54 protein-coding genes (1 of these 54 cut by a window edge) are annotated in these 55,432 nt (G+C 72.5%); 24 read left to right on the top strand and 30 right to left on the bottom strand.

Annotation, left to right across the window (positions count from 1 at the left end; translation table 11 throughout):
• Window positions 1-263, bottom strand: partial view of a carboxymuconolactone decarboxylase family protein gene (locus tag ABZ444_RS33870; RefSeq protein ID WP_358005904.1) — the start only. 310 nt of this gene lie to the left of the window's left edge; the window shows 263 of its 573 coding nt (coding positions 1-263); it begins with the start codon at window positions 261-263; its stop codon lies beyond the left edge, outside the window.
• Between the two features lie 139 nt (window positions 264-402).
• Here ABZ444_RS33870 and ABZ444_RS33865 point away from each other — a divergent pair, with 139 nt between their 5' ends.
• Window positions 403-795: a nuclear transport factor 2 family protein gene (locus ABZ444_RS33865; protein ID WP_352330337.1), complete on the top strand. Its 393-nt coding sequence runs from the start codon at window positions 403-405 to the stop codon at window positions 793-795.
• 24 nt (window positions 796-819) lie between these two features.
• Here the strand turns inward: ABZ444_RS33865 and ABZ444_RS33860 are convergent, their stop codons facing one another.
• Window positions 820-1,335: a carboxymuconolactone decarboxylase family protein gene (locus ABZ444_RS33860; RefSeq protein WP_358005901.1), complete on the bottom strand. Its 516-nt coding sequence runs from the start codon at window positions 1,333-1,335 to the stop codon at window positions 820-822.
• A 320-nt stretch (window positions 1,336-1,655) separates the two neighbouring features.
• Between ABZ444_RS33860 and ABZ444_RS33855 the strand changes: the two genes are divergently transcribed.
• Window positions 1,656-2,363: an NAD(P)-binding domain-containing protein gene (locus ABZ444_RS33855; protein WP_358005898.1), complete on the top strand. Its 708-nt coding sequence runs from the start codon at window positions 1,656-1,658 to the stop codon at window positions 2,361-2,363.
• Window positions 2,364-2,379: 16 nt separating this feature from the next.
• Here the strand turns inward: ABZ444_RS33855 and ABZ444_RS33850 are convergent, their stop codons facing one another.
• The 3 genes from ABZ444_RS33850 to ABZ444_RS33840 all read right to left on the bottom strand — a co-directional run bounded on the left by ABZ444_RS33850 (window position 2,380) and on the right by ABZ444_RS33840 (window position 6,218).
• Window positions 2,380-4,695, bottom strand: a complete 2,316-nt coding sequence (locus ABZ444_RS33850) for a SpoIIE family protein phosphatase (protein WP_358005895.1) — start codon at window positions 4,693-4,695, stop codon at window positions 2,380-2,382.
• Between the two features lie 77 nt (window positions 4,696-4,772).
• Window positions 4,773-5,585, bottom strand: coding sequence for an SDR family oxidoreductase (locus ABZ444_RS33845; protein WP_358005892.1), 813 nt, complete (start codon window positions 5,583-5,585; stop codon window positions 4,773-4,775).
• Window positions 5,586-5,771: 186 nt separating this feature from the next.
• Window positions 5,772-6,218: an ATP-binding protein gene (locus tag ABZ444_RS33840; protein ID WP_358005889.1), complete on the bottom strand. Its 447-nt coding sequence runs from the start codon at window positions 6,216-6,218 to the stop codon at window positions 5,772-5,774.
• A gap of 344 nt (window positions 6,219-6,562) precedes the next feature.
• On the opposite strand from ABZ444_RS33840, the gene ABZ444_RS33835 reads away from it, so the two are divergent.
• Window positions 6,563-6,943, top strand: coding sequence for an STAS domain-containing protein (locus ABZ444_RS33835; protein WP_358005886.1), 381 nt, complete (start codon window positions 6,563-6,565; stop codon window positions 6,941-6,943).
• Between the two features lie 397 nt (window positions 6,944-7,340).
• Here the strand turns inward: ABZ444_RS33835 and ABZ444_RS33830 are convergent, their stop codons facing one another.
• Complete coding sequence (locus ABZ444_RS33830; protein WP_358005883.1) at window positions 7,341-7,703, bottom strand: STAS domain-containing protein; 363 nt, start codon at window positions 7,701-7,703, stop codon at window positions 7,341-7,343.
• A 304-nt stretch (window positions 7,704-8,007) separates the two neighbouring features.
• On the opposite strand from ABZ444_RS33830, the gene ABZ444_RS33825 reads away from it, so the two are divergent.
• A complete protein-coding gene (locus ABZ444_RS33825) occupies window positions 8,008-8,616 on the top strand; it encodes a TetR/AcrR family transcriptional regulator (protein ID WP_358005880.1) in 609 nt (202 codons plus the stop codon).
• 545 nt (window positions 8,617-9,161) lie between these two features.
• Complete coding sequence (locus tag ABZ444_RS33820; RefSeq protein ID WP_358005877.1) at window positions 9,162-9,524, top strand: DUF1622 domain-containing protein; 363 nt, start codon at window positions 9,162-9,164, stop codon at window positions 9,522-9,524.
• Window positions 9,525-9,668: 144 nt separating this feature from the next.
• On the opposite strand, the gene ABZ444_RS33815 is transcribed toward ABZ444_RS33820, so the two are convergent.
• Together ABZ444_RS33815 and ABZ444_RS33810 are read right to left on the bottom strand one after the other, a co-directional pair.
• Window positions 9,669-10,424 carry a PASTA domain-containing protein gene (locus ABZ444_RS33815; protein ID WP_358005874.1) on the bottom strand — a complete coding sequence of 252 codons (756 nt, stop codon included), beginning with the start codon at window positions 10,422-10,424 and terminating at the stop codon, window positions 9,669-9,671.
• Window positions 10,425-10,549: 125 nt separating this feature from the next.
• Window positions 10,550-11,302: a peptidylprolyl isomerase gene (locus ABZ444_RS33810; RefSeq protein WP_358005871.1), complete on the bottom strand. Its 753-nt coding sequence runs from the start codon at window positions 11,300-11,302 to the stop codon at window positions 10,550-10,552.
• Between the two features lie 841 nt (window positions 11,303-12,143).
• On the opposite strand from ABZ444_RS33810, the gene ABZ444_RS33805 reads away from it, so the two are divergent.
• Complete coding sequence (locus ABZ444_RS33805; protein ID WP_358005868.1) at window positions 12,144-12,662, top strand: hypothetical protein; 519 nt, start codon at window positions 12,144-12,146, stop codon at window positions 12,660-12,662.
• A 205-nt stretch (window positions 12,663-12,867) separates the two neighbouring features.
• Here ABZ444_RS33805 and ABZ444_RS33800 read toward each other — a convergent pair whose 3' ends face one another.
• Complete coding sequence (locus tag ABZ444_RS33800; RefSeq protein WP_358005865.1) at window positions 12,868-14,337, bottom strand: alpha/beta fold hydrolase; 1,470 nt, start codon at window positions 14,335-14,337, stop codon at window positions 12,868-12,870.
• Between the two features lie 408 nt (window positions 14,338-14,745).
• On the opposite strand from ABZ444_RS33800, the gene ABZ444_RS33795 reads away from it, so the two are divergent.
• From ABZ444_RS33795 to ABZ444_RS33785, 3 genes are all read left to right on the top strand, one after another.
• Complete coding sequence (locus tag ABZ444_RS33795) at window positions 14,746-15,273, top strand: hypothetical protein (protein WP_358005862.1); 528 nt, start codon at window positions 14,746-14,748, stop codon at window positions 15,271-15,273.
• A gap of 231 nt (window positions 15,274-15,504) precedes the next feature.
• Entirely contained in the window at window positions 15,505-16,092 is a 588-nt protein-coding gene (locus ABZ444_RS33790) for a hypothetical protein (RefSeq protein ID WP_358005859.1), read from the top strand.
• 239 nt (window positions 16,093-16,331) lie between these two features.
• Complete coding sequence (locus ABZ444_RS33785) at window positions 16,332-16,709, top strand: GYD domain-containing protein (protein WP_358005856.1); 378 nt, start codon at window positions 16,332-16,334, stop codon at window positions 16,707-16,709.
• Between the two features lie 296 nt (window positions 16,710-17,005).
• Here ABZ444_RS33785 and ABZ444_RS33780 read toward each other — a convergent pair whose 3' ends face one another.
• The 4 genes from ABZ444_RS33780 to pdhA form a co-directional block, all read right to left on the bottom strand.
• Entirely contained in the window at window positions 17,006-17,347 is a 342-nt protein-coding gene (locus ABZ444_RS33780) for a MazG-like family protein (protein WP_358005853.1), read from the bottom strand.
• Window positions 17,348-18,365: 1,018 nt separating this feature from the next.
• On the bottom strand, window positions 18,366-19,781 hold the full coding sequence (locus tag ABZ444_RS33775; RefSeq protein WP_358005850.1) for a dihydrolipoamide acetyltransferase family protein: 1,416 nt from the start codon (window positions 19,779-19,781) through the stop codon (window positions 18,366-18,368).
• The gene (locus tag ABZ444_RS33770) at window positions 19,778-20,803 is read right to left on the bottom strand and encodes an alpha-ketoacid dehydrogenase subunit beta (RefSeq protein ID WP_358005843.1); all 1,026 of its coding nucleotides are present in this window, start codon (window positions 20,801-20,803) and stop codon (window positions 19,778-19,780) included. Before ABZ444_RS33770 ends, ABZ444_RS33775 begins: the two co-directional genes overlap by 4 nt.
• 1 nt (window position 20,804) lies before the next feature.
• A complete protein-coding gene (gene pdhA, locus ABZ444_RS33765; protein WP_358005840.1) occupies window positions 20,805-21,905 on the bottom strand; it encodes a pyruvate dehydrogenase (acetyl-transferring) E1 component subunit alpha in 1,101 nt (366 codons plus the stop codon).
• Between the two features lie 126 nt (window positions 21,906-22,031).
• Here pdhA and ABZ444_RS33760 point away from each other — a divergent pair, with 126 nt between their 5' ends.
• Window positions 22,032-22,541: an Lrp/AsnC family transcriptional regulator gene (locus tag ABZ444_RS33760; protein ID WP_358005837.1), complete on the top strand. Its 510-nt coding sequence runs from the start codon at window positions 22,032-22,034 to the stop codon at window positions 22,539-22,541.
• A 21-nt stretch (window positions 22,542-22,562) separates the two neighbouring features.
• Here ABZ444_RS33760 and ABZ444_RS33755 read toward each other — a convergent pair whose 3' ends face one another.
• A complete protein-coding gene (locus ABZ444_RS33755) occupies window positions 22,563-23,354 on the bottom strand; it encodes an enoyl-CoA hydratase-related protein (RefSeq protein WP_358005834.1) in 792 nt (263 codons plus the stop codon).
• A gap of 1 nt (window position 23,355) precedes the next feature.
• Window positions 23,356-25,395, bottom strand: a complete 2,040-nt coding sequence (gene paaZ, locus ABZ444_RS33750) for a phenylacetic acid degradation bifunctional protein PaaZ (RefSeq protein ID WP_358005831.1) — start codon at window positions 25,393-25,395, stop codon at window positions 23,356-23,358.
• A 91-nt stretch (window positions 25,396-25,486) separates the two neighbouring features.
• Here paaZ and paaA point away from each other — a divergent pair, with 91 nt between their 5' ends.
• From paaA to ABZ444_RS33715, 7 genes are all read left to right on the top strand, one after another.
• On the top strand, window positions 25,487-26,452 hold the full coding sequence (paaA, locus tag ABZ444_RS33745) for a 1,2-phenylacetyl-CoA epoxidase subunit PaaA (RefSeq protein ID WP_358005828.1): 966 nt from the start codon (window positions 25,487-25,489) through the stop codon (window positions 26,450-26,452).
• Window positions 26,449-26,742, top strand: a complete 294-nt coding sequence (gene paaB, locus ABZ444_RS33740) for a 1,2-phenylacetyl-CoA epoxidase subunit PaaB (RefSeq protein ID WP_352324188.1) — start codon at window positions 26,449-26,451, stop codon at window positions 26,740-26,742. The genes paaA and paaB overlap by 4 nt, the downstream gene beginning before the upstream one ends.
• Before the next feature lie 13 nt (window positions 26,743-26,755).
• On the top strand, window positions 26,756-27,709 hold the full coding sequence (paaC, locus tag ABZ444_RS33735) for a 1,2-phenylacetyl-CoA epoxidase subunit PaaC (RefSeq protein WP_358005825.1): 954 nt from the start codon (window positions 26,756-26,758) through the stop codon (window positions 27,707-27,709).
• Window positions 27,706-28,248, top strand: a complete 543-nt coding sequence (gene paaD / locus ABZ444_RS33730) for a 1,2-phenylacetyl-CoA epoxidase subunit PaaD (protein ID WP_358005822.1) — start codon at window positions 27,706-27,708, stop codon at window positions 28,246-28,248. The genes paaC and paaD overlap by 4 nt, the downstream gene beginning before the upstream one ends.
• Before the next feature lies 1 nt (window position 28,249).
• Window positions 28,250-29,335, top strand: a complete 1,086-nt coding sequence (gene paaE / locus ABZ444_RS33725) for a 1,2-phenylacetyl-CoA epoxidase subunit PaaE (RefSeq protein WP_352324185.1) — start codon at window positions 28,250-28,252, stop codon at window positions 29,333-29,335.
• 69 nt (window positions 29,336-29,404) lie between these two features.
• Window positions 29,405-30,145, top strand: a complete 741-nt coding sequence (locus tag ABZ444_RS33720; RefSeq protein WP_358005819.1) for an enoyl-CoA hydratase/isomerase family protein — start codon at window positions 29,405-29,407, stop codon at window positions 30,143-30,145.
• Entirely contained in the window at window positions 30,142-30,996 is an 855-nt protein-coding gene (locus ABZ444_RS33715; protein ID WP_358005816.1) for a 3-hydroxyacyl-CoA dehydrogenase family protein, read from the top strand. The genes ABZ444_RS33720 and ABZ444_RS33715 overlap by 4 nt, the downstream gene beginning before the upstream one ends.
• Here the strand turns inward: ABZ444_RS33715 and ABZ444_RS33710 are convergent.
• Window positions 30,984-31,628, bottom strand: a complete 645-nt coding sequence (locus ABZ444_RS33710) for a TetR/AcrR family transcriptional regulator (RefSeq protein ID WP_357968749.1) — start codon at window positions 31,626-31,628, stop codon at window positions 30,984-30,986. The genes ABZ444_RS33715 and ABZ444_RS33710 overlap by 13 nt on opposite strands.
• Window positions 31,629-31,741: 113 nt before the next feature.
• Here ABZ444_RS33710 and ABZ444_RS33705 point away from each other — a divergent pair, with 113 nt between their 5' ends.
• Window positions 31,742-32,593, top strand: a complete 852-nt coding sequence (locus tag ABZ444_RS33705) for a PHP domain-containing protein (protein ID WP_358005813.1) — start codon at window positions 31,742-31,744, stop codon at window positions 32,591-32,593.
• 19 nt (window positions 32,594-32,612) lie between these two features.
• On the opposite strand, the gene ABZ444_RS33700 is transcribed toward ABZ444_RS33705, so the two are convergent.
• The 8 genes from ABZ444_RS33700 to ABZ444_RS33665 are packed head-to-tail and all read right to left on the bottom strand — an operon-like array spanning window position 32,613 to window position 42,838.
• Complete coding sequence (locus tag ABZ444_RS33700; RefSeq protein WP_358005810.1) at window positions 32,613-33,335, bottom strand: tyrosine-protein phosphatase; 723 nt, start codon at window positions 33,333-33,335, stop codon at window positions 32,613-32,615.
• On the bottom strand, window positions 33,332-34,942 hold the full coding sequence (locus ABZ444_RS33695; protein WP_358006007.1) for a beta-N-acetylhexosaminidase: 1,611 nt from the start codon (window positions 34,940-34,942) through the stop codon (window positions 33,332-33,334). The genes ABZ444_RS33700 and ABZ444_RS33695 overlap by 4 nt, the downstream gene beginning before the upstream one ends.
• Before the next feature lie 16 nt (window positions 34,943-34,958).
• Window positions 34,959-36,908, bottom strand: coding sequence for an NPCBM/NEW2 domain-containing protein (locus ABZ444_RS33690; protein WP_358005807.1), 1,950 nt, complete (start codon window positions 36,906-36,908; stop codon window positions 34,959-34,961).
• Between the two features lie 10 nt (window positions 36,909-36,918).
• Window positions 36,919-38,463, bottom strand: coding sequence for an alkaline phosphatase D family protein (locus ABZ444_RS33685; protein ID WP_358005804.1), 1,545 nt, complete (start codon window positions 38,461-38,463; stop codon window positions 36,919-36,921).
• 8 nt (window positions 38,464-38,471) lie between these two features.
• Window positions 38,472-39,773, bottom strand: a complete 1,302-nt coding sequence (locus ABZ444_RS33680; RefSeq protein ID WP_358005801.1) for a sugar ABC transporter substrate-binding protein — start codon at window positions 39,771-39,773, stop codon at window positions 38,472-38,474.
• A gap of 22 nt (window positions 39,774-39,795) precedes the next feature.
• Entirely contained in the window at window positions 39,796-40,605 is an 810-nt protein-coding gene (locus tag ABZ444_RS33675; protein ID WP_352353992.1) for a carbohydrate ABC transporter permease, read from the bottom strand.
• A gap of 8 nt (window positions 40,606-40,613) precedes the next feature.
• Window positions 40,614-41,540, bottom strand: coding sequence for a sugar ABC transporter permease (locus ABZ444_RS33670; RefSeq protein ID WP_357968734.1), 927 nt, complete (start codon window positions 41,538-41,540; stop codon window positions 40,614-40,616).
• Window positions 41,537-42,838 (bottom strand): glycoside hydrolase family 36 protein, encoded by a 1,302-nt coding sequence (locus ABZ444_RS33665; RefSeq protein WP_358005798.1) that lies wholly within the window; start codon window positions 42,836-42,838, stop codon window positions 41,537-41,539. Before ABZ444_RS33665 ends, ABZ444_RS33670 begins: the two co-directional genes overlap by 4 nt.
• A gap of 161 nt (window positions 42,839-42,999) precedes the next feature.
• Here ABZ444_RS33665 and ABZ444_RS33660 point away from each other — a divergent pair, with 161 nt between their 5' ends.
• The 4 genes from ABZ444_RS33660 (at window position 43,000) to ABZ444_RS33645 (ending at window position 46,651) form a co-directional block, all read left to right on the top strand.
• Entirely contained in the window at window positions 43,000-44,154 is a 1,155-nt protein-coding gene (locus ABZ444_RS33660) for an ROK family protein (RefSeq protein ID WP_358005795.1), read from the top strand.
• Between the two features lie 201 nt (window positions 44,155-44,355).
• Window positions 44,356-44,838, top strand: coding sequence for a hypothetical protein (locus tag ABZ444_RS33655; protein ID WP_358005792.1), 483 nt, complete (start codon window positions 44,356-44,358; stop codon window positions 44,836-44,838).
• Between the two features lie 146 nt (window positions 44,839-44,984).
• Entirely contained in the window at window positions 44,985-46,013 is a 1,029-nt protein-coding gene (locus tag ABZ444_RS33650; protein ID WP_358005789.1) for an alcohol dehydrogenase catalytic domain-containing protein, read from the top strand.
• A gap of 14 nt (window positions 46,014-46,027) precedes the next feature.
• Window positions 46,028-46,651: a cysteine hydrolase gene (locus tag ABZ444_RS33645; protein WP_358005786.1), complete on the top strand. Its 624-nt coding sequence runs from the start codon at window positions 46,028-46,030 to the stop codon at window positions 46,649-46,651.
• A 10-nt stretch (window positions 46,652-46,661) separates the two neighbouring features.
• On the opposite strand, the gene ABZ444_RS33640 is transcribed toward ABZ444_RS33645, so the two are convergent.
• Window positions 46,662-47,120: a hypothetical protein gene (locus ABZ444_RS33640; RefSeq protein ID WP_358005783.1), complete on the bottom strand. Its 459-nt coding sequence runs from the start codon at window positions 47,118-47,120 to the stop codon at window positions 46,662-46,664.
• A 1,600-nt stretch (window positions 47,121-48,720) separates the two neighbouring features.
• Window positions 48,721-49,866 carry a dipeptide epimerase gene (locus tag ABZ444_RS33635; RefSeq protein WP_358006004.1) on the bottom strand — a complete coding sequence of 382 codons (1,146 nt, stop codon included), beginning with the start codon at window positions 49,864-49,866 and terminating at the stop codon, window positions 48,721-48,723.
• Between the two features lie 207 nt (window positions 49,867-50,073).
• Between ABZ444_RS33635 and ABZ444_RS33630 the strand changes: the two genes are divergently transcribed.
• Entirely contained in the window at window positions 50,074-50,571 is a 498-nt protein-coding gene (locus ABZ444_RS33630) for a CAP family protein (protein ID WP_358005780.1), read from the top strand.
• 64 nt (window positions 50,572-50,635) lie between these two features.
• On the opposite strand, the gene ppk2 is transcribed toward ABZ444_RS33630, so the two are convergent.
• The 4 genes from ppk2 to ABZ444_RS33610 all read right to left on the bottom strand — a co-directional run bounded on the left by ppk2 (window position 50,636) and on the right by ABZ444_RS33610 (window position 54,315).
• Window positions 50,636-51,595 carry a polyphosphate kinase 2 gene (gene ppk2 / locus ABZ444_RS33625; protein ID WP_358005777.1) on the bottom strand — a complete coding sequence of 320 codons (960 nt, stop codon included), beginning with the start codon at window positions 51,593-51,595 and terminating at the stop codon, window positions 50,636-50,638.
• Window positions 51,596-51,705: 110 nt separating this feature from the next.
• Window positions 51,706-52,782, bottom strand: coding sequence for a phosphate ABC transporter substrate-binding protein PstS (gene pstS, locus ABZ444_RS33620; protein ID WP_358005774.1), 1,077 nt, complete (start codon window positions 52,780-52,782; stop codon window positions 51,706-51,708).
• 68 nt (window positions 52,783-52,850) lie between these two features.
• Window positions 52,851-53,555 (bottom strand): alpha/beta hydrolase, encoded by a 705-nt coding sequence (locus ABZ444_RS33615; RefSeq protein WP_358005771.1) that lies wholly within the window; start codon window positions 53,553-53,555, stop codon window positions 52,851-52,853.
• Between the two features lies 1 nt (window position 53,556).
• Window positions 53,557-54,315, bottom strand: coding sequence for a DinB family protein (locus ABZ444_RS33610; protein WP_358005768.1), 759 nt, complete (start codon window positions 54,313-54,315; stop codon window positions 53,557-53,559).
• A 72-nt stretch (window positions 54,316-54,387) separates the two neighbouring features.
• On the opposite strand from ABZ444_RS33610, the gene ABZ444_RS33605 reads away from it, so the two are divergent.
• Window positions 54,388-55,344 (top strand): WYL domain-containing protein, encoded by a 957-nt coding sequence (locus ABZ444_RS33605; RefSeq protein WP_358005765.1) that lies wholly within the window; start codon window positions 54,388-54,390, stop codon window positions 55,342-55,344.
• The last annotated feature ends 88 nt before the right edge of the window (window positions 55,345-55,432 follow it).

Below are 55,432 nucleotides of genomic sequence, written 5' to 3'. Positions count from 1 at the left end.
ACCTGGTCCACCAGCGCCATCCCCTCAGGGAGCTGGGCGGCGGCGAACGCGGCGTGCGAGGCCGTGCAGAACCGGCACTCGTTGAGCCCCGACACGTAGGCCGCGATCAGCTCCCGCTCGCCGCGGCTCAGTGTGCTGTCGCCACGCAGGAGGACCTCGGCCAGCGCGTTCATCGGGGCGGCCGTCTCCGGGCTGAACTGGAAAAGTCCGCGGATTCCTGGTTCATCGGAATCGAGGGCAATATGGGGCACGCAAGCTCCCATCGATGCGGTTTTCTCCTAGTCTGCACACTCTGGCAAATTGCGCAAGATCTCGTTATTTGCGCCTCCTTCTTGTCTCCCGCAACTGACGCGCGTAATGTCTCGGACGCCACCTAAACCCCGTTTGTGACTGGCGGTCGTCATGGATGAGCATCCCCACATCACCGTTGCCGGCAACACCTACGACGCCATTGCCAAGGGCGACCTGGAGGACCTTCGCCGGCTGCTCGCCGACGACGTGATCTTCCACGTCCCCGGTCGTGGACCGATGGCCCGCGACTACTCCGGCAAGGAAGCCGTGCTCGGCTACCTGGCCGAGCTGCTGAAGTCCACCACCGGCACGCTGCGCCTGGAGCCGGAGTCCTACCTCGTCGGCGGCGACCAGGTCGCCGCCGTCCTGCGCATCCGCGGCGAGCGCGACGGCCGCTCGCTCGACGACCGCGGCATGCAGTTGTTCCGGATCACCGACGGGAAGATCAGCGAGCGCTGGAGCTTCCCGCTCGACCCCTATTCGGTGGACGAGTTCTTCGGCTGATCACGCCCCGCCGGACGGGGCCGCTCAGCCGGCCTCGTCCAGCGCCTCGTCGTTCCACACCTTCACGTATCCGCTGGTCAGACGGGCCCTGTCGGCGTAGTGGGCGGGGTCGTCGGTGGCCAGCGTGGCCAGGCCGTCCACGTACCGGTTGTACATGCAGAAGGCCGCCGCGATCAGCACCGTGTCGTGGATCTCCAGGTCCGTGGCGCCCTCGGCCCTGGCCGCGCGCACGTGCTCGTCGGTGACCTCCCGCCCGCCGCGCTGTACCGCCCCGGCGATGCCCAGCAGGGCCTTGAGCTTGCCGGAGAGCGGGGCCGCCGCCGGGTCGGCGCAGGTCTCGTCGACCAGCGTCATGCCGTCCGGCACGCGGACGGCGGCGAAGGCCGCGTGGGTGTGGAAGCAGAACCGGCACCGGTTGAGCGACGACACGTACGCGGCGATCAGCTCGCGCTCGCCCCGGGTCAGCGGGCTGTCCCCGCACAGCAGCACCTCGGAGAGCAGGGTCAGCGGTTCGGCCGCCTCGGGACGGTAACGGAACAACCCCCGAATCCCCGGCTCGTCGGACACCAGCTGGATATGCGGACGTGTCCCGCCCGCGTGATTAACGAATTCACGCCGCTCAGCGTCGCGCGAGACGGAACGTAATGCTGAATTTCCCATTCGGCCCTCCAACGTCCGTTTGCCTGCCTATGGCATCCAGTGTGCGGGTTCGTCGCGCGCAGATTCCGCCGGGGAACGGCCAGGAAGTTGCGTGCCGGTGACCACTTGATGCCAGCCGCGCCGCTGGAGCCTTCCGCCCGGAATCCGGTTCGGCCGCCCTGCGGCGCGCCGACAGGGCCTCCGACCAGCGATAACGCGTTGTGACGATATCCTGGCGAGCAGTAGCTGAGGCGCACAACCGGGGGCGGAGCATGAAGATCGGCATCATCGGCGCGGGGAACATCGGCGGCACGCTCACCCGGCGCCTGACCGAGCTGGGGCACGAGGTGGCGGTGGCCAACTCCCGGGGCCCCCAGACCCTCACCGGCCTGGCCACCGAGACCGGCGCGACCCCGGTGACCGTCGAGGAGGCGCCCCAGGGAGCCGACCTGGTCGTGGTCACGATCCCCCAGGGCAAGGTGCCCGAGCTGCCCGACGACCTGTTCGACGACGTCACCGGCGGCCTGACCGTCGTGGACACCGGCAACTACTACCCCCAGCGCGACGGCCGGATCGACGAGATCGAGGCCGGGATGCCGGAGAGCCGGTGGGTCGAGCAGCAGCTCGGCCATCCGGTGGTGAAGGCGTTCAACAACATCTTCGCCGACCACCTCGGCCATGGCGGCCGTCCCTCCGGCACCCCCGGGCGCATCGCCCTGCCCGTGGCCGCCGACGACGAACGCGGCAAGAAGATCGTGATGGGCCTGGTGGACGCGCTCGGCTTCGACCCCGTGGACGCCGGCGGCCTCGACGAGTCGTGGCGGCAGCAGCCCGGCAGCCCCGTCTACACCACCGACAAGGACGCCGAGGGCGTCAGGGAGGCCCTGGCCCAGGCCCGCCAGGAACGTACGCCGGAGTGGCGCGCCTGACCCCGACCTGCGCGGCTCAGGCTCGGCCGGTGCGCAGGAGCAGCATGGCGATGTCGTCGGCGCGGTGCTCGACGGCCGCCGCCGCGATCATGCCCTCGGCCACGTCGGCGAGCGGCTGCTCCGGCGCGGGGGCGAACCCGGCGGCCAGGCCGCCGATGGCCTCGCCGAGGTCGCGTCCGGGCACCTCGATGAGCCCGTCGGTGTAGAGGGCCAGCACCGAGCCGGGCGGCAGGGCGAGCTGGGTGGTGGCGTACTCGGTGCCGGGTTCGATGCCGAGCAGCAGCCCGGGGTCGGCCTCCACCACCTGGGTGGGCTCGCCGGGCCTGCGCAGCAGCGCCGGCAGGTGGCCCGCGCTGGCCACGCACGCCATGCTCCGCCCCAGGTCGACGCTGATGTACAGGCAGCTCGTGAACCGGTCCGGAGCCAGCTCGTTGAGCAGGCGATTGGTGTGCGCGAGCACCTCGCCGGGGTTGGCGCCCGCGCTCGCGTGGGCGTGGATGGCGGTACGCACCTGGCCCATCAGCGCGGCGGCGGTGACGTCGTGCCCCTGGACGTCGCCGATGACGGCGGCGGCCACCTTCTCCTCCAGCCGGATCAGGTCGTAGAAGTCGCCGCCGATGTCCATGCCGGGCGTGGCGGGCAGGTAGCGGGCGACCACCTCCAGCCCCGGGACGCCGGGCAGGGTGCGCGGCAGCAGGCTCGACTGCAGCGACTGCGCGAACTGGTGCTTGACGTCGTAGAGGCGGGCGCGCTCGAACGCCTGGGCGATGAGCCCGCTGAGGGCCGTCAGGCTGGCCCGCTCGTCGGTGGTGAAGCGGTGGGGACGGTCGTAGGCCAGGATGCACATGCCGGCCGTCCGCCCGCCGGCCGTCAGCGGCAGGAACGCCCAGGCCGACATGTCGTCCGACCTGATCGCCTCCGGGTACGTCGCGCGCAGCTCGGCCCAGGTGCCGAAGAAGGCCGGCGCGCCGGCGGCCAGGGGGTGGCCGGGCGGCAGATGCAGCAGGGGCTGGCCGTCGTACTCCTCGATCGCCTTCTCGCTGTACCCGCGCGAGGCGGCCACCTGCATGCGCTCGCCCCTGGAGGTGAGGATGGCCAGGGCCTGCACGTGGTAGGCGGGCATCACGTGGTCGGCGACCAGGTTGATCACCTCCTGGGCGGTGACGGCCCGCGCCAGGGTGGTGGCCAGGTGCAACATCTCGTGCAGCGCGACCAGCCGCGGCGGCCGGTCGGCGGCGACGAGCTGGTCCGGCATGACCGGACGCGGGTCGCGCGCCATCGTGCTCGGCGTGACCCGCATGGTGACGCCGGCCAGGCCCGGATAGAGGTGGAAGGCCAGCCACTGGCCGCCCGGGTTGCGGGTGGTGAAGTAGGTGACCTCCTGGCTGACCACCGCGGCGCGGTAGCGGTCCTCGTAGGCGGGCTCACCCAGCCACGGCAGGACGTCCCAGGGACGCTTGCCGGTCAGCTCGCCCGCCTCGGCCTGCAACAGCTCCTCGGCGGGCGCGGTGACCAGGGTGAGCCGCCCCTCGACGTCGAGCATGCAGTAGCCCTCGGGCAGCCGGTTGAGGCAGGTCAGCAGCAGGTCCTCGCCGCCGGGCGGCTCCCTGGTCAGTACGCGCGGCTGGTGCCCCGGCGGCACCGGCCGGTTCCCCCTCGGGACGATCTCCGCCAGGTCGGCGCAGGTCGCGGTCAGCACGTCGAGCTGGAGCCCGGTGGGCCGGCGGGCCGGGGTGGGCGGCCAGAGCAGCATCATGGCCCCCCGCACCTCGCCGTCGCGGTCGACCAGGGGTGCGACGGCCAGCGCGAACCCGTACGGGAAGGCGAGCGCCACGAGCGGGAACTCGCGGGCCATGGTCTCCCGGTCGGGCACCCACACCAGCCGCCGCTGCCGCACCGCCACCGCGATCGGCGACTGGTCGGTGGACCTGATCAGGACCCACGAGCGCGAGAAGGGCTCGGGAAGGCCCGACTCGGCCTCCATCATCAGCATGCGCCCGTCCTCGGCCAGGACGAAGAGCACGCACACGTGCGCCTGCGTGCTGGTCGCCGCGCCGAGCATCAGCCTGTCGACGTGTGCATCACGCGCCAGACCACCGTCGTGGGCACACTCCTCGTCGCGGGCCCGCCCCTCGTCTTGAGCCCGCCCCTCGTCGCGGGCCTGCGCCTCGTCGTGAGCCTGCGCCCCGCCGTTGGCCCGCGCTTCTTCGTGGGCCGGGCCGCCGTCGCGGGCCCGGCCGCCATCGTGGGCCGGGGCGCCTTCGTGGGCCGGGCCGCCGTCGCCGTGCGCCGGGCCGGGAGGTGGTGGCGGCGCGTGAGGGATATCTCCCATGAAATCAGGCTATGCAAGCTCCTTGTACGGATATATGCACTCTCCGTAATGGATGAGCAAAGTGTTCCAAGGCTCTGTCAGGCGAGCGGCCCGAGGTACGTGCCACCCGAGACGTCGATGGTCTGACCCGTCACCCACCGACCCGCCGGACCGGCCAGGAAGCCGACCACGTCCGCGACGTCCTCGGGCTCGCCGAGCCGGCCGAGCGCGGTGATGGACTCCAGCGCGGCCACCACCTCGGGGATCGAGGTGTAGCCCGCGGTCATGTCGGTCCGTACGGCGCCGGGCGCGACCGTGTTCACCGTGATGCCGCGCCGTCCCAGCTCATTGGCGAGCGTCGGGGCCATCGCCTCCAGCGCCGCCTTGCTGATCGTGTAGCCGATCTGCATGGTGACGGCGAACCGGCTGGCCGTCGAGCCCATGTTGATGATGCGGCCGCCGTCGTTCAGCAGCGGCAGCGCGCGCTGGATCACGAAGAACGGGGTGGTGACGTTGATCGTCATCACCCGCTCGAACTCCGCCGGGGTCAGGTGCGCGATCGGGACGGTCGAGGCGATGCCGGCGTTGTTGACCAGAATGTCCAGGCCACGCCCGGCCAACCCGTCGGCCAGCCCCTCGAACAACCGCTCCACCGCCCCCTCGACGCCCCCGCCCTCTTGCGCGCCCTCCACCCCCTTGACGCCCTCCTGGGGCTTCGCGCCGAAGCGGGCGCGCACCGCGAACGCCTGGCCGCCGCCCTCCTCGATCAGGGCGACGGTCTCCTTGGCCGCCTCGTCGTCGCCGCCGTAGTGCACGGCCACCAGCGCGCCCTCGGCGGCCAGCCGCAGCGACACCGCCCGGCCGATGCCCCGAGAACCGCCCGTCACCAGCGCCGTCTTACCGGTCAGCATGCCCATTGTCCGCTCCCCACGTGTGTGGCCTCTGCTCCGCGGTCGCGGAGACAGGTCAACAGTGGCGGGGGCGGCTCACCGCGTCCTCACCGACGACTCACCGCCCGTCCGGACGGCTCACCAGCCGCCCTGACGTACCGGCGGACGGGCGCACGGGCGCACGGGCGCACGGGCGGATCACCGTGGCTAGCTGGCCGCGGGTGAGGAGTCGCCGCCCTGCCAGGGACGCAGGTGGGTGGCGAGGGGCAGGCGCATACGCAGCCGCAGCCTGCTGCCACCTTGCGGATGATCGATGCCGACCTCGTCGCACAGACGATGGATCAGCCACAGTCCGAGGCGCCGCGCCGCGGGCGATGGACGCGTGAGCCGTGCGTCGGCCAGATGCTCGGCCCGCAGGCGTCCGGCCGTGTCGCAGACATCGACCGTGAGGACGGCGGCGTCGGTGTAGGCCGTCACCGTGCCGCGACCGCCACCGTGCTCCAGGACGTTCGCGGCGGCCTCGTTGACGGCGAGCACCAGGTGGTCGAGCCGCGCGCCGGACAGCCCCGCGTGGCTGGCGTAGACGCGCACCAGATCGCGGGTGAGCGCGAGATTGTTGGTGATGGTGCACCGCAGGTGGAAGGGTGCGTGCATGGCTTGCCCCTACCGTGTACGGGGGTTACGGCGGCGTAAAGCGCTCGATCGAGGGCAGAGAGTAAGGCGACCGAGTAAACGAGCCGAGCCGGGCGCGCCACGGGCGTACCCGTCCAGTTCACCGGCGGCCGAGGCCGCGGTGACCTGGCCGATGCCTGGCGGAAAGGGTTGATCGCCCGACATCTGCTCCTCCCTCTGCCCGATGTGCCGACGCTGTATGGACGCGCGGCGCGCCGGGCCCTCTTGTTTTCGGCGATCTGTCAGGGGCGCCCGTACCTTCCCTTGATCGGGAACGTGGCGCGGCTCGGCTCTGCCCTGAGACGACCGCATAGGTGTGATTTTCAATGAACGACCAGACCGGCGACCCTGCCGATGTGCTGCCCATGGTGCACCCCTTCGGCCTGCGCGTACGCGGCGAGATCGACCACCATGGACGGCCCGCGCTGGCCCGAGCGCTGGCGTGGGCGTTACGCATCGGCGAGACCGACATCCATCTGGACCTGTCCGAGCTTACCTTCATCGACGCCGGCGGGCTGCGGCTGATCATCAGCACGGCCACCGACCTGCCGCCGCCGCGCAGGCTGGTGCTCCAGAACGCCTCGTCGACGGTGCGCGAGCTGATGGAACTGCTCGGCTGGCGACTGGGGCCCGAGGATCAGCTGTACCGGATGATCAACGCGTCACATCCCCACGGCCCGGACCCGGCCCCGTCCCCACCGTCCTGACCTGACGGCCCCGGCCCACTCCCGAGGCCCGCCCGGCCTGACCCACTCCCGGACCAGCCCAGTCTGCCCCACTCCCGGGCCCAGCCCGGCCTCGTCCGCACCCCCCCGGGCCCGGCTCCTGACCCGGTGCCTGCCTGACCCCCGTCCCGCTGCCGGCGCCGCGCTCCGGCCCTTCACCGGCACACACCCGGCCTGAGGCGCCCGCCGCGATCCCACCAGGGCCGTCACCGGGCTCCTGGCCGGGAGCCCTCACCGCGCCCCTGGCCCGGCTGACTCGTACCGAGCCTTGGGCCGGCTGACCCGTACTGAGCCTTGGGCCGGCTGACTCACGGTGGGTCCGGACCCGCGTATGTCGGTGCCGAGCGGCCGTTGCCGCCGGTCTCGCCGTCCCTCCGGGTCAGGACGGCCAGCCGCGCGGCTTGGCCCAGCTCGCGGCCTCGGCCGGGCCGTCCTCCGAAGGGAACAGGCGCGACAGACGGGTGATGTCCAGCAGGCGGGCCAGCGGCCCGTGCACCCCGACCAGCCGGACGGTGCCGCCGCGCCGCTCGGCCTGCCGCTGGCCGACGATGAGGGCCCAGAGGCCGCACGAGTCGCAGAAGGCCAGGTCGGTGACATCGATCACGACCTTCGGACGCTCCGCCTCCAGGAGTTCCGCGAGCGTACGAGCCAGGGGCATGCGGGTCAGGCGGTCGAGCTCGCCGTCGAGGTGCACCACGTGGCAGCCCGGCAGACGTTGGACGTTGATCGCTAACTCTGTCATGAGGGGATCCAGAGCTCAGCGCCGCCCCTGTCCGCATCCGGCACATCGGCGGCGACATCGGACGTCGCCCGCCCCTACCCCTCAGCGGCAGCCTTGCTCCTCCAGGCGCCCCGGGTAAGCACGATGTGGCCCAACCGCCACAACCCGACACCGCTCCCCGGCGACAGCCACTATTCAGCATGCCGCCCCACGTCGTACGCCTCCCGGCCCCTTCGCCGCGTCCTCACACAGCCGGCCGCGCCACGCGGCCCGATCGGGAGATGGAAGCGCTCGTCCCGGCTGTCCCCGACGTATAGTCAGTTGGGTGACTGACTCAACGAGGACACGGGCCCGGGGGGCCGACAAGCGGCGCAGGCTGATGGCCGCCGCCGCCCGCGTCCTGCACGAGCAGGGCGTCGAGCGGACGACCATCGCCGACATCGCCGAGGCCGCCGGCGTGCCCGTGGGGAACGTGTACTACTACTTCAAGACCAAGGACGAACTGATCCTGGCCGCGCTGTCCGAGCACGCCGGGCACCTGGCCGAGCTCACCGCCGAGCTCGACCGGCTCCCCGACCCGCGCGCCCGCCTCAAAGCCATGGTGGACGCCTGGGTGAGCCGTCGGGACATCGCCGCCCGGTACGGCTGTCCCACCGGCACGCTCGCCGCCGAGCTGGACAAACGGGAGGAGGGCGGCCTCGACGTCGAGGCGGGCCGGGTCGTACGGCTGCTCCTCGACTGGTCGGAGCGTCAGTTCCGCGACCTCGGCCAGCCGGACGCCGACGATCTCGCGCTCACCTTCGTCGGCGCGTACCAGGGGATGTCGCTGCTGGCCAACGCCTTGCGCGACCCCGAGATCATGACCCGCCAAGGCACCCGTCTGACCCGCTGGCTCGACTCCCTCCCCACCAACCCCCCTCACCCCACGAACTGACCTCACCTCTGGCATCCACGAAGACCACCGCCGTCCAGACCAACACCTGGACGGCCCGACTTCCACCCCAGCCCGCTCCGCGGGAAGCCGCACCGCGACGCCCTCGAGCCGCGACCCCATCCAGGCCCGTCACTCCTTCCCTCCGGCCGCGCATAAGCCCCCGCCCGAGGCCCGCCCCCTCCCCCATCCGCCCGCACATGACCTTCCACCCCAAACCCGCCCCTCACGCTCCGAGCGCGCCCCCGGCTTCCCGCCCCGAGCCCGTGCACTCCCCTCTCCGGTCGCGCATGACCTCCCGCCCCCAACCCGCCTCTCAACCCTCCGATGGCGCATGGCTTGCCGCGCCACGCTCGCCCCATCCGATCGCGCATGGCTACCCGCTCCCCCATCCAGTCAGGTATGGCTCCCGCTCAAAGCCCACGCCCCTCACCACGGGAGGCCCCGTGCGGTGGCCGGGCAAAGAGGGGGGCTGGCGCGGCGTGTCGGGGCGGTCGGCGGGGCACGGGGCGCTGATCCTTGCTGAAGGCGGGGCAAAGAGGGTGGTCATGGACTTCGCGCGGATCGTGGAGGCGATCGGCCAGGCTGTCGATCTCGCAGGCGTGGCGATCATCGTGCTGGGCGCGCTGACGGCCACCGTGTCCTTCGTGCTGCGGCTGCGCGAGCGAGAGGCCCCGCACGACGTCTACCGCGCCTACCGCCAGGGCCTCGGACGGGCGATCCTGCTCGGGCTGGAATTCCTGGTCGCCGGGGACATCATCCGTACGGTGGCGGTGGCTCCGACGTTCGTGAGCGTCGGCGTGCTGGCGCTCATCGTGCTCGTACGGACCTTCCTCAGCTTCTCGCTGGAGGTCGAGCTGGAGAACCGCCTGCCCTGGCAGCCACGGCGCAGCACCGACACTCCCGGCTGACCCCACCCCACCCACCCGCACACCAGTTCCCACGAAGTCGGCCACCTCGAGAGAACGCCCGATTTCAAGCGAAACAGCCGTGCACTCCAAGGCGTCCGGCCGCCCGAGGAGACGAGGTCGCCTCGGACAGCCGGACCGCCGGGGTCATCTGAAGATGCAGGGCCGCCCGTTGCGGTCCACCCCGCTGGACTCCTTGAGGCTCACCGCCGAACCGCGCGGCACGGTCGCCCCCGCACCCGGGCTGCTGAACAACACGGTCCCGCGAACGTCGACGCAGTTGTTGTCGAAGGTGACCCCTCCGACCGTGAGGCCCGCCCCCGTGATGGCGTTCCGCGCGCTGCCGTCGTCGAAGCCCTGCACGTTCGGCACGGTGGTGAGGTTGCACTGCACCCGGAACAGCTCCCACGACCGCACCTGGGTCGCGTCGCTGTGCACCACGTCGGTGGTCCGGTTGCCGCCGCCCACGGCGGTCAGGAAGTGGCCGTCGACCGTCTGGATCGCGAAGCCGTCGCCGCCCTGGCGTACCAGCGCGAACTTCTCCCACGCCTGCAGGAGCGTGGCGTTGGAGTGGATGACGTCGGTCTGCAGGCCGCCGCCGTTCACGGCGGTGAGGTAGTTGCCGGTCAGCGTCCTGATGCCGACGTGCACGCCGTCGCCGGCGTCCACGAGGGTGAAGCGTTCCCACGAGCGGGCCACGGTCGCGTCGCTGTGGATCACATCGGTCGTACGGCCCCCGCCGCCCACCGCCGTCAGATAGTTCCCGGTGTTGACCGTCTGGAACGTACAGGTGGTCGGGGTGACGAACGGCAGCGCCGCCCACGCGGGCCCGCTCAGCCCCACCATCCCCGCGGCGGCCAGCGCCAGCCCCGCCACCGTGCCGAACGCGCGTCTCAGGTTCATGCGTCTCTCCCTGCTCCCGGGCTCCTCGTCGGAGCCCTCGCCCTGAGGGCGTTCCAGACCGTGCCGCCCCCGTTCCACCGGCATCGGGGACGGGGGCGGGGGCGGCGTGGGAGCGGGAGTGACGCCTACTTCCGGCAGACCCGGGCGTCCCGGATGTCGACCGGCAGGACGGGCTTGCCGTCCACGGGCGGCGTGGGTCCGTCGGGCTCCGGCTGGATGCCGCCGGCGGCGATACGGTCGAGCGCGGCGAGCCCGGCGGCGTCGACCGTGCCGAAGACCGTGTAGTTGGGCGCCAGGCCCGAGTCACCGTAGACCAGGAAGAACTGGCTGCCGTTGGTGTCGGGCCCGGCGTTGGCCATGGCCAGCACGCCCCGCGCGTACGTCTTGCGCACCCCGGTCGGGTCGCCGGGCCACGGCGGCAGGTCGGTGGGCAGTTCGTCCTTGTACCGGTAGCCGGGCCCGCCCTCGCCGGTGAAGCTGGGGTCGCCGCACTGCAGCACCTTCAGCCGGTCGTACGCGGTGAGCCGGTGGCAGGAGGTGACGTCGTAGAAACGATGACGGATCAGGTGAACGAAGCTCTGCACGGTGCACGGCGCCTTGGCCGGGTCGAGGGTGAGCCCGATATCGCCGTGGTTGGTCCTGAGCACCGCCGAGACCGGACGAGTGGGGGTGCGGCGCGGGTCCGGCGGCAGCGGCACCTTGCGCACGGCCGGGTCGTCGGGGGTCTCGGTGTACGCGCACGGCCCCTTGGTCGTCCGCGGCGGCCGGTCCAGGACCGTCGCGGAGGCCGGCATCGCGGCGGCCGCGACCAGCGCGCCCGTCGTGACTGCGGATAACGCGGCGCGGGCCGCGAGTCGTACCAACGCTCTGCCGGACATCGTGTCCTCCACTGCGTGATGATCGCCGGGCTTCCTGTGGTCTAGTCGATCTGACCCGCCCAGTCAAGACCGTGGCCGCACGAGGTCGGCGCCTCCCTTCTGCGACTTCCGCGGCAGCCGGAGTCCATTCCTGGCCGGCGCGTCAAGGGCGGTGCCGAGTCGGCGTGCCAGCTGCCCCTCACCACCTCGCCTTTCCTTCGGTGGATCTTGCGGTCGTCCGCTGCTCCACAGCTGACCTTGTCCCTGGCACGCGGGTTCGAACCGGACAAAAAGGGCCTCTCAATGCCCGTCGAAGGCGGCACGAAACGCGAGGATGGTTCGTGCAAGGGTGAGGGCCTCCGGCTCGATGCGGGAAGCGCCAGTAGGAACCGAGCCGAACGCTGTCCACAACCGTTAACTGCGGGCCCTCGCGTAGCGGTTTATGGCTTGGGACCCGGTCTCGCCCTTGGGTCGGGGCTCGATGCCCTGAAGAGGGCTTCTTCAGACAGGTGCTGACCCGTGACTACGCGACACAGCAGGGAGATCGACAGCGCCGGGGGCCGAGCCATGGCGACGCAACGGCAGAACTGCGTCTGCCGGCCCGACAGGCCGGTGGCCCCTCCGGCCACCGAGCCAGCCGTACGCACACCACCCGGCGGCCTTCCAATTCCAGCCGTAAAGCCTGATCATGCGACGATCCGACCCGTGAGCTCGTCGAACATCGACAGCCGGCCGGGCACAGCTACGCTACGGCCTACGGCCATCCCGTGATCCGTAATTGTCAGCACACCGCTCGACGATCTCGGTGGCCGCACGCGTCTCTGTCCTTGCCCACCGGAACACCGTTGCAGGAGGACGCCAAGTGCGTTGGCTCGACGTGCGCCGACACAGCTTGACCAAGAAGGGCGCGGCACGTGGCCGCGGGTCACACCTGTCGGCTGACGGCATCGCCCTCGCCCGCTTCATCGGCTCCGGAGTCGGCCCCTACGAGCGCGTCGTCACCAGTTCGTCTCCTCGGGCCGTCGAGACCGCTGTTGCGATGGGTTTCGCCGTTGACGACACCATGGAGATGCCGTCCGGTTATGTGCCGGGAGAGATCCCTCGGCACGCGCAATGGGGCTGGACCGAGCCCTACCGGCGGCTCGCGGAGATCATCCAGGAGGGCCGGGCCGCGGCGACCGTGGCCGAGAACCACCGAGCGATCTGGGCGGACACGGTCAGTGCCGTCGCGGAGGGCTGCTCTGCGCTCCTGGTCGGGCATGGAGGGCAATCGAGCTGGCGTTGGCGGCGTGCTTCCCGGATGCCACACACGATTCCTGGGGGATGCCGTTCGCGCACTGCGACGGTGCGCGCCTCGGCTTCGCCGACGGGCGGTTCGTGAGCGTCGAGTTCCACCGGGCGCCGCAGAGCCCCATCCGGCCGAGTTGACGATCGCCGGCTGCGGCTGGCGTACTGGCCGGCCACGCCTCGATCCTTCTCCCGATGCTCGGGCTTCTCCCAATCGGGAGGCGAAACGATCCGGCTGAAGCGTGGACGAGGACGTTCCCGTCCAGCCCGGATGGCTGCCTACCGGGGGTTCGCCGTGGTCAGCATTGGGTGTTCGGCGGTGGCAGGGTCAGGTCGGTGAAGTAGCGGTTCATCAGGTCGCGGGCGCAGGGGTTGAAGCCGTAGAGGGTGTGGCCGGGGCCGTCGTGGTGGATGGTGACGCTGCCCGGGACGGCGGCCAGGACACGTTCGACCGCGTCGGACTCGCCCCAGGCGCCTGCTCCCAGGACGGGGGGCACGCCCTTCGGGAGGGGGGCGGGCGGGTTGGTGACAGGGACGGGCCAGCCGATGCAGTTGAGGGTCGCCGAGGCCAGCGTGTTGGCGGTGCCGGTGAGAGGGGCGATCTTGCGGAGGCGGGCGTCGGTGGTGGCCAGCTCCTTGAGGGTCGTGTAGCGCGGCCAGTCGAGGCATTCGGTGACAGGCGTGGACTGGTCGGGGTAGCGGGCGCCACCGGCTGGGACGAAGTCGGAGGCGTCACCCTGGTCGGCCGCCTTGCGGATCGCGCGTGCCAGGGCGGGCCAGCCGGGGGCTCCCTGGCGGACCATGAAGAGGGCGAGGGACTGCAGGTCGCGAGCGTTGTAAGCCATGTTGGCCGTCGTGGTGGGGATGGGCTTGTGGCGGGCTCGTTCGGTAAGTTTGTGCCAGAGGCCGGGTATGTCTCGGCAGTCGTGGGTGGCGCACCAGGTGAAGAAGCGCCGCATGGCCTGCTCGTTGGACTTCGCCGTCTCCTCCAGTTCGCGCGGCCAGTCGGCGGGGCTGTGGTTCCAGGTGCCGTCGAGGACCATCGTGCGGATCTGGCCGGGGAAGAGGCGGGCGTAGTCCTGGCCGTAGAAGCCCGCGTAGGAGGCGCCGTAGTAGTTGAGCTTCGCGCCGCCCAGGGCCTTCCTGATCGCCTCCATGTCTCTGGCCTGGTCGGCCGAGCTCATGTTGGCGAACAGCTGGGGGTCTTGGTGGCGGCATGCCTCGGCGTAGCCGCGGTTGGTGTCGGACAGGCGGCCGAAGCCGGCGTCGTCACGCGGGGCATCCGGGATGGGGATGCGGGTCCAGACGCATGCGAGGCCGGTGCTCAGGCCGCCGAACTGCTCGCCGTAGCCGCGGCTGTCCCAGGTGACGATGTCCATACGCTCGCGCAGCCGGGCCCACCAGTCGGGGACGGTAGCGGTGGTCGCGATGCCGGGGCCTCCTGGGCCGCCGTAGGCGACCAGCACCGACCCTTCGGAGGCGCCGGTCGCTTTCAGCCTGCCCAGCTTCAGTGTGATCTTGCGGGCGTCGGGTTTGCGCCAGTCGACCGGGACCTGGAGGTCGGCGCACTCCATGCCGATCTTGTTGTTGGGGCAGGGCTGCCAGGTCAGTGAGGGTTCGGCGGTCATGGCGGACGGGGTGACCGCGGATGGACGGGCTGTGCTCTCGCTTCCGGGTCGGGTCTCGGCGGTTGGGGTGGCGGTGGCCGTGGCGGGTTGGCCGGTCATCGCCAGCAGGACAGCCAGGGTCGTGGCGAGGGGTTTCAGCATGCGGCCATGATTGCGGCGCGGGGGTGGGAGCGCGTCGGACCAGGGTCTGGTCTTGGAGCGGGGACGTCCTACCACGGGTTGTCAGACCGTGGTCTGGCCGGTGTCACGCACGACGTGGTCTGGCCGGTGTCACGCATGCTCCGTGGTCCAGCCTGCGTCACGCATGATCTGAAGCCCCTGTTACTGCTCGTGAAGGCTGCCTCGTCACCTGTCCGCCGAGGAATCTGTCCGGTCAGGACGCTTGGTGGGGGCGGCGGCACGGGGTCTGTCCTGTTTGAAGGGCTCCGGGTTGGTTGCTCGACAGAGGACGAGGGGCGTCGGCTTGTTACCGAATCGCCTGTTGGCCTGCGGGCTTGCCCGGGGGCAGGCCGGGCGGAGCGGCGGGTACGGCTGCGCTAGCCTGCCGGGATGCGGCGGATTCTGGTGGCGGGCATCAGCGGGGCGGGCAAGTCGACGCTCGCGCGCGCATTGAGCAGCCGGATTGCCGTGCCCTGTCACGAGATGGACGGCCTGTACTTCGCCGGGCCCGGTTGGGCCGTGGACGAGGCGTTCCCGGAGCGGGTCGCCGCGATCGCCGCGACCTCGGCCTGGATCTTCGACTCCTTCGGCTACCCGGAGGTGCGCGACCTGCTGTGGGAACGCGCCGACACCATTGTCTGGCTGGACTATCCGCGCCGGGTGGTCATGCCGCGGGTCCTGCGGCGTTCGCTGCGCAGGACGGTTCTGCGCGAACCCGTCTTCAACGGCAACCGGGAGACGGTCGCCGGATGGTTCCAGAGTGATCATCCGGCGTGGTGGGCCTGGTCGCAGCACGCGGCGCGACAGGCGGAGATCCGGCGGCGCACCCGTGATCCACGTTTCGGGCCCCTACGCGTGCTCCGCTTCACCAGCCCGTACTCGGCGGCGGTATGGCTGCGGTCGGTCGGGCCGGCCTGACGTCGGACGGGGTCTCCTCACCGGCGTCCGTCGTCAGTGGTCGAGCAGCTCACCGGGCGGCCCGGTCAGACCTCTGCCTTGTGGGCGCGGGACCGCGCCATCATCCGGCCAGGTGCAAGTGGTGGCGGTCGCCGGGGTGAGCGTGGGGTGGGTGGACCGGGATCGCAGGATTCTGGACGTTCGGGGTGTTCGGGCTGAAGACCGGCGGGGGTGGCGCGGGAGAGTCGGGGCATGGTTGAGATGTCGTCCGCGCAAGGCGGCTCGCAGGGGCGCTCCCCCACCGGCCGCGTGCTCATGGCCGTCGCACGTCGCTGGCCCACGTGGCTGGGCCTGGCTTTCATGGTCTTCAACGTCCTGGGGCTGGAGGACGGGCGGGACGCGGCCCTTGTGGTGTTCCTGGCCGCGCTCATCTACCTCGCCACGGCGGTGACCGGCAGGCCAGGGGTGGTCTGGCCGTTGTTCGGGGCGTCCGTGGTGACGGTGCTGCGGCTGCTCGGGCTGGAGCCGTGGCCGGGACTGGTCGGGGGTGCGGTGTGCGTCGCCGTCGTCGGCCTGGCGGGCGGGTTGTCGCGCAGGCCGACGCTCGACGCCGCGCAGGTTCCCGCGATGCTGGTCTTCGGGGCGGTGTCGGTGGCCGCGCTGTCCTTGTCGCCCGCGGTCGGGGGCTACCTGGTCGCCGCGGCCCTGGTCGGGCATGCCGCCCTGGACGTGGTCCTCTGGCGCAGGAACAAGGTGGTGGCCCGGTCGATGGCCGAGTTCTGCGCCGCACTCGACCTGCCCCTCGGGGTGGCGATCGTGGTGCTGACGGTCTCGGCCTAGCTCGCCGGGACGCACTGCAGCTCCGGCTGTCTGCGTCGCTGCTCAGCAGAGGGTAGACCTCAGGCTTGCGGGGTCGTGACGTTCCAGCGCCAGTTCGCCTCCCTTGCCAGGACGGGCATCAGGCGGACTGCCATGTCATCCACTGGTCACGTCCTGGCCGGACGACGTCGGGGCCCGTAGGGGAGAACCCAGCACAACCAGTGGGATTACCTTCATCCGGGGCCGAGAAGTCCGACCTCGTGACCCGCGACAGCCACCTCGCACCGGGGCGGCGGCACGAGAAGAGGAACTCGACCATGCCCAAATATCTGATTCAGTCCACGTACACCACAGACGGCCTCCGCGGGGTGCTGCGAGACGGTGGCACCGGACGCCGGCAAGCGGTGGATCGCCTGGTGGAAAGCCTTGGCGGGCGGGTCGAGCAGATGTACTTCGCGTTCGGCGAGACGGACACGTTCGTGATCGTCGACTTGCCGAGCAACGCGGCGTCGGCCGCGTTGGGGATGGCAGTGTCGGCGTCCGGGGCGGTGCGGACGACGACGGTCGCCCTGCTGACGGCGGAGGAGGTCGACGAAGCCACGCGGATGGAGGTGGCTTATCGGGCTCCTGGCGCGTGACAGCCAGGCGCAGGTGAGCTCGGCGGCTTGTACGGGATCGTCGGGAAGTTCAGGCGATCCCCTGCCACCTCGGATGGGGCGGCTGATCCCGACACTGCGGGCGATGCAGGCCCACGCCTCGGCTCGCAGGGTGGCGAAGTCAGCCGCGCTCCGCTCCTTCGGGTACGGCGGCACGGAGGTCCCGCCCCCCTCAGGCGGCTACGGGCCTCCTCGAACGACGCGGCGGTGCGGAGCGGTCCGCGGTCCTCACCCGCGTGGTGCGCGGCGAGCGCCGACTTGACGGCTTCCCGGGAAGGTCAGGCGCGCTTGGCCTCCAACGCTGAGACGCGGTCGGCGATCTTCCTCAGCTTCGCCTCGAACTCAGCCTGCGGGTCATCGACGACAGAGGCGAGCGCCACCATTGCCGTCACGATCACGTCGCACAACTCGTCAGCGAGGTCTTGGCGGGTGTGGGAGGCGGGCTTGCGGGGGTTCTGGCCGAGCTCCCCGATGCGGGCCTCGATCGCCTCACCGAACTCCTCGCCGATCTTCATGACGCGCAGCGTGAGTTCATGAGGGTCCCGGCCGTTGTTGCGGTCCAGCCATGCCACCAGCTCGCCGATCGTGGACCATACGTCGGTCGAGGTGGGATCAGGCATCGGGCTCCTCCTCCATGCCGGCGTCTGGCGAGTGCGCGTACAGGCGGTCGACGCCAGGCGTCCGCCTCACGGACGGGGCAGCGTTCGATGAACTCAGGGTGTTGCGCCCACAGCACCCGACGCAATGATCGGTGGCGTGATTCGCGCCCTTTCACAGTCGTGAGTGTGAGAGGAGCGTAAGCGATCCCTTGGTCCTCCGGCGGGGATGAGGACACACCGACCCACCAGGTGCCGTCTTCGCTTGGGCTGTGCCCGCCCGGACCCTGCCCTCTGACATCACCGCCATGATCGGGAGAGACTTGTTCATCGGCGCCGGTCGGCATCGGCTTCATGATTGCAGCGGTTGCGCTGGCGGTCAGCTCGAACACTCGCGTACGAACCCATGCCTCCGGACCTGAGACGCCGGAACACCCAGAGCGTGAGCAGGACGAGTAGGTCGTTGACAGCCGCAACGTGGACGGCGGCTTCGTGACGAACGGCGAGTTCGTCGTACCGGGTGGCGATGCCGCGATGGCGTTCGTGCCGGTTGATGCCGCACTCGACGGCTGAGCGGGCGCGGTGATCGGCCGCGTCGAAGGACAGGGGACGGCCACCGGCCGCTGCGCCGCTGCCGGGCGATGCGGGCGGCCGGGCCCGAGCCGGGGCACCTTGATGGCTGCCATGACCCTGCTGAAACAGGCGGCCCGCTGGCGGCGGCGGAACAGGCTGTGGACGGCCTGCCAGGAGCCGTGACACCGGGAGACCCTTCTGCGTGTCCGGCTACGACACGCCGTCGACCACAGACTTCGACACAGGTCCCGGCCGGAGGACGCCGGTGCTGGGGATGGGGGTGGTCGAGGTCGTGACGCCGGTGCTCGGCGTGGTGGCGGTCAGGTGTCAGACGCCGGGGGCGTGGTGGCGGTCAGGGGTGAGACGCCGGAAGTCAGGGGTGGGACGCCGGGGCTCGGCGGCCGGTGGGCCCGAGGGTCGCCGCCCTCGGGCCCACCGGGTGACGTTCGCCGGCGTGGGGAGCGTGCTGCTAGACGTGGGCGAGCAGCACGGCGGGGTTCTCCACGCAGTCGGCGACGAAGCGGAGGAAGCCGCCCGCGGCGCCGCCGTCGCAGACGCGGTGGTCGAAGGTGAGGGACAGTTGGGTGATCTTGCGGGGCACCACCGCGCCGCCGTGCACCCAGGGGCGGTCGATGACGCGGCCCACCCCCAGCAGCGCCGCCTCCGGGTGGTTGATGATGGGGGTGGAGCCGTCCACGCCGAAGACGCCGTAGTTGTTGAGGGTGAACGTGCCTCCCGTCAGCGCGGACGGGGGCAGGCTGCCGGAGCGGGCCAGTGCGGTCAGGCGGGTCAGTTCGGCGGCCAGGCCGGCGGTGGTCATGAGGTGCGCGTCGCGGACCACCGGCACGACGAGGCCGCGTTCGGTCTGGGCGGCGAAGCCCAGGCTGATGTGGCCGTGGCGGACGATCTCGGCCCGCTCGGTGTCGACCGAGGAGTTCAGCTCGGGGAAGCGGAGCAGGCCGGCCACGCAGGCGCGGGCCAGGAGGGCCAGCAGGCCGATGCCCAGGTCCGGGCTGGTTCGCCGGAGGGTGTCGCGGATGGCGAGCAGGTCGGTGGCGTCCACGTCCACCCAGGTGGTGGCGTCGGGGATCTCGGTGCGGCTGCGGGTCAGCTTGTCGGCCACCGTACGGCGCAGGCCCCGCAGGGGGATGCGCTCCGCCACCGGAGACACCGGGGACACCTGGGACGCCGGGGCCGCTGTCTTGTCGGCGGACGGGGCGTCAGGGGTCGGGCCGGGGTCGGTCCCGGGGTTGGCGATGGCGTGTTCGACGTCGCGGCGGAGGATGACGCCGTGCGGTCCGGTGGGGAGGACGGCGGCGAGGTCCACGCCGTGCTCGCGCGCCATCCGGCGGACCAGCGGCGAGATCACGCGCGGCGCGCGCTCCGGCCCGCCCGGGGACGGAGCAGCAGACTCAGGCCCGGACGCGTGCCCGGGTGCGGACGAGTGCCCCGGTGCGAGCGCGGACCCCGATGCCGGGGCCGGGGCGGGGGCCGGGGCCGGGGTGGAGGGGGCGGGCTTGGTGGGACGGCGGCGGCGGCTCTTGTGCGGGGTGCCGGTGGTGCCGTAGCCGATCAGGACGTTGCCCGAGCCCGCGCGTTCCTCCTCCCGGTACCGCGTCGCCGCCGGGTCCTCCTCGCCCCCGACCTCGATGAGCGGCTCCCCCACCGCCACGACCGCGCCCGCCTCGGCGTGCAGCCGCAGCACGGTCCCCGCGTACGGCACGGGCACCTCCACCGCCGCCTTCGCGGTCTCCACCTCCAGCACGATCTGGTCGATCTCCACCGTGTCCCCCACGGCCACCTTCCACTCGACGATCTCGGCCTCGGTCAGGCCCTCGCCGAGGTCCGGCAGCCGGAACACCTGCCGCGCGGCGGTCGCCGTCATGACGCCTCCCGGGTGAGGTGCAGCAGGTCGGGCTGGTCGTCGAACTGGAGCCGGTCCACGGCGTCGAGGACGCGGTCGACGTCCGGGAGGTGGGAGTGTTCGAGGATGGGCGGCGGGTACGGGATGTCGAACCCGGTGACGCGCAGCACCGGCGCGGCCAGCGAGTGGAAGCACCGCTCCTGCACGCGGGCGGCGATCTCCGCCCCCACCCCGGCGAATCCCTGGGCCTCCTGGATCACCACGCAGCGCCCGGTCCTGCGCACCGAGGCCACCAGGGTCTCGTCGTCGAACGGGACGATCGTTCGCAGGTCGACCACCTCCAGCGAGAGCCCGTCCTGGGCCGCGGCCTCGGCGGCCTGGAGCGCCACCTGCACGCTGGGCCCGTAGGCGACGAGCGTCGCGTCGCGGCCCTCGCGGCGGACGGCCGCCCGGCCGAACCCGGCGGCGCGGCGGTCCGCGGTGGACGTCTCCTCCTTGGACCAGTACAGCCGCTTGGGCTCCATGAAGATCACCGGGTCGGGGTCGGCGATGGCGTCGCGCAGCAGCCAGTAGGCGTCGTCGGCCGTCGCGGGCGTCACGACCTTGAGCCCCGGCGTGTGGGCGTAGTACGCCTCGCTGGAGTCGCAGTGGTGCTCGACGCCGCCGATGCCGCCCGCGTACGGGATCCGGATCACGAGCGGCAGCGACAGCCGCCCGCGGGTGCGGTTGCGCAGTTTGGCCACGTGCGAGGCGATCTGCTCGAACGCCGGGTAGGCGAAGGCGTCGAACTGCATCTCGATCACCGGGCGGAAGCCGCCCATGGCCAGGCCCACGGCCAGGCCCACGATCCCCGCCTCGGCCAGCGGCGTGTCGAAGCAGCGCTCCTCGCCGAACTCCTTGGTGAGCCCGTCGGTGACGCGGAAGACGCCGCCGAGCGGGCCGACGTCCTCGCCGAAGACGAGGACGCGCTCGTCCTCACGCAGGGCGTCCCGCAGGGCGGCGTTCAACGCCTGGGCCATGGTCATCGTGGTCGTCGCGGTCATGTCAGTCCTCCCGCGCGGTCAGCTCGGACGCCAGCAGGGCCCGCTGCTCGTGCAGCTGGGGCGTCGGCTCGGCGAAGACGTGGTCGAACAGGTCGAAGGGGTCGGCCTCGGGGTCGGCGTTCATCGCCTCGCGCAGGCGCGCGGCGTACTCCTCGGCGGCCTTGTGCGCGGCGGCGACGTCCTCGGCGCCGAGCAGGCCGCGTCCGCGCAGGTAGGTCTCCAGCCGGGCCAGCGGGTCGGCCGACTCCCACTGCTCGACCTCCTGGCTCTCGCGGTAGCGGGTGGGGTCGTCGGCGTTGGTGTGGGGGTCCATGCGGTAGGTGTGCGCCTCGACGAGGAACGGGCCGCCGCCGGTCCTGGCGTGCGTCACGGCGGCGGTCAGGACCGACAGCACGGCGACGAGGTCGTTGCCGTCCACCTGCTCGGAGGGGATGCCGTAGCCGATGCCCTTGTAGGCCAGCGCCGGGGCCGCGCTCTGCTTGGCCAGCGGCACCGAGATGGCGTACTTGTTGTTCTGGACGAGGAACACGACGGGGGCGCGCAGCACCGCGGCGTAGTTGAGCGCCTCGTGGAAGTCGCCCTCGCTGGTGCCGCCGTCGCCGATGAAGGCCATGACGACGCCGTCCTCGCCCTTGCGGCGCATGGCCTCGGCCATGCCGACGGCGTGGATCGTCTGGGTGGCCAGGGGCGTGCACTGGGGGGCGACGCGCGTGGCGGCGGGGTCGTAACCGCAGTGCCAGCCGCCGCGCAGCAGCGTGAGCACCTCGACCGGGTCGAGGCCGCGGGAGACGAGCGCGACCGAGTCGCGGTAGGTGGGGAACAGCCAGTCGTCCTCGCGGAGCGCGAGGACTCCGGCGATCTGGCAGGCCTCCTGGCCGCGGCTGGAGGGGTAGACGGCCAGCCGGCCCTGCTTGGTCAGCGCGGTCGCCTGGCGGTCGAAGCGGCGGCCCAGGACCATCCGCCGGTACGCCTCCACCAGCTCCTCGCCGGCGGGCTCGGTGTACCCGGCGGGCGGCTCGACGGCGGTGCCGTCCTCGGCGACGAAGCGCACCGGCTCTGGTGAGGGCAGCAGGCCGTCGACCGTCTGGGGACTCCTCCTCACGGACATGGCGACGCTCACTTTCTCTGGACGTTTGTGAGGGAAAGCGTCCGCTTCCCGGGCCATCCGTTCAAGACATCAGGCATGATGAGCGACAAACGGCTTCATATGGGACTAATGGAGGGCCAATTGTCAGCCAACGAGGGCGTCGAGGGCGGCTGGCCGGGACGTTCGGCCGCAAACCTGGACGGAGTGGACCGGGCGATCATCGCCGAGTTGCTGCGCGACGGCCGGATGTCGATGCGCACCCTGGCCGAACGCGTGCACGTCTCGCGCGCCAACGTCTACGCCCGGCTCACCCGGCTGATGGACGACGGCGTGATCACCGGCTTCACCGCCGAGCTGGCGCCGCACCGGGCGGGCCTGGGCACCAGCGCGTACGTGTCGGTGACGATCGAGCAGAACTCCTGGCGCCAGGTCACGGCACGGCTGCGCGAGACGCCGTACGTGGAGCACTTCGCCATGGTCGGCGGCGACTACGACGTCCTGGTGCTGGTCAGGACGCCGGACAACGCCGCGCTGCGGCACGTCGTGCTGGAACGCATCCAGGACATCCCCGGGGTGCGGGCCACCCGGACCTGGCTGGTGTTCGAGGAGGCCCGCGGCCGGGGCGCGGAATGGGGGGCCCACGACAGCTGAGCCCCCGCCCCAGGTCCTCGTTCAGCGCCCGCCGAAGGTCGGCCTGCGCTTGGCGAGGAACGCCTCCACCGCGCCCGCGTGGTCGGCGGTCAGGCCCAGCCGGGCCTGTGCGCCGGCCTCGGCGGCGAGCACCGCCCCGAGGCCCTGCTCCCACCCCTGCGCGATGAGCCGCTTGGACTCGGCGTAGGCCGCGGTCGGCCCGGCCGCCAGCCGGGCGGCGAGCTCGCGTCCCGCCATGGCCACCTCGGCCCCCGGCACCACCCGTCCCGACACGCCCCACGCGACCGCCTGCGTGGCGCCGAACGGCTCGCCGAGCAGCACCAGCTCCTTGGCCCTTGACTCGCCGACCGCCCGCGTCAGCGTCACGGACAGGCCGGAGTCGCAGGTGAGCCCGATGCCCGTGAACGCCGTGGCGAGCTTGGCGTCCTCGGCCAGGACGCGCAGGTCGCAGGCGAGCGCGAGGGCCAGCCCGGCGCCGACGCAGGCGCCGTTGACGGCGGCGACGACCGGTTTGGGCATCGTGGCCAGGAGCCGGACGACCGGCGCGTAGTCCGCCTCGACGGTGTCGAAGGCGTGGCCGGGGTCGGCGCGCAGGGCCTCGGCGTGCTCGGCGAGGTCCTGGCCGACGCAGAACGCGCGGCCGGCGCCGGTCAGCAGCACGGCCCTGACCGAGTCGTCGGCGGCGGCTCCCTCCAGAGCCCGGCGCAGGGCCTGCTTGAGCGCGGCGTCCAGCGCGTTGCGCCGGTCGGGACGGTTGAGCGTCACGACGGCCACCGCGCCGTCGCGTTCGAGCAGGACCGGGGTGTCGTCCACGTCAGTCCTCCGGCCAGGTCTTGGCCACGAGGGTCAGCACGTCGTACGTGGCGACCGGGACGCCTTCCTGGTTGGTCACGGTGGCGTCCCAGCGCACCTCGCCGTAGTCGGCGCCGCTGCGCGGCGTGATCTGCTTGACGGTCAGCGCGACGGCGATGGCGTCGCCGGCCTTGACCGGGGTGAGGAAGCGCAGCCCGTCGACGCCGAAGTTGGCCAGCACCGGGCCGGGCGCCGGGTCCACGAACAGCCCGGCGGCCAGGGACACCACCAGGTAGCCGTGCGCGACGATGCCGCCGAACAGCGGGTTGCGGGCGGCGGCCGCGGGGTCGGTGTGGGCGTAGAAGGTGTCGCCGGTGAACTCGGCGAAGTGCTCGATGTCGGCGAGCGAGACCGTGCGCGGCGCGGAGGCGATCGTGTCGCCCACCCGCAGCTCGGCCAGCGACTTGCGGAAGGGGTGGACGCCGGACTCGGCGCGCGCCGAGCCGGTCGTCCAGCGGCCGGTGATCGCGGTGAGCTGGTCCGGCGAGCCCTGGACGGCGGTGCGCTGCATGTGGTGCAGGACGCCGCGCACCCCGCCCAGCTCCTCGCCGCCGCCGGCCCGCCCGGGGCCGCCGTGGACGAGCACCGGCAGCGGCGAGCCGTGCCCGGTGGACTCCTTGGCGTCGTCGCGGTCGAGGACCAGGACCCGGCCGTGCCAGGGCGCGAGACCGAGCACGACGGACCGCGCGACCTGCGGGTCGTGGGTGGCGACGGAGGCGACCAGGCTGCCCTTGCCGCGCGCGGCCAGGGCGACCGCCTCCTCGACGCCGTCGTAGGCGAGCACGGTGGCGACCGGCCCGAACGGCTCCACGTCGTGCGGCTCGGCGGCGCCGGGGCGGGCGCGCAGCAGCAGCGGGGTCATGTACGCGCCGCGCTCGGGGTCGCCCTCCAGCAGGGACGCGCCGCGCGGGTCGCCGTGGACGATCTCCGCGCCGGCCCGCAGCGCCTCGACCGCCTTTCGCACCTCGTCGCGCTGGCCCAGGCTGGCCAGCGGGCCCATGCGCACGTCGGGGTTGCGCGGGTCGCCGACGGTGATCGCCGACAGGCGCGCGGCCAGGGCCTCGGTCACCTGGTCCGCCAGGTTCGCCGGCACGAGCACGCGGCGGATGGCCGTGCACTTCTGGCCCGCCTTGACCGTCATCTCGGCGACGACGCCCTTGACGAACAGGTCGAACTCCGGATCGTCCGGGCGCACGTCGGGGCCGAGGATCGAGCAGTTGAGCGAGTCGGCCTCGACGCCGAGGACGACGCCGCCGTCGAGCACGTTCGGATGGCGGCGCAGGATGCCCGCGGTGTGGGCCGAGCCGGTGAAGGCGACGGAGTCCTGGACGGTCAGCTCGTCGAGCAGCCCGGTGGGGCTGCCGGCCAGGAGCTGGAGCGTCCCTTCCGGCAGGATGCCGGACTCGATGATCTGCCGGACGGCCAGCTCGGTGAGGTAGGCCGTCTGGGCGGCGGGCTTGACGATCGAGGGCAGCCCGGCGAGGAAGGCGGGGGCCAGCTTCTCCAGCATGCCCCAGACGGGGAAGTTGAAGGCGTTGATCTGCACGGCGACGCCCGGCCGCGAGGTGTAGACGTGCTGGCCGGCGAAGGTGCCGCCCTTGCTCAGGCGCTCCAGGCCGCCGTCGAGGAAGACGGTGTCGTTGGGCAGCTCGCGCACGCCTTTGCCGGCGTAGCTGAACAGGGTGCCGATGCCGCCGTCGACGTCGACCATGGTGTCGCGGGAGGTGGCGCCGGTGCGCGTGGACAGGGCGTACAGCGCGTCCTTGCGCTCGATCAGGTGCTTGGCCAGCGCCTTGAGCAGGGCGGCCCGCTCGTGGAAGGTCAGGGCCCGCAGCGCCGGGCCGCCGGTGTCCCTGGCGTGCCTGACCATGGCGGCGACGTCCAGCCCTCGGCTGGAGATCCGCGCGACCTCCTCGCCCGTCGCGGCGTCGAGCAAGGGTTCCCCGTCGTCCGACGCGCGGAACCATCGTCCGGCGGCGTAGCTCTCCAGCAGCGCGCTCACGCTGTCTCCTCTCTTGCGCGGAAGCCCCGACTCATGCAACCGTATTACTGACCGAGCGATAAGTAAATAAGACCGATGTCTCGGAGGGACGATGACCACCACGCCGGCGGAGCCGGACCTGGAGGAGCGGCTGCAGTCCGCCTTCGACGCGACCATCGCGGGTCACGACCGGATCGAGCCCCGCGACTGGATGCCGGAGGCGTACCGCAGGACGCTCGTCCGCCAGATCGCCCAGCACGCGCACTCCGAGATCATCGGCATGCAGCCGGAAGGCGAATGGATCGGGCGCGCCCCGTCGCTGCGCCGTAAGGCGATCCTGCTGGCCAAGGTGCAGGACGAAGCCGGGCACGGCCTCTATTTGTACTCCGCGTGCGAGACGTTGGGCGTCTCCCGCGCCGAGCTGACCGAACTCCTTCTGACCGGGAAGCAGAAATACTCCTCGATCTTCAACTATCCGACGCTGTCCTACGCCGACGTCGGCACCATCGGCTGGCTCGTGGACGGCGCCGCGATCTGCAACCAGGTGCCGCTGTGCCGCACCTCCTACGGTCCCTACGGCCGCGCCATGATCCGCATCTGCAAGGAGGAGTCCTTCCACCAGCGGCAGGGCTACGAGCTGCTGATGACGATGATGCGCGGCACCGAGGCCCAGCGGGAGATGGTCCAGGACTCGGTCAACCGGTTCTGGTGGCCCTCCCTCATGATGTTCGGCCCGCCCGACGACCGCTCCCCCAACAGCGAACGCTCGATGGCCTGGGGCATCAAGCGCAACTCCAACGACGAGCTGCGCCAGAAGTTCGTCGACATGACGGTCCCGCAGGCCCAGGCGCTCGGCATCACGCTGCCCGACCCCGACCTGCGCTGGAACGAGGAGCGCGGGCACCACGACTTCGGGCAGCCGGACTGGTCGGAGCTGGCCGCGGTCATCCGCGGCGACGGGCCGTGCAACGCCCAGCGGATGCGCCACCGCCGCGCCGCCCACGAGGACGGCGCCTGGGTGCGCGAGGCCGCGTCGGCGTTCGCGAGCCGTACGGCTGCCGGGGCGGGCGCCCGATGAGCGCCGACCGGCGGGAATGGCCGCTGTACGAGGTGTTCGTCCGGGTCAAGCGCGGGCTCAACCACGTGCACGTCGGGTCGCTGCACGCCCCTGACGACGCGATGGCCCTGCGGCACGCCCGCGACGTCTACACCCGCCGCAACGAGGGCGTGAGCATCTGGGTCGTGCGCTCCGACGCCATCACGGCCTCCAGCCCCGACGAGAAGGACCCGCTGTTCGCGCCGAGCGGCGACAAGGTCTACCGGCACCCGACGTTCTACGACATCCCGGGCGACGTCCCGCACATGTGAGAGGGGGTCCAGCGTGAGCGATGACCACGAGAGCATCTTCGACGGCCTGACCGGCGGGGACTCCGCGCAGTGGGCGTTCGGCACGGACTTCGAGGACCCGCTGGCGGGCGTGGACACCACCGTGCCCGAGGGGGTCGGCCACGCCGAGCTGGCCGCGTACTGCCTCATGCTCGGCGACGACGCGCTGGTCATGTCGCAGCGGCTCGCGGAGTGGTGCAGCCGCGCCCCCGACCTGGAGGAGGACATCGCGCTCGCCAACGTGGCCCTCGACCTGCTCGGGCAGGCGCGCCTGCTGCTGGCGCGGGCGGCCGCGGCCGACCCTGGTGTGGTGCCCGCGCTGCCCGAGGGCTCGCCGGTGCCGCCGGAGGACGCGCTGGCGTTCTTCCGCGACGCCGGGCAGTTCAGGAACGTGTGGCTGGCCGAGGTCGCGAACGGCGACTTCGCGCACGTCGTCGTGCGCCTGCTGCTGTTCTCGACGGCCCGGCTGGCGCTGCTGGAGCGGCTGTCGGCGAGCGCGGACACGGTGCTGGCCGCCGTCGGCGCCAAGGGCGTCAAGGAGGTCGCCTACCACCGGGACTGGGCGGGCCGCTGGTTCCTCACCCTGGCCCAGGGCACCGAGGAGTCGCGCCGCCGGCTCGACGCCGCGCTCGGCGAGCTGTGGCCGCTGCTGGCCGAGCTGGTCACCGCGCACCCCGTCGAGCGCGCGCTCGCCCGCTCGGGCGTCGCCGTCGAGGCCGCCGCGCTGCGCGCCGACGTGGAGGCCGTGCTCGGCCAGGTGTTCGCCGTGAGCGGCGTGCCCCGTCCGGCCGGCGACGGCGAGCCGGACGGCGACCGGGACGGCGACCGGGACGGCGGCCCGGACGGCGGCCAGGGCAGCGGCCGGGACGGCGGCCACACCCCGGCGCTGGCCGACCTGCTCGCCGACATGCAGTCGGTCGCCCGCGCCCACCCGGCAGGCCGCTGGTGAGCGCCGCCGAGCACGCCGGACCCGCGCCCGGGGACGCCCGCGGGCGCGCCGCCCGGGTGGCTGAGCTGGTGCGGGACCCGGAGATGCCGATGCTCACCCTCGCCGACCTCGGCGTGCTGCGCGGCGTCGAGCTGCGGCCGGGGCCGGACGGCGAGGTCGTGGTCGCCTCGATCACCCCGACGTACACCGGCTGCCCGGCCATGGCGACCATGCGCGACGACCTCGTCCACCGGCTGCGGGAGGCGGGTTTCCCGCGCGTCGAGGTGCGGGTCGTGCTCGACCCGCCGTGGTCGAGCGACTGGATCTCCGAGCGCGGCCGGGCCGCCCTGCGGGCCGCCGGGCTGTCGGCGCCCGGACCGGCCCGGCGGACGTCCGGGCCGGTGCCGCTGACGCTCGGCCCGGCCAGGCCCGCCCCGGCCTGCCCGCGCTGCGGCTCCCGGGCCACCCGGCTGACCTCCGAGTTCGGCGCCACCGCCTGCAAGGCCCTCTACGCCTGCGCCGACTGCCTGGAACCGTTCGAGCATGTCAAGGAGATATGAGATGACCACGCTCGCGCCCGCGCCGGCCCGGGCGCACGCCGCCTTCCACGAGCTGACCGTGGCGGCGGTCGACCACCTGTGCGAGGACGCCGCCGCGATCACCTTCGCCGTGCCCGGCGAGCTGCGCGAGGCGTACGCCTTCCGCGCGGGCCAGTCGCTCACCCTGCGCCGCTTCGTGGACGGGCGGGAGGAGCGGCGGTCGTACTCGATCTGCGCCCCGGCCGGGGACGCGCCGCGCATCGGCGTCCGGGAGATCCCGGACGGCCTCTTCTCCTCCTGGCTCGTCCGCGAGGTGCGGCCGGGGACGCGGATCGAGGTGCAGACCCCGACCGGCTCCTGGCAGGCCGACCCCGCCCCGGGCGAGCGGCACCTGTGCGTGGCCGCCGGGTCGGGCATCACCCCGATGATGTCGGTCGCCTCGACGGTGCTCACCCATCCCGGCGCGCGGGTGTCGCTCCTGTACGGCAACCGCAGCAGCCGCACCGTGATGTTCGCCGAGGAGCTCGGCGACCTGAAGAACCGGTACGGCCCCCGCTTCCAGCTCGTCCACGTGCTCTCCCGGGAGCCGCGCGACGTCGAGCTGTTCTCCGGACGGCTGGACGGCGACCGGCTGCGGCGGCTGTTCACCGAGCTGGTGCCGATCGAGACGTTCGACCACGTCTGGTTGTGCGGGCCGCTGCGCATGGTCGAGGACGCCCGCCGGGTGCTGGCCGAGCTCGGCGTCCCGGCCGCGAAGGTGCACGTCGAGCTCTTCTACGTCGACGCTCCCCCGCCGCGGCCGAGGCGGCCCGAGGGCGTGCCGGCGGGCGCGACGACCGTGCTGACGACGGTGCTCGACGGAAGGCGCACGACCGCCACCGTCTCGCGCGAGTCGACCCTGCTCGACGGCGCCCAGCAGACCCGCTCGGACCTGCCGTTCGCCTGCCGGGGCGGGGTCTGCGGCACGTGCCGGGCGGTGGTCCGCGAGGGCGCGGCGGACATGCGCCGCAACTACGCGCTCGAACCGGCCGAGGTGGACGCCGGTTTCGTGCTCACCTGCCAGACGTTCCCGGCCGGCGACCGTGTCACCGTGGACTACGACGCCTGATCCCTACGCAGAGGAGTTTTCCGTGACCGAAGCCCGCGCTCCCCAGGCGGCTCCCCAGTCGGAGCGCCCATGACCCTCATCGTCGAGGAGGGCGCCGACCGGGTGGTGTGGCGGCTCAACCGGCCGCAGGTGCGCAACGCGATCGACCGGGAGCTGGTCGCCGCGCTGCACGAGGCGTGCGCGGCCGTCGAGGAGGTGCCGCGCGTCGTGCTGCTCACCGGCGAGGGCACGACCTTCGCCGCCGGGGCGGACATCGCCCAGCTCCGCGACCGGGACCGGGGCGACGCGCTGCGGGGCATCAACTCCAGGATCTTCGACCGGATCCACCGGCTGCCGATGCCGACCGTGGCCCTCGTGGACGGTTACGCCCTGGGCGGCGGGGCCGAGCTGGCCTACGCCTGCGACTTCCGGATCGGCACGCCGCGCACCCGGATCGGCAACCCGGAGACCGACCTCGGCATCCTGGCCGCCGCGGGGGCCGCCTGGCGGCTGGCCGAGCTGGTCGGGGAGCCGCTGGCCAAGGAGATCCTGCTCGCGGGCCGGGTGCTGACGGCCGAGGAGGCGCGGGCGGTCCACCTGCTCAACGACGTCGTGGAGCCGGAGGACCTGCTCGCCGCCGGTCACCGGCTCGCCGACCGCATCGCGGCGCGGGCGCCGCTGGCCACCCGGCTGACCAAGGCCGTCTTCCACGCCCCGCGCGCCGCGCACCCGTTCGTGGACGACCTGGCCCAGGCGGTCCTGTTCGAGACCGAGGAGAAGCACGCGCGCATGACGGCGTTCCTCGACCGGCGCAAGGAGCGACGCTCATGACCTTCCCGTCGCCCCTGCCACGGATCGTCGGCGTCTTCGGCGGCGGGCGGATGGGATCGGGCATCGCGCACGCCTTCCTCGCCGCCGGCAGCCGGGTCGTCGTCGTGGAGAGCGACCCGCGGGCCGCCGCCCAGGCCCTGGAACGGGTGACCGGCAGCCTGGCCAAGGCCGCGGAGAAGGGCAGGCTGGGCAGCCCGCTCCAGGACGTCCTGGCCCGGCTGCGCACGACGGCCGACCCCGCCGAGCTGGCCCCGTGCGAGCTGGTCGTGGAGGCGGTGCCGGAGGACGCGGCGCTCAAGGCCCAGGTGTTCGCCCTGGTCGAGCGGCAGGCGCCGGGCGCGGTGCTGGCCACGAACACCAGCAGCCTGTCGATCGGCGGGCTCGCGGCCGGCCTGGCCGCGCCGGAGCGCTTCATCGGGCTGCACTTCTTCAACCCCGTCCCGGTCAGCGACCTCATCGAGGTCGTCGTCGGCCCGCGGACGGACCCCGAGCTGGTCGAGCGGGCCCAGGAGTGGACGCGGGCGCTCGGCAGGACGCCGGTCACGGTGGCCGACTCGCCGGGCTTCGCCAGCAGCCGGCTCGGCGTCTGCCTGGCCCTGGAGGCGATGCGCATGCTGGAGGAGGGCGTGGCGAGCGCGGCCGACATCGACACGGCCATGACCCTCGGCTACCGCCATCCGACGGGCCCGCTGCGCACCACCGACGTGGTGGGCCTGGACGTGCGGCTGGCGATCGCCGAGCACCTGGCCCGCGAGCTCGGCCCCCGGTTCGAGCCGCCGCGGATCCTGCGCGACCTGGTGGCCGCCGGGCATCTCGGCCGCAAGACGGGCCAGGGCTTCTACACCTGGTGAGCCCCGGGCGTGTGCCCGGCCAGGCCGTCGAAGGCGATCGCGGTGACGGCGTCGGCGACCATCGCCCGGTCGTAGGCGCCGTCCGGGCGGTACCACTCCACCAGCGAGTTGACCATGCCGAACAGCAGCCGGCTGACCAGCGCGGGCGGCACGTCGTCGCGCAGCGCGCCCTCGGCGACGGCGTCGGCGACCAGCACGGCCAGGCGGTCGTCGAGCCAGCGGCGGCGTTCCAGGGCGGCCAGCTCGACGGGGCTGTTGCCGCGCACCCGCAGCAGGAGCGTGACGCTCGGCTGGTGGGCGACCAGCACCTCGACGCTGCGCCGCACGACCTCGCGCAGGCGTTCGTAGGCCGTGCGGCCGGCGGCGTCGCGGGTGGCGGCGGTCACGGCGGCGGTGAGCTCGTCGAGGGCGTCGTCGAGGGCCTGGCCGAGCAGCTGTTCCTTGCTCGTGACGTGGTGGTAGATGGCCGGTTTGGTCAGGCCGAGCTCCTTGGCCAGGTCTCCCATGCTGGTGGCGTCGTAACCCCTGCGGTTGAACAGCTCCACCGCGGCGCGCAGGATCGCGGCCTGGTCGTAGCCGGGTCGGCCGCGCCCCCGGCGCGGGGCGGGCCCGGCGGGCTCGGTCGTCGTCACGAAAGCCAGCATCTCACGGCAGATCAGACCTCTCCCCCGAGGCGGTCACACCCCCGGGACGCCGCGACGCCCGCGGGGTACAGTCGTGATGATCTTCTCCTACCCTCCGAGGAGTGAGCCCCGTGACGTTGCCCGCCGACAGCCATGTGCACAGCGAATGGTCCTGGGACGCCCCGAAGGGCGACATGGAGCGTTCCTGCGCGCGGGCGGTGGAGCTCGGCCTGCCCGCCATCGCCTTCACCGAGCACGTCGACCACACCGTCTGGACGGTCGACCCCGGCGCCCTCGACGGCCACGACCACCTGCTCGCGCTGACGACGCCGGACGGGCACCTCACTCCCCCGGCCTTCGACGCCGCCGGCTACCTGGAGGCGGTCGAGCGGTGCCGCGAGCGTTTCCCGCGGCTGCGCATCCTGAGCGGCCTGGAGGTGGGCGAGCCGCACCGGCACGCCGGGGACGTCGCCCGCGTGCTCGCCGCCGGGCGCTTCGACCGGGTGCTCGGCTCCCTGCACAGCCTGCCCGCCGGCGACGGGTTCTGCGAGCCGCCCGGCCTGTACGCCCGCAGCGCCGCCGCCGAGGTCGTCCGGGACTACCTGGCCGAGATCCCCGAGCTGGTCGCGGGCAGCGACGTGTTCTCCGTGCTGGCCCACGTCGACTACCCGGTGCGCTACTGGCCGCGGGCGGCCGGGCCGTTCGACCCGGCCGACTTCGAGGAGGAGTTCCGGCACGCGCTGCGGGTGACCGCCGGGTCGGGCCGGGCGCTGGAGATCAACACGGTCCTGCCGCTGCACACGACGCTGCTCGGGTGGTGGCGGGAGGAGGGCGGGCAGGCCGTGACGTTCGGCAGCGACGCCCACGAGCCGTCCGTCGTCGCGCGCCGGTTCCGGGAGGCGGCGGAGCTGGCCCGGGCGCACGGCTTCCGGCCGGGCCGGGACCCGTACGACTTCTGGGGCCGTACGGGCTGACCCCCGACGTCCGGGCCCCCTACCGGTCCACCAGGCGGGTCCGGAGCAGGGCCAGGTCGTCCGGTGGCAGGCCGCCGGCCAGCAGGTACGCCTGCGCGCCGCCGTGCCGGTCGTCCAGGTGGGCCAGGGCGGCCAGCATGGTGTCCGCGGTGACCTCGGCGAACAGGCGCAGCGCCCTGGCCCGCCCCGAGTCGCCGTCCAGGGCGGCGAGGTGGTCGTCGAGGCGCAGGCAGACGGCCGTCATGGCGTAGTCGGCGGCGATCTCCTGCCGGGAGACGCCGGCCAGCGAGAGGGCCAGCGCGACCGCCAGCCCGGTTCTGTCCTTGCCGGAGTGGCAGTGCAGCAGGACGCCCCCGTCCGGCGCGTGGGCGACGGCCGACAGGACGGCGGCGAACCGGCCGGCGCCCCGGTCGAGGATCACCCGGTAGATGCCGGGCAGGGTGTCGTCCAGCGCCTCCAGGACGGTGTCCTCGTCCCGCAGGACGGGCAGGTGGCGGCGGCCCGGCACGTCGGGGCCGGGGTCGGCCTGGCACTCGGCGGCCAGCCGGAGGTCGGCGACGAGCCGGATCCCGTGGGCCCGCAGCGCCGGGACGGCCGTGCTCCTCGGACGGTCGCCCCGCACCAGCGCGCCCCACCGGATCCGCCCGCCGTCCTCGGTCGGCAACCCGCCGAGGTCGCGCACGTTCTCGCAGCCCGGCCAGCTCAGCACCCGTCCGCCCGACGGCGGCTCCAGGGGCGTCACGCGAGGTCCCGCAGGTTGCTGGTCCAGGCGTCGATGGTGGCCTGCCACTCCTTCGGATCCTCCGGCCGCCCCGGCACGCCGGGTCTGGTCTGCCAGGGCAGCGGCCCCGACTCCGGCCGGTACTCCACCCCGATCGCCGCCAGCCGCGGCAGATGACCCGCCAGCCGGGCGCGGAAGTCCTCCAGGTCGCGCCCGGACGGTCCCCAGACGGTCTCGGCGAAGGCCGCCAGCCGGGGGAAGACCATGTAGTCGACCCGCCGGTTGGAGTCGATCAGCTCGGTCCAGACCTGGCACTGCGCGCCGAGGACCCGGGCCGCCGCCGGGTCGTCGCGCAGCTGCGCGGGCACGGGCTCGAAGGCGTAGACGTCCTCCAGCGCGAGCACGGTCCCGAACGGCACCGGCTCGTCCTCGCCCGTCCCCTGGCGGTAGTCGAAGTACACCTGGGTGTTGGAGCAGTTGATGACGTCGTGCCCGCGCCGGGCGGCGGCCACCGCCCCGAGGTCGCCGCGCCAGGACGCCACCACCGCCCCGGGCGCCAGCCCGCCCTCCAGGATCTCGTCCCAGCCGACCAGGCGGCGTCCCCGGGCGGCCAGGAAGTCGTCGAACTGGTGGATGAACCAGCTCTGCAGCTCCTCCTCGTCGCGCAGGCCCAGCTCGCTGATCCGGCGCTGGGCCGACGGGCTCTCCCGCCACTGCTCCTTGCGGCACTCGTCGCCGCCCACGCACACGTACGGGCTGGGGAACAGCTCCAGCACCTCGTCGAGCACGTTCTTGAAGAAGGTGATCGTGGCGTCCTCGGCGTTGAGCACGTTCCGGCCGATGCCCCAGGTCGTGCGGACCTCCAGCGGCGTGCCGAGGTTGCCCAGCTCGGGGTAGGCGGCGATGGCGGCCTGGGTGTGGCCGGGCAGGTCGATCTCCGGCACGACGGCGATGTGCCGGGCGGCGGCGTAGGCGACGATCTCCCTGATGTCGTCCTGGGTGTAGTAGCCGCCGTGGGGGCGGCCGTCCATGGCGCCGTTCCAGCCGGTCTGGCTCTCCCGCCGCCACGCGCCGACCTCGGTCAGGCGGGGGTATCGCCTGATCTCGACGCGCCAGCCCTGGTCGTCGGTGAGGTGCAGGTGCAGGACGTTGAGCTTGTGCAGGGCCATCAGGTCGATGAACCGCAGCAGGTCGTGCTTGGTCATGAAATGCCGGGCGACGTCGAGGAGGCAGCCGCGCCAGCCGAAGCGCGGCTCGTCCTCGATGTGCGCGCCCGGCGCGACGAGGGGTTCGGCGGCCGGTGTCCGGCGGTAGGCCGCGGCGGGCAGGAGCTGGCGGAACGTCTGGGCGCCGTAGAAGGCCCCGGCGGGCCCGCCCGCGTCGATGGCGACGCCGTCCTCGCCCACGCTCAGGCGGTACGCCTCCGGCCCGAGGCCGTCGCCCAGCCCCAGGGTGATCGTCCCCGGGCCCGGCGTGCCGGGCAGCAGCTCACCTCCGGTGACCTGGCTGAGCTCGGTGCGCAGCCAGGCGGCCACCCCGGCGAGCGCCGGGTCGGCGGTGAGCGCCGTGCGCCCGTCGAGGACGAACCTCCCGCGCCTGGTCTCCTGGCCGACGGGCCTGGGAACGATCTTCAAGTGGATCTCCTCACTGACAGGTGATGGTGGCGTCGGCGAAGTCGGCGTGGTCGGAGGTGGCGTTGTCCCCGCCGTTGGTCGCGACCAGCCGGACGAACCGGGCGCCCGCGACGGACGCCGTGACCTTCCTGGCGGGCATGGCGCCGGTCAGCACGCCGGAGTGCGCGACCCGGCCGCCGTCGGCCCACACCTCGAAGTCGGCCGACCCGGCCTGGCCGACCTCGTCGTCGATGCCGGCCTGGAACTCGACCGTCGTGCACCGGCCGGCGGTGTGGAACTCGATGTCGGCGGGGGCGTGCGTGCCCAGGCCCTTGGCGTACCGGACGCCCTCGACGGTGATCGGGCGGCCGTCGCCGGCGGCCCGATCGCCGTTGCTGGTGTCCTTCTCGACCGGGCCGAAGTAGTTCGTGGCCCTGGTCCAGGCCAGGTCGCTCAGGTGGGTGCGGCCCGTGCCCGGCGCCTTGGCCACGATGACGACGGCGACGGCCTGCCGGCCGCCCTGGGTGAAGGCCACCTCGTAGGTGCCGGGCGTGGCGCCCGCGGGCGGGGTGACCGTCCAGGTCACGGTGAACGCCTCGGCGGCGCCGACCCGGGCGGTCCTGGCCGGCGTGCGGGCCTCGGCGCGCCAGCCGTCCGGCGCGGACGCCTTGACCTCGACGTCCCGCAGCGGGGCGGTGGCCCCGGTGTTCGTGACGCGGGTGACCAGCTCGCCGGGCACGCCGGGCTCCAGCACCGACGGGCGGTCCTCGCCGAGGAAGCGCGGCGGGTCGGCCTCGAACGTCACCAGCGGCGGCGCCTGCTCCCTGCTCTCCGCGACCCGGTAGAGCACCGCCGCGTGCGCCGGGACCTGCGCCGACAGCACGTCCTTCGTCGAGCTGACCGCGCCGGACCACAGCTCCTCGACGCGGTGGCGGGAGCCCGCGCCGAGCCGGGTGGAGATCACCGCCGCCCGGTCGCTCTCGTTGAACAGCGCGATCGCCCGGTCGCCGCCGTCCAGGGGCTTGGCCAGGACGTGGTACCAGCCGTCGGAGGAGACGAGCCGGCCGTGCGCGCCCAGCCGGTCCTGGTCCACCGCGATCACCTTGGGGTTGGCGACGACGGCCGCCGGCGCCTTGGCCGGGTCGGCCTGCAGGACGAGCGGCGCGGCCCCCATGGCCCACAGCGTGAACTGGGCGCGGTACTCGGTCTCGGTCATCCCGCCGCGCCCGGCCTGGATCAGGTCGGGGTCGGCCCAGCTGCCCGGCCCGGCGTACTCGGCTCTGAGCTGGTTGGTCTCCCAGATGTCGACCATGCTGGGGTAGCTGTCGGGGATGGGCCTGTTGTAGACGTTCGTCCGCCAGGTGGTGGCGCCGGCGTCCTTGCCCCACAACCAGGGCACGGTGCTGCCGTCCTCGTTGTTCATGGCGAACACCACGCCGTCGCCGAGGGCCTGGCGCATGCGCGGGTAGAGGGTCTGGGCGATCTGCTGCACGTTCTGGCCGGGGAAGTCGGCCGTGGGGACGTTGCACCAGTCGTACTTGACGTAGTCGGCGCCCCAGGCCCTGAGCTGGGCGGCGTCGGCGGCCTCCTGCTTGTAGGAGCCGGGGCCGCCGCCGGAGCACGCCTTGGTGCCGGCCGACACGCTCAGGCCGAGCTTGAGCCCCTTGGCGTGCAGGTCGTCGGCCAGCGCCTTGACGCCGCCCGGGAAGCGGGCCGGGTCGGGGGCAAGGGCGCCGCCGCTGCGCTGGGCGGCCAGCCAGCAGTCGTCGAGGACGACGTACCGGTAGCCGAGCGGCGCGAGCGGGGCGAGGGCGTCGGCGGCCTGGCGGACGGCCGCCTCGGAGACCGAGCAGCCCAGGGAGCGGCTGCTCCAGCCCATCGGGGGCGCCGCGGCGGTCGCCGCGGTCGCCGTTGAGCCGGGTAAGGGCGCGAAGGGCAGGGTGAGGAGGGCCGCCGCGGCGGCGGCCGTGATCGTGCGCATGGGGATCCCGTCAGGCTGGGTGGAGGCTCGGGTCGCCCGGCTCGACGACGAACGAGCCGGAGGTGTAGGCGGGCGCGTACGGCTCGGTCACCCGGGACAGCGAGCGGAAGTCGACCTTCATCTCCTGCTGGGTGAGCTTGGCGCGGACGTAGCCGCGGCGGCCGTTGAAGAACTTCACGTGCGGGTTCTCGTCGAGCAGGATCTGGGTGTTGGGGTACTCGTCGAAGCCGTTGCCGGCGCTGGTGACCGACGTGGTGACCAGCTCGACCGCGACGGACTTCGACTCGGGGTCCTGGAAGTCGCGCTTGACCTCCCCGGCCCAGTGGGAGTGCACGTCGCCGGTGAGGACGACCGCGTTGCGCCGGTAGTCGTCGATGGCGGCGGTCAGCCGGTTGCGGGAGGCGACGTAGCCGTCCCAGCCCTCGTTGGAGTAGCCCTTGCCCTCGCCGTTGGTCCAGTCCATCTCCATGAGGAAGACCTGCTGGCCGAGCAGGTCCCAGGTGGCCTGGGAGCCCTTGAGCTGCCCGTCGAGCCAGGACTCCTGCTCGCCGCCGAGCATCGTGCGGTTGGGGGCCAGCCGCTCGGCGCAGTCGGCGCCGACCGTGCCGCTCCTGCCGGTGCAGGCGTACAGGTCGCGGTACTGGCGGGTGTCGAGCATGTGCAGGTTGGCGACCGCGCCCCAGCGGATCGTGCGGTAGAGCCGCAGGGCGGGGCCGTCGGGGCGCTGGGCGCGGCGCAGCGGCATGTTCTCGTAGTACGCCTGGAAGGCCGCGGCCCGGCGGGCGAGGAAGGGCGGGTCGGGCTGCTCGGGCACGTCGCCGGCCCAGGCGTTCTCGATGTCGTGGTCGTCCCACACGACCACCCAGGGGGCGATCGCGTGGGCCAGCCGCGACTCGGGGTCGGCCTTGTGCTGGGCGTGCCGCAGCCGGTATCCGGCCAGGTCGAGGCATTCGCCACCGGCCTGGTCGCGGACGGGGTACTTGTAGTCGCCGTACTCGTAGATGTAGTCGCCGAGGAAGGCGATGAGGTCGGGGTGGTCCTCGGCCATCCGGCGGTAGGGGGTGAACCAGCCGGTCTGGTAGTCGGCGCAGGAGGTGAAGGACAGGTTCAGGGGGCGGGAGCGGGTGCCGGGGGCGGGGGCGGTCAGGGTGCGGCCGACCTCGCTGATCTCGCCCTCGGCGCGGAAGCGGTAGAAGTACTCCGCGCCCGGACGCAGGCCGTCCAGCTCGACGTGCACGCTGTGGGCCGACTCGCGGCGGGCCTGCTCGACGCCCTGGCGCACGACGTGGCGGAAGTTCTCGTCGGAGGCGAGCTGCCAGCGCACCGGCACGACGCGGTCCGGCATGCCGCCGAGCCCGTCGAGCGCGACCGGGTCCATGGCGAGCCGGGTCCAGAGGACGACGCCGTCCGGCGTGGGCTCGCCGGAGGCGACGCCGAGCTGGAACGGGTCGGACAGGGGGGCACGCCGGGCCGCCGCGCGCACGGGTGAGGCACCCAGTGCGGCGGCGAGGCCCAGGCTCGCGCCCCCGGCGAACAACGATCGCCGGGTGATCAATGGAGCTCCTACTTCACGGAGGCGTTGCCGGCGGCCACGGCCTGGTCGGCGGCCTGCTGGGGGGTGAGCTTGCCGAGGTACATCTCGTTGAGGATCTGGTTGAGCTTGTTCTCGAAGCCGGTGAAGCCGGTGGTGACCGGCAGCGGGAAGGTCTGGCCCTCCGACTCCTTCTGGAACGGCGAGACGTCGAGCTTCTTGGACTTCCAGTAGTCGACGTAGCCCTGCGACAGCCCGTTGAGCGCGGGGAAGACGTAGCCACCGTCGGCCATCATCTTCTGCGGCTCCTCGGTGCCGAGCCAGGTGGCCAGCTTCATCGCCTCGGCCGGGTGCGCGCTCTTGGCGGAGACGGCCTCGGACAGGCCGTTGAGGTTCACCGAACGGCCCTGCGGGCCCTCGGGCATGGGGGCGACGCCGATCTCGAAGTTGGCCTCCGGCGCGACGAACGGCAGCAGCGCGTTGTTCGCCGGGAACATGGCGACCTTCCCGGCCTTGAACATGTCGGTGACCTTGCCGGTGGGCGGGTTGGTCTGGGTGGCCGGCGGCGAGACGTGGTGCTTGTTGACCAGGTCCACGCCGAACTGCAGCCCCTGGACGGAGGCGGCGTCGTTGAAGGTGTAGTTGCCGAAGGGCTTGTCCAGCAGCTTGCCGCCGTTGGAGCTGACCCAGTTCATCCACTGCGTCTGGTAGTGGTTCCAGGAGGCGAAGCCGTACGTGGTGACCTTGGCGGGGTCGAAGCCGGGCTCGCCGGGGTGCTTGCCGGCCTCGTCCACGGTGAGCTTGCGGGCCGTGTCGAGCAGGGTGCCGGAGCCGTCGGCCGCCCAGGTGAGCTGGTCCGGCATGGACACGCCGGCCTTGTCGAACAGGTCCTTGTTGTAGAGCAGGCCGACGATCCCCCAGTCCTTCGGCACGCCGTACAGCTTGCCCTGGTAGGTGAACGAGCCGACCACGGTCGGGTGGTACTTGGAGCCGTCCACCTGGACGGGCGCCAGCACGCCCTTGGTGACGAACTCGGGGAACTGGGTGGGGCTCATCCAGAAGACGTCCGGCGCGGTCCCGGCGACGGCGTCGGCGGTGAGCTTGGTCCAGTACTGGTCGTAGGGCAGCAGTTCTATCTTGACGTCGATGCCCGGGTTGGCCTTCTCGAAGGCGGCCATCACCTTCTCGTAGCCGACCTTCTGCTGGTCGTCCCAGAGCCGGTAGGTGAGCGTGACCTTGCCGGAGTCTCCGGAGCCCGACCCACAGCCGGACAGGATGAGCGTGGCGGCGCAGAGCAGCGCCCCGGCCCAGCGAATCGGGGGGGATTGCAACATTCGCTGACCTCTTGTTCGTGTGCTACTTGAGGCCGGTGAGGACCACCGACCGGACGATGTGCCTTTGGAAGAAGACGAAGACGGCCACCATCGGCACGAGCGCGATCAGCCCGCCGGCCATCATCAGGTTGTAGTCGACGCCGATGCCGACCTTGAGGGTGGCGAGCGCCACCGTCATCACCCTGGTCTCGTCGCCGCTGGTGATGATCAGCGGCCAGATGAAGCTGTTCCACGAGGAGATCACGGTGATGATCGTCAGGGTGCCGAGCGCCGGGCGGCACAGCGGCAGCAGGATGCGCAGCAGGACGGTCATCGCCCCGGCCCCGTCGATCCGGGCGGCCTCCTCCAGCCCGGCGGGCAGGGACTTGAAGAACTGGCGCATCAGGAAGATGCCGTACGGGGTGCCCAGCACGTACGGGATGAGCAGGCCGTACCAGGTGTTGACCAGGCCGAGCTCGCGCATGATGAGGAACAGGGGGATCATCGTGACCGCGCCCGGCACCATCATGGTGGCGACGTACAGCCAGAACAGGGCCTCCCTGCCCCGGAAGCGCAGCCGCGCGAAGGCGTAGGCGGCGAAGGTGGTGAAGACGAGCTGCCCGAGGGTGAGCACGACCGTCATCAGCAGCGTGTTGAGCACGTACCGGGGGAAGTCGCCGCTCAGCAGCCGGGTCAGGTTGGCGGTGGTCGGCGGCAGGCCGGGCAGCCACGGCTCGGTGGAGCTGAGCTGCGACTGCGTCTTGAAGGCGGTCAGCACGACCAGCAGGTACGGGAAGACGGAGACGAACGCGCCGGCCGCGAGCACGACGTGGAGCAGGGTGCGCTTGATCATGGGGGGCCTCAGCTCAGGTCGTAGGTGGTGCGCTTGCCGAAGAACCTGACCTGCGCCAGCGTCACCAGCAGGATGACCCCGAACAGCAACATCGACAGGGTCGAGGCGTAGCCGAAGTCGAACTGCTTGAACGCCGTCTCGTAGATGCGGAAGTTGAGCACTTCGGTGCTCTGGCTGGGGCCGCCGTTGGTCATGACGTAGACGGTGTCGAACACCTGGAAGGCGCCGATCAGGTTGGTCACCATGACGAAGAACATCGTGGGGTTGAGCAGCGGCAGCGTGATGCGCCAGAACCGCTGGGCGGGGGTGGCGCCGTCGGTGGCGGCGGCGTCGTACAGCTCCTTGGGGATGCCCTGGAGGCCGGCCAGGAAGAACAGCATGGTGTAGCCGGTGTGCTGCCAGACGTTGACCAGCGCGATCGCCGGCAGCGCCCAGGCGGGGTCGGACAGCCAGTCGGGGCCGGTGATGCCGGCCAGGCCGAGCAGGCTGTTGAGCGCGCCGTCGCGCGGGTCGAAGATCCAGTTCCAGACCAGGCCGAGGACGATCGGGGTGGCCATCCACGGGATCAGGTACAACGAGCGGTACAGCCGCAGGCCCTTGACCTTGCGGTCCAGCAGCAGCGCCAGCACCAGGGCCAGCACGGTCTGCAGCGGGATGCACAGGACGACGTACAGGAGGGTGACGCCCAGCGCGTGCCAGGTCTCGCCGTCGGCGGCCAGCCGGCGGTAGTTGTCCAGCCCGGCGAAGGTGGGCTCCGACAGCAGCTCCCAGTTGAAGAAGCTGAGCACCAGGACGATGACGACCGGCAGCAGCAGGAAGGCCACCACCCCGAACAGGCTGGGCCCGACGAACAGGTAGGCGTGCCAGTCGCGGGCGCGCCTGCGCGGCCGCCGCGGGGCCTCCTTGGCGGCGGCCCGGACGGTCTCGGTGATCACGACGGGTCCGTGGCGGTGGGGACCAGCAGGCGGCGGGTGGTCTCCAGCCCCCAGTCGTCGAGGGAGGCGATCGGGTCGCTGGAGCCGCGCAGGCCGCCGGTGCCCTCGATGTGCGCCGCCCACTCCTGCCGGGCCTCCACCTCGGGCCGCGCGATGAGGCAGTCGGGGTCGTTGACCCACCAGCGGGCGTGCAGGAACTCGCGGGCCGCGCCGGTCAGCCGGGCGCCGAGCTGGGAGGGCTGGCTGATGTCGCCCGACCGGGGGTGCAGGGTGGGCGCGATGTCGGGGCTGACCCGCATGATGTCGACCAGCCCGATGCTGGGCAGCATGGGCGCGCCGCAGCCGTGCAGGGTGGCCTCGGGGCCCGCGCCGCGCCGCACGAGCTCCAGCCCGCGCCGGTAGGCCGCGATCGGGTCGAGGTCGTCGTGGCGGCGGCCGGCCAGGGCGCCGGCGTAGAGGTAGTCGAGCTTGAAGTGGGTGACGCCCATGGCGGCGAAGGTGGCGAACACGTGGACCAGGTGCTCGGCCGCGCCTGGGTGGGTGACGTCGAGGACGGCGAGGTCCTGGTTCCACATGCGGCCCGCGTACGCGCCGTCCACCAGCCAGTCGAGGTGCTCGTGGAACAGGCGGCTGTCGTGGCCGACGAGGAAGGGGGCGGTCCAGATGCCGGCGCGGCGGCCGGAGCCGGTGACGGCGTCCAGGGCGCGGGCGAGGGAGCCGAAGCCTGGCCTGGGGTCCAGCCAGTCGCCGATGCCGGCCTCGTAGCCGTCGTCGACGAGGAACATGTCGGCGGTCAGACCGTGCCGGTCGGCCAGCGCCAGGTTCTCCAGGACGTCGGCGTCGGTGACCTTGTCCCAGTAGCCGTACCAGGTGCACCACATGGGCGGGACGGCGGGGAACGTCCTGGGTTCGGCCATGCCGTCCGCCCAGGCGCGCAGGGCCCGGTCGAGGTCGCCCTCGATGCGGTGGTGGCGTACCGGGCCGTCGGCGGAGATCACCAGGCGGTCGCCCTCCCGGCGGGCCCGGACGGAGGGCACCTGGAGCGGGCCGGGCGCGCTCCACAGCTCGACCGCGCCGTCACCGGTCTCGACGGCCAGCAGCCCCTCGCCCTGGAAGACGCCGTCCGGGACGGGCGTCTCGGGCCGGTAGCAGAGGATCTGGATCGTCTCGTCGGCGGGTCTGGGCGGAAGGTCCCCGAGGCCGTAGGCGCCCGTGGGGCTCCACGACTGCCAACCGTGCTCGAACACCCGGGTCCGGGCCTGGTCGCACCTGATCTCGCCGACGTCAACGAATGACATCAGACCTCATCTCTCTCAACTTACGAAGGAGCGCTTCATTAGTAGCACCGTCGGTTTCGGAGGGTCAACGCCCAATTTGAAGGGGTTCGTGGATGGTGCGCCGTCGAGCTGGGCCCTGGCATAATCTCTGCTTACAGAGGAGACCTACGTTAAGGACGGCGATGGCGGATCTACGCGGCGGCGACCTGTCACGGCTGCGACAGCTCAACTCGCTGACCGCCATCCGGGCGTTGCGCCGGGCCGGCCCGCTCACCCTGTCGGCGCTGGCCGAGCGCACGGGGTTGTCGCGGCCGTCCATGAAGGAGGTCGCCGGCGAGCTGATGGACCTGGGCTGGGTGGAGGAGGTGCCGCCGAGCCCCGGCTCGATGGGCCGGCCGGCCCGCCGCTACCGCTTCCGCGCCGACAGCGGCTACCTGGTCGGCGTCGACGTGGGCGGCCACAACATCCGCGCCGCCCTGTCCGACCTCGACGGCGAGATCCTGGCCGAGACCCGCCAGCCGGTGTTGCCGGACGCGCCGCTGGAGGAGCGCCTGGCCGCGATCGAGCGGGCCGTCTCCGGCTGCCTGACCCTCGGCCGCGTGGCGGTGTCCGACCTGTGGACGATCGCCGTCGGCACCATCGGCATCATCGACATCGAGGGGCGGGTCATCTACTCGGCCGCCGTCCCGTCCTGGCGCGACCTCGACCTGGCCGGCCGGATGCGGGAGATGTTCCCCTGCCAGGTGCTGATCGAGAACGACAGCCGCCTGGCCGCCATGGCCGAGACCCGGCGCGGCGTCGCCCAGGGCGCCAAGGACGTGGTGTTCCTGCACGTCGGCAGGCGTATGGGGGCCGGGCTGATCATCGGCGGCCGGGTCCACCGGGGGTTCGGGGCGGCGGCCGGGGAGATCTCCATGCTGCCCGAGGCCCGCTGGTTCGACGCGCCCGAGCACCTCAACTCGTGCGCGGCCGTCCCCCCGGGCACGCCGCCGGAGGACGCGGCGGGCTACACGCTGGCCGCCGCCAGGAACGGCGACCCGGTCGCGCTGGAGGCCGTCGGGCGCTACCTCGACGACCTGGCCGTGGGCGCGGCCGCCATGGTGCTCGTCCTCGATCCGCAGGTCGTGGTGCTGGGCGGCGGGTTCTCCAGGTCGGCGGACGTGCTGCTCGGGCCGCTGCGCGAACGGCTGGAGCGGCGGTGCATGCGCATGCCGGAGGTGCGGGCGTCCACGCTGGGCGACGAGTGCGTGGTGGCGGGTGCGATCGACTACGCCGTCGACCACCTCGACGAGCAGCTCTTCACCCCAGAGAGCGGCCCGCTTCCCCTCACCCGCTGATTGCAGGATTCCTGCAATCGGTTGTTGCAGAAATAACGACGCCACCAGGCAGAACGCCCGCAGCGTTTGCAGTTTTACCTGGACGTATTGACCTTTCCTCAGCACGAAGCCACTGTTACTGCAACCGGTTGCCACGGCTCGCGCGGCACCCCCTTCCACTCCTCCACCGAATCGGAGCTGGACGTGCGTAAGAACCAACCCTTGGCGACGAGACCGGCGGTCGTGCTGACCACCGGCCTGCTCCCCGCCGGCGACAACGGCACGCTCAGCGACGGCGGCCGGGCAGGCAACGGCGACCGCAACGGCTACAGGCTGGGCGGCGAGGACATCAAGGTCGACCACGTCGTGCGGCGCAACATCGCCTACCGCAACGGCAAGCACGGCTTCACCTACAACCGCAACCTCGGCACGATGTCGATCACCGGGAACGTCGGCATCGACAGCACCGAGCGCAACTTCTCCTTCGACGGCGGCACCTCGGTGTTCCGCGACAACACCTCCTGCCGCTCCGGCAGCGGCGCCAACGACAAGATCGTCGGTGCCGCGGACGCCTCCAACCAGTTCTGGTCCGGCTCGAACGGCTCCCGCTGCTCGGCCTACTCCGGCGCCCTGAACTGGTCCTTCGCCGCGGACGGCCGCCTGGTGGTGACCTTCGGCGGCGTCCCGGTCGCTCCCGCGGGCTGACCGGCGCTCTCCCAGGTCCGGGACCCGTGCCAGGGTCTTGGGGCTTCGCCCGCCGGTGGGGTAAACGAGGCGGAAGTGGAAAAGGTGGCCTTGTGAGGGCCTCCCGTCGAGGCCGCTGCTTCCCGTACGAAGAAAGAGCAGACGCCATGCCGTCTTCCGCCCTGCACCGTTCCATCCAGGTCGCCGAGCCCGGCGGCGCCATGGCCCAGGCCCCGGCGCAGACCCGCGAACCGGGCCCCGGCCAGGTGCGGATCACCGTCGAGGCGTGCGGGGTGTGCCACTCCGACGCGCTGATCATCGGCGGCGCGCTCCCGGGCACCGCCTTCCCCGTCACCCCGGGGCACGAGATCGCCGGACGCGTCGACGCGATCGGCGACGGCGTCGCGGGCTGGTCCGTGGGCGACCGGGTGGCGGTCGGCTGGTACGGCGGGAGCTGCGGCCACTGCGACGCCTGCCGGGAGGGCGACGGCGTGCTCTGCCCCGACCTGCGGGTGCCGGGCGCCGCCTACCCGGGCGGGTTCGCCGACTCCGTCGTGGCGCCGGCCGTCGCCCTGGCCGCGATCCCCGACGAGCTGACCGCGGTGCAGGCGGCGCCCCTGGCCTGCGCGGGCGTGACCGTGTTCAACGCGTTGCGGCGCAGCTCGGCGCGGCCGGGCGACACCGTCGCGATCCTCGGGCTGGGTGGCCTCGGCCACCTGGGCGTGCAGTTCGCCGCGCAGATGGGCTTCGACACGGTCGCGATCGCGCGCGGGAGCGACAAGGAGCCGCTGGCCCGCGAGCTCGGCGCCGCCCACTACATCGACGGCGCCGCAGAAAAGGCCGCCGACGTGCTGCTGGCGCGGGGCGGGGCCAAGGTGGTGCTGGCGACGGTGACCAGCTCGGCGGCGATGTCCGGCACGATCGACGGGCTGGGCCGGCGCGGCGAGCTCATCACCGTCGGCATCGACACCGACCCGCTCGCCGTCACTCCCCTGCAGCTGGTCGGCGGCGCCCGCCGGGTCTATGGGCACGCCTCCGGCATCGCCGTGGACACCCAGGACACCATGAGGTTCGCCGCGCAGAGCGGCGTGCGGGCCTGGACGGAGGAGGTGCCGCTGGCGGAGGCCGCGACGGCGTACCAGCGGATGTTGTCGGGGCAGGCCCGCTTCCGCATGGTCCTGACCACCGGCAACTGAGCGGGGAGGCGGCCATGACCGAGTCCTACGACCCGCGCCGCACGGCGGTGCTGCTGGTCGATCCGTACAACGACTTCATCTCCGAGGGCGGCAAGGTGTGGCCGCGGCTCGGGCCGGTGGCGCAGGCGATCGGCCTGCTGGACAACCTGCGGGCGGTGATCGCCGCGGCGCGTGGGACCGGCGTGCGGGTGGTGTTCGTCCCGCACCGCCGCTGGGCGCCGGGCGACTACGAGAGCTGGGCTCATCCGAACCCGACGCAGCACGGCATCCAGGAGCGGCACACCTTCGCCCGCGGCTCGTGGGGCGGGGAGTTCCATCCCGACCTCCAGCCGCAGGAGGACGACGTCGTCGCCGCCGAGCACTGGGCGCAGAGCGGGTTCGCCAACACCGACCTGGACCTCCAGCTACGGCAGCGCGGTGTCACGCACGTGGTGGCCGTGGGCGTGCTGGCCAACACGTGCGTCGAGTCCACCGGGCGGTTCGCCATGGAGCTGGGGTACCACGTGACGCTGGTGCGGGACGCGACCGCCGCGTACCTGCCGGAGATGTTGCACGCCGCGCACGAGCTCAACGGCCCCACCTTCGCCCACGCCATCCTGACCACGGAGAAACTGGTCGCGGCCTTCTCACGGGGCTGACCCGGCCGGGTCAGGGGCTCGGGCGGGCGGTGCGGGTGGCCGTCCAGTAGGACCGGGTCATCTCGGCGGCCAGTCCGGCCACGACGAGCCCGATGATCCCGTGGTACCAGCGCCAGCCGACGCCGAGGCCGACGAACCCGTCCAGGATCATGATGCCCGCGCCCCCGCCGAGCGCCGCCAGCATCACCGCCAGCACGGCGAGCAGCGCGGCCCGCGGCAGCCGGCGGCCCGCGGCGGTGACGGTGGCCAGGGCGACACAGGCCCCCAGGACCCCGGAGGCCGCCGCGAACCCCTGCGCGAGTGACGGGTCCAGGAAGTAGCCCGCGGCCTCGGCCGCCGGCACGGGCGGCCCGCCCGGGAAACCGAGCCTGCCCTGGACGGCGAAGGCGGCCTTGCCCGCCGCGTACCCGAGCAGCAGCGCCGCCAGCCCGTATGCCGGCCAGCGCCGCGGGCGATGAGAGTCGACCATGCCCGCAACGCTAGGGACCGCCCGGCGCACGCCCCTCCCCACCGCGCGCGAACCTCCTCCCCCGTCAGAGGGATCCCCCCACCTTCTGCGTCGGTGAGGGGCCTGTCTCGCACCCGAGGGTGCCCCGCCATTCGATGGCCAGAATTCATGCCATTCTTCTTCCGGAAATTCGGGGCTATCGTTTCGCCATCTCATGGATTCAATGTCCGGACATATCCGTTTCCGGCGTTAATTCATTCCTATGGAGGTGGCTTCATGCCCGCAAGGCTGTGCAGAATCGCGGGCGCGCTCGCGCTCGCCGTGCCGCTCACTGTGGCGACACCGGCCGTGGCGAGCGCGGCGGACCCGCCCTCGGTGGTGATCGACTCCGCCGATCCCGCTCCCGGCCTGGTACGCCTGACCGGCCGCTTCACCGCCGCCTACGACGTGTCGGTCGTGGTGGACGGCGAGCGCGTGGACCGGGCCGAGGTCACCGACCCCGACGCCGACGACAGCGGAACCTGGTCCTACGACCTCGACACCAGCGCCCTGGACGGCGAGATCGAGGTCTACGCCAAGGCCACGGACGCCGACACCCGCTACGGCGCCTGGTCGCCGCCGCTGGCCCTGCGCGTGGACAACCCGCAGGCCAGGGCCCCGTGCGTGTCGATCGCCGAGCCCGCCGACGGGGCCCGGCTCACGCGTCCCACGCCGGTCCGGGTGGACGTGGCCGGCACGGACGTGCGCTCGGTCCGGGTCCGCGTCAACGGCGGCTCCTGGCAGCCCGCCGCCGGCGCGCGAGGGCGCTACGTCACGCTGCTGAACCCGGCCAGGCACGGCGACGTGATGGCGAGCCTGGAGGCGGAGGCGGTCGACGCGCGCGGCCACGTGTCCAGGTCGTCCACCACGTACGTGGCGCTCGGCGCGGCGAGCGGGCAGGCCCCGGTGCCGCACCGGCAGGACCGGGCGATGTGGATCTGGGAGAAGGCGTCCTACAACCTGGTGCTCAACCCGGGGTCGCGCCGCCTGCTGGAGACCGTCCTGCCCGCCGGATCGACGCTCTACCTGGGCGTGGACACCTACGCCGGGCGCGACATGATCGAGGACGCGCGTCCCGGGCTGCGTGACCTGGTGGCCTGGGCGCACGGCCGGGGCATGAAGGTGCACGCCACCGTCGCCGGCGGGACGCGGCCGCCGTACCTGGGGGCACTGTCCCGCTACCGCGAGCGGGCCGTCGGGGAGATGGAACGGGTCCTCGACTACAACCTGTCCTCGAAACCGGCGGAGCGGTTCGACGGGATCAACGTCGACATCGAGCCGTACAGCCTGCCCTGGTTCACCAGCGGCAAGCCCGGCGTGCAGATCCAGTGGCTGGACACGCTGCGCGCGATGATCGCCCGCCGGGACGCCTCCGGGCAGCCGCTGCTGTTCGGCCCGGCCGTGCCGCGCTGGCTGGACACCTCGGCCTGCTGCACCGGCATCACGTACGGCGGGACCACCCGCACCATGGCCGAGCACGTCCAGGACCCGACGAGTTCGTCGCCGCGCACCTGGACGACTGGCTGCGCTGAGAGGGGAACCGGGGCCGGGACGCGCGTCCAGGCCCCGGCTTCTTCGTTCGTCAGACGGTCCAGTGGGCCGTGGACAGGGCGCGGACGGCGTCCTCGTCCACCTCGACGCCGAGGCCGGGGCCGGTGGGCACCAGGGCCGTCCCGTCCGAGACCTCCACCGTCGGGCCGCCGACGTACGCCGAGCGCACGAACTGGCGGCCGTTGAGGTCGACCGGGGTGTCCACGCCGAACGCCGCGAACAGGTGCAGCGAGGCGGCGAACCCCAGGTCGGTGTCCGTCAGCCCCGAGCCCATGATGCGCAGCCCGGCGTCCTCGGCGAGCTGGCACAGCCGGCGCGACAACGTCAGCCCGCCCGACCGCTGCACCTTGGCGATGGCGATGTCGACGGCGTCGAGCTTGACGAACGTGGCCAGGTCGGTGGGGTGGCGCAGGCTCTCGTCGAGCGCGACCGGGAGCGGGCTGTGGTCGCGCAGGCGGCGCAGCCCGGTGACGTCGTTGGCGGGCAGCGGCTGCTCGAACGCCGTGACGTCCAGGTCGGCCAGCCGGCGGGCCATGCGCAGCGCGCCGTCCACCGTGTAGGCCTGGTTGGCGTCCACCCACAGCGGCGCGTCGGGCGCCGCCTCCCTGACGGCCGCGACGACGGAGACGTCCGTCGCCTCGTCGTGCAGGCCGACCTTGACCTTGAACGCGTGGTAGCCCTCCGCCCGCCCCTCCTCGACCGCCTGCCGCACCTCGCCGGGCGTCTGACCGGCCACGATCCAGCCGAGCGTGATCCGGTCGAGGCGGCGCTGGCCCCACAGCACGCCGACGGGCACCCCGAGGGCCCGGCCGAGCAGGTCGTGCAGGGCGATGTCGAGCGCGGACTTGGCGATGGGCGACCCGATCGTCAGCCCGCGGTTGATCACCTTCTCGTAGGCCGCGCAGGCGCCGTCCAGGTCCCAGGCGGGGCGGCCGAGGAGGGCGGGGGCCAGGTAGCCGGCGATCGTCGTCGAGATCGACTCCACGGTCTCGTACGTCCAGGCGGGCGTCGGCGTGGCCTCGCCCCAGCCGGTCACCCCGCCGGCAGTCACCTTGACGAGAACCCGCTCGGCAGGCTTCCCCTCGGTGGTGACGTTTCCGCCTGAAATGCTGAACGAACGGATGGACGGCAATTCCACGACGAATATCTCAATACGCTCGACGACCAGCGATTTCATCATTCTCCAATGAGCAGGAATTCATGCTTACCCGAGCATTTAAGCCTCCCGAATCTAGCACGCCGGAATTGATTTCAGAATCAATGGCAGGAATTTATGCGGCCCTTTCGCCGGGCCCTCTGGCCGCATCCGGACGTTGACCGGCGGCCCGCCCGGGCGCAGGCTTCGGTGGTCCCCACTTCTCCCGTTCACGACGAGGTGATCGTGATGGCCGGAACCCGTCCCGCCCTTCCGGACGCGACCAGCGACAGCTTCCTGGCCGAAGCGCTGAACGAGGCCAACGCCTACCGCGCCAAGCACCACGCGCCCCCCATGGAGATGGACGCCAAGCTCGTCGAGTACGCCAAGGAGCGCGCGTCCTCGCGCTCGGAGTACGCGAAGCTGTCGGCCGGTCACGACGGCCTGCGCGACACCACCGGCGAGAACATCTTCTGGGGCATGTCCTCCGGCTCCACGCCGAAGACCGCCGGCGACGCCGTGACCGCCTGGTACAACGAGATCGCCGACTACAACTGGGCGAACCCGCCGGGCGACCTGGCCAGGACCGGCCACTTCAGCCAGCTCGTCTGGAAGGACACCAGGAAGGTCGGCGCGGCCCGCGTCGCCGGCCAGGGCCCCGACGGGTTCGAGACCTACATCGTGTTCGTCTTCGAGAACCCGGGCAACTACGAGGGCGAGTACCCCCAGAACGTCCTGCCCGCCTGACGACGGGCCGGTCAGGGGGCGGCGAGGGCCCCCTGACCACCGGCCGCCGGCCGGCGCCGGACGGTCACGGGTCGGTGCCCTGGGAGGCGACGTGGTCCTCGTCGAAGATGTCCCCCGCCGAGATCACGATCCGCGGGTCGGGCACGCCGACGACCTCGTCGTCCTTGTCGTCGTAGTCGAAGAGGCTGAGCACGTGACGCATGGCCTCCAGCCGGGCGCGTTTCTTGTCGTTGCTCTTGATGACGGTCCAGGGCGCCGACTCGGTGTCGGTGTGCAGGAACATGTCCTCCTTGGCCTGGGTGTAGTCGTCCCATCTGCGAAGGGACGCCAGGTCCATCGGCGACAACTTCCACTGCCGCACCGGGTCCACCTGGCGGATGATGAACCGGGTGCGCTGCTCGGCCCGCGAGACCGAGAACCAGAGCTTGACCAGGTGCAGCCCCGAGTCCACCAGCAGGTCCTCCAGGCGGGGCACCTGCTCCATGAACTCCAGGTACTCGTGCACGTCGCAGAAGCCCATGACCCGCTCGACCCCCGCCCGGTTGTACCAGGAGCGGTCGAACAGCACGATCTCCCCGTTGGCCGGCAGATGGGCGATGTAGCGCTGGAAGTACCACTGGCCGCGCTCGCGCTCGCTCGGCTTCTCCAGCGCGACCACCGTGGCCCCGCGCGGGTTGAGGTGCTCCATGAAGCGCTTGATCGTGCCGCCCTTGCCGGCCGCGTCGCGCCCCTCGAACAGCATCACCAGCCGGCGGCCGCTGGCCTTGATCCAGTACTGCAGCTTGAGCAGCTCGATCTGCAGCAGCCGCTTGTCCCGCTCGTAGACCTCCCTGGACAGGCGTTCGTCGTAGGGGTAGTGCTGCCGCCAGGTGTCCACCGGCCGTCCGTCGGCGCGCATCAGCACCGGATCGTCGTCGTCGCCGTCGTCCACCCACAGCCCGGGAGTGGTGTCGAGCAGTTCGCTGTGCTCCGCGGCCGCCAGGGGGGCGAGGACCACGGGCTGCTCGTCGCCTGGACCGGTCATGCGGCCCGCGACCGGATGTTCGCGTTCATGGCGTCCTCTCTTCACCGGATGCGGCCAGCTAATCGTGCCGGCGGCCCCCGTTTCCGGGAATTCCGCCGGCGGCGGGCCGTTCAGCTCCTGGCTCCCAGCTGGCCGCGTACCTGGGCGAGCAGGTCGTGCGGCAGGGGGGCGTAGCCGTACAGGGCCAGGTAGGACTGGCCGGCGTCGCTGGCGGCGTAGCCGAGGAAGGCGCGCGCCAGCGGGTCCGCCCGGCCGGTGCAGATGATCTCGTACGTGACCTGCACGATCGGGTAGGCGCCGGGGACCGGCCGGCTGTGGTCGAAGGTCAGCACCAGCCCGCGCCCGCCGCTCTCGACCGTGGCGCCCTGCAGGGCCTTGCCGGCGCTCTCCGGCGACAGCTCGGCGAACTGCCCGGCGGCGTTGCGCACGTCCGCGGTGCTCAGGCGGGCGCTGCCGGCGAACCCGTACTCCACGTACCCGATGGAGTCCCTGGTGTGCTGAAGGACCTGGGTCATGCCGCTGGAGCTGGTGACGCCCTGGCCGGCGCCGGTCCACGTCCGGGACGGCGGGTGCGGCCAGCCGCCGGTCGCCCGCAGGAACTCGGTGAGGTTCTGGGTGGTGCCGGACTGGCCGGAGCGGTGGAAGACGTGGATGCGGGCGGCCGGCAGGCGGTTGCCGGGGTTGTCGGCGGCGATCTCGCGGGCGTTCCACCTGGTGAGGCGCCCGGTGAGGATGCCGGTCAGGGTCGCCGGGGAGAGCCGCAGGCCGGGCACGGAGGGCAGGTTGTAGGCCACCGCGACCGGGGCGACGACCATCGGCAGGTGCTCGGCCCGGCCGCCGCAGCGCCGGTCGGCCCGCGCCTGCTCCTCCTGGGTCATCGGCACGTCCGAGCCGGCGAACGCGCTGCGTCCGGCGATGAAGTCCTCGATGCCGCGGTCGGAGCCGTTGGCCTCGTAGACGACGCGCAGTTCGGGGTGGACGCGCTCGAACTCGCCGGTCCAGGCGTCCATGGCCCCCTTCTGCGCGGTCGAGCCCGAGCCGTGCAGCCACGCGGCGACCGGCTCGGGGGCGCCCCCGTCCTCGCTGCTCATGCTCAGGAACACGGCCCCGGCCACGGCGGCGGCCCCGGCGACCAGAACGAGCACGGTGACCAGGACCGACTTGGCCGTCCATGTCAGCCTTGCCATTGCACAAGGCTATGAACCTGACCCGTCCGGACGCGTCATCCCGCGGTCAAGCCCTCGGACACGAACGGTTACCTTGTCGCCAAGCCGCCCGGCGTCCCGTCGGCCGCGGCGGCCAGGAGCCGGGCCAGCTCGACCGGCCTGGTGAACATGGGCCAGTGCCCGGAGTCGAGGTCGACGAGGTCGAGGTGCTTGACCCGGGCCAGCTCCGCGTCGTCGCCGCCGTCGATCCACTCCCGTGCCTGCGCGGGGCTGAACTCGGGGCACACCACGACGGCCGGCACCCCGAACCGCCGCTCGTCCGTCAGCCGCACCACGCCCCTGGCCACCCCCTCGGGGACGGGGACCGCGGCGGCGGCGAACCTCCTTCTGGCCTCCTCGTCGAGGTCGGCCGAGTCCGGCCCCTCGAACGGCTCCCATCCCGGGAACGGCATGCCGCCGTCCACGACCTCGAAGAGGTCGGCGTAGGCGCCGTCGGCGGCGGGGAAACCGCCGATGAAGGCGACCTTGCCCACCTTGTCCGGCCGCGCGTCGGCGGCCAGCCAGGCCAGCGTGCAGGCCGCGGAATGGCCGGCCACCAGGGGCCTGCCGTCCGCCGCGGCCACGGCGGCGAGTACCGCCGCCACCTGGTCGGCGAGCGTGGCGGAGGAGTTCCCGTCCCCCTGGCCGGGGAGGGCGACCGGCACGGGACGGTGGCCGAGCGCCTCGATCGCGGGCGCCACCTCGTCCCAGGCGGACGCGTCGAGCCAGAGGCCGCCGATGAGCAGGATGTCCATGTCAGTCTTCTTTCTTCAGTGCGTTCAAATCGCGTTCCGCGTAGAGCCGGTGTTCCCATTCCTCGTTGAGGACGATGTGCAGGCACTCCTTGAGGGGGAAGCCGGTCAGCCGCGGCCAGCCGGGCTCGTCGCGGGTGACGTGTGAGGCGAGCAGCTCGGGGGTGAGCGAGGCGACCACCCGGCCGACCATCGCCCGGCGGGCGCGGCGGACCGCGAGCACCTCCGCCAGCGGTGGCCGGGCCGCGCGGTTCCACGGGACGCCGTCCCAGCCGGGCGCCTCGTCCCACGGCAGGTCGAGCGGGTGCCATGGCGAGAGGTCGCCCAGGATCATCCGGCCGACCCAGGCGGCCGAGGCGAAGTTGAGGTGCCGCAACGTCTGGACGAAGGACCATTCGCCGTCGACACCCCGGTGCAGCGCCGCCTCCGGGAACGTCGCGGCGCGGGCGAGGGTGCCCGCCCACAGCCGGTCCAGGATCGCCCACGCCTCGCCGAAGCCCTCGGGGTCGTCGGGGCGCATCCTGGCGCGCTCGGGCATCCGGCGGTTCAGCTCGGCCTCGACGAGGGGGACGATGTCCACGCCGTTCACCACGACGTTCCGCAGCTCGCCGCTGAGCTCGACGTCGACGAGCTCGGCGCCGCTCACCCGCACGCCGGACAGGTCGGCCGCGCGCACGCGGACGTCGAGCAGGCGTACCCGTGTGAACGTGGCCTGCCGCCCGCTCAAGCCTTCGACGTGCGGGTCTTCCCGGGAGTCGGTCATGACGCCACACGGTAGGACGTATTCCGGACGTTCTACTTCCGGTACCTGCCCTGACCGCTCTAATCTGCTCGGGTGCCGACCGAACTCAGCCCCACCGCGCGGGCCCTGCGCGCCATGGAGGTCCTCCGGCAGCGTCCCGGCGTGACGGCCGGCGAGCTGGCCGCGGCCCTGGGCGTGACCGAGCGCGCCGCCCGCCGGTACGTCGGGATCCTGCGGGAGGCGGGCATCCCCGTCGAGTCGGCCAGAGGCCCCTACGGCGGTTACCGGCTCGGCCGCGGCACCAGGCTGCCGCCGGTCGCCTTCACCGAACCCGAGGCGCTCGCCCTGGTCATGGCGGTGTTCGACGGCCGGCCCGCCGCCACCGACCCCGACGACCTGGTGGGCACCGCCCTGTCCAAGGTCATCCGGGCCCTGCCGGAAGGCGTCGGACGGCAGGCCGCCGCGCTGCGCGAGCACGCCTCCGCCGCGCCCGACCGGTACGCGGCCCGTCCCGGTGTCGCCGTGACGAGCGCGCTGGTGGCCGCGTCCGCGGCCCGGCGGCGCGTCCGCATCGCCTACCGGAGCGGGTCGGGCACGGAGTGGGAGGCCGAGGTCGACCCCTGGGCGGTCGTCGTCCGGTACGGGCGCTGGTACCTGCTGTGCCACTCCCACCGCGTCGGCGCGGTCCGCACCTACCGGGTCGACCGCGTCCGGGCCGTCCATGAGACCGTTCACGACTTCCGTCCGCCCGACGGCCTGGACCCGGTGGCGGCGCTGGAGGAGAACCTGGGCACCGGATGGGCGTACCCGACCCGTGTGGTCTTCGACGCGCCCCTGGCCGAGGTGGCGCCCTGGGTGCACCCGCCCATGGGGCGGCTCGAACCGCACGGCGAGGGCTGCGTGCTGGTCGGCAGCACGGGCAACCCGGCCATGTACGCCCAGGAGTGGCTGCCGGCCGTGCCGTTCGCCTTCCGCGTCGAGGGCGGGCCGGAACTGCGCGCGGCGGTCGCGAGCCTGGCCGCCCGCCTGGCCGCCGCGCTGCCCGGCTAGATCGCTGATGTGAATTTCGGTGATTGGCTGCGAGCGTGACGAAGGGCGTCCATGGTCGGTGTGTGAAGACTGACCTAGACGCCCTTCT

Origin of the sequence: Nonomuraea sp. NPDC005730 (assembly GCF_040630865.1) — a bacterium.
In the GTDB taxonomy this organism is placed as follows: domain Bacteria; phylum Actinomycetota; class Actinomycetes; order Streptosporangiales; family Streptosporangiaceae; genus Nonomuraea.
The sequence above is the reverse complement of the archived record's forward strand: the minus strand, read 5'-3'. Positions and strand labels throughout refer to the sequence as shown.

Coding starts and splice junctions, on each gene's coding strand:
- ABZ444_RS33865 (WP_352330337.1), top strand. CDS start 403: ATGGATGAGCATCCCCACATCACCGTTGCCGGCAACACCTACGACGCC.
- ABZ444_RS33850 (WP_358005895.1), bottom strand. CDS start 4,695: ATGGGAGATATCCCTCACGCGCCGCCACCACCTCCCGGCCCGGCGCAC.
- ABZ444_RS33845 (WP_358005892.1), bottom strand. CDS start 5,585: ATGCTGACCGGTAAGACGGCGCTGGTGACGGGCGGTTCTCGGGGCATC.
- ABZ444_RS33840 (WP_358005889.1), bottom strand. CDS start 6,218: ATGCACGCACCCTTCCACCTGCGGTGCACCATCACCAACAATCTCGCG.
- ABZ444_RS33835 (WP_358005886.1), top strand. CDS start 6,563: ATGAACGACCAGACCGGCGACCCTGCCGATGTGCTGCCCATGGTGCAC.
- ABZ444_RS33830 (WP_358005883.1), bottom strand. CDS start 7,703: ATGACAGAGTTAGCGATCAACGTCCAACGTCTGCCGGGCTGCCACGTG.
- ABZ444_RS33820 (WP_358005877.1), top strand. CDS start 9,162: ATGGACTTCGCGCGGATCGTGGAGGCGATCGGCCAGGCTGTCGATCTC.
- ABZ444_RS33815 (WP_358005874.1), bottom strand. CDS start 10,424: ATGAACCTGAGACGCGCGTTCGGCACGGTGGCGGGGCTGGCGCTGGCC.
- ABZ444_RS33810 (WP_358005871.1), bottom strand. CDS start 11,302: ATGTCCGGCAGAGCGTTGGTACGACTCGCGGCCCGCGCCGCGTTATCC.
- ABZ444_RS33800 (WP_358005865.1), bottom strand. CDS start 14,337: ATGCTGAAACCCCTCGCCACGACCCTGGCTGTCCTGCTGGCGATGACC.
- ABZ444_RS33795 (WP_358005862.1), top strand. CDS start 14,746: ATGCGGCGGATTCTGGTGGCGGGCATCAGCGGGGCGGGCAAGTCGACG.
- ABZ444_RS33790 (WP_358005859.1), top strand. CDS start 15,505: ATGGTTGAGATGTCGTCCGCGCAAGGCGGCTCGCAGGGGCGCTCCCCC.
- ABZ444_RS33780 (WP_358005853.1), bottom strand. CDS start 17,347: ATGCCTGATCCCACCTCGACCGACGTATGGTCCACGATCGGCGAGCTG.
- ABZ444_RS33775 (WP_358005850.1), bottom strand. CDS start 19,781: ATGACGGCGACCGCCGCGCGGCAGGTGTTCCGGCTGCCGGACCTCGGC.
- ABZ444_RS33770 (WP_358005843.1), bottom strand. CDS start 20,803: ATGACCGCGACGACCACGATGACCATGGCCCAGGCGTTGAACGCCGCC.
- paaA (WP_358005828.1), top strand. CDS start 25,487: ATGACCACCACGCCGGCGGAGCCGGACCTGGAGGAGCGGCTGCAGTCC.
- paaB (WP_352324188.1), top strand. CDS start 26,449: ATGAGCGCCGACCGGCGGGAATGGCCGCTGTACGAGGTGTTCGTCCGG.
- paaE (WP_352324185.1), top strand. CDS start 28,250: ATGACCACGCTCGCGCCCGCGCCGGCCCGGGCGCACGCCGCCTTCCAC.
- ABZ444_RS33720 (WP_358005819.1), top strand. CDS start 29,405: ATGACCCTCATCGTCGAGGAGGGCGCCGACCGGGTGGTGTGGCGGCTC.
- ABZ444_RS33715 (WP_358005816.1), top strand. CDS start 30,142: ATGACCTTCCCGTCGCCCCTGCCACGGATCGTCGGCGTCTTCGGCGGC.
- ABZ444_RS33690 (WP_358005807.1), bottom strand. CDS start 36,908: ATGCGCACGATCACGGCCGCCGCCGCGGCGGCCCTCCTCACCCTGCCC.
- ABZ444_RS33680 (WP_358005801.1), bottom strand. CDS start 39,773: ATGTTGCAATCCCCCCCGATTCGCTGGGCCGGGGCGCTGCTCTGCGCC.
- ABZ444_RS33675 (WP_352353992.1), bottom strand. CDS start 40,605: ATGATCAAGCGCACCCTGCTCCACGTCGTGCTCGCGGCCGGCGCGTTC.
- ABZ444_RS33665 (WP_358005798.1), bottom strand. CDS start 42,838: ATGTCATTCGTTGACGTCGGCGAGATCAGGTGCGACCAGGCCCGGACC.
- ABZ444_RS33660 (WP_358005795.1), top strand. CDS start 43,000: ATGGCGGATCTACGCGGCGGCGACCTGTCACGGCTGCGACAGCTCAAC.
- ABZ444_RS33650 (WP_358005789.1), top strand. CDS start 44,985: ATGCCGTCTTCCGCCCTGCACCGTTCCATCCAGGTCGCCGAGCCCGGC.
- ABZ444_RS33645 (WP_358005786.1), top strand. CDS start 46,028: ATGACCGAGTCCTACGACCCGCGCCGCACGGCGGTGCTGCTGGTCGAT.
- ABZ444_RS33640 (WP_358005783.1), bottom strand. CDS start 47,120: ATGGTCGACTCTCATCGCCCGCGGCGCTGGCCGGCATACGGGCTGGCG.
- ABZ444_RS33635 (WP_358006004.1), bottom strand. CDS start 49,866: ATGAAATCGCTGGTCGTCGAGCGTATTGAGATATTCGTCGTGGAATTG.
- ABZ444_RS33630 (WP_358005780.1), top strand. CDS start 50,074: ATGGCCGGAACCCGTCCCGCCCTTCCGGACGCGACCAGCGACAGCTTC.
- ppk2 (WP_358005777.1), bottom strand. CDS start 51,595: ATGACCGGTCCAGGCGACGAGCAGCCCGTGGTCCTCGCCCCCCTGGCG.
- pstS (WP_358005774.1), bottom strand. CDS start 52,782: ATGGCAAGGCTGACATGGACGGCCAAGTCGGTCCTGGTCACCGTGCTC.
- ABZ444_RS33615 (WP_358005771.1), bottom strand. CDS start 53,555: ATGGACATCCTGCTCATCGGCGGCCTCTGGCTCGACGCGTCCGCCTGG.
- ABZ444_RS33610 (WP_358005768.1), bottom strand. CDS start 54,315: ATGACCGACTCCCGGGAAGACCCGCACGTCGAAGGCTTGAGCGGGCGG.